Raw genomic sequence first — 57,200 nt, forward strand, 5'->3', positions numbered from 1 at the left:
ATCCCGAACGGTTCCGGGCCAGACCGGTAGCACCAGCCCTTCCCGGACCGACGGGAATCAACACCAACGTGTCTCAGACAGGTTGACAACTTCCGGAAAACGGGTGCGGCTACCCGGAAGGAGTGCGTCCGCTTCGGGGTCGGGGGATCAGGGGTGTCAGGTCGTGGTGGCCGACACGAGCGCGGCGGCGATTTCGGGCGCGGCGGCGATGGCCAGCGCGGGCAGGGCCTGGACGTTGAGTTCGATCAGTTCTTCGCGGGTCAGGTGGGGGTCGCGCAGCCAGGTGATCGTGACTTCCTCGACGTAGGCGATCCAGCCCCGCACGGCGAGGTCGACCGCGCGAGTGGGCTCGATGCCGATCGCGGGCAGTTGTTCGAGGGTGCGCTCGGACATCACCGCGCGGGTCTGCTCGAAGACGGCCCGCATGTCCGGGTCCCCACTCGCCGTTCCCCGCAGGAGCGAGACGTACGTGCCCCGGTTCTCGGTGACGTAGTCGACGTACGACGCGAGCACCGAGCGCAGGATCTGCATCGGGTCGCGCGCTTCCTCGATGTACGGGTCGGGTGCGGTGCGGGCGAGCATCTCGCTGCTGGTGTGCCGCACGATCTCGAGATGGAAGTCGTGTTTCGAGGCGAAGTAGTGGAACAGCAGGCCGCGGGAGACGCCGGCCTGATCTGCGATGTCCTCGACGGAGATCTGCTCGAGCGGGCGCTGCGCCAGCATCTTGGCGCCGAGGTCGATCAGTTGCGCGCGCCGTTGTTCGGGGCTGAGACGGGTCCGCTTCACAACGTCCATGAGACAAGACTACTGAATGGAGGTCAATAGGCTATTGACTGCCCCTCAATAGCGCCCTATGGTTGCTTACATGAGTCTTCCCGTCACAGATACTTCCGCCCCCACCGCAGGTGTCCGCCACGTCGACACACTGATCATCGGCAGCGGGTTCGCCGGCCTCGGCGCGGCGATCAAGCTGACCCAGGCAGGCAAGACCGACTTCCTCGTGCTCGAACGCGGCACCGAGGTCGGTGGTACCTGGCGGGACAACACGTATCCGGGTGCGGCGTGCGACGTTCCCTCGCATCTGTACTCCTACTCGTTCGCGCTCAACCCGGAGTGGACCCGGTCGTTCTCCACGCAGCCCGAGATCCAGAAGTACATCCAATCGGTGGCGGACAAATACCAGGTGCGCGACAAGCACCTCTTCGGCTGTGACGTGCAGTCCGCCCACTGGAACGAGGCGACCACTCGCTGGGAGGTCAGCACCACGAAGGGAAACTTCGTCGCGAAGGTGGTCGTCTCCGCGGTCGGCGCACTGTGCGAGCCGTCCCTCCCGGACATCAAGGGCATCGAAGGCTTCGAGGGCGAGATCTTCCACTCCGCCCGCTGGAACCACGACGCCGATCTGACGGGCAAGCGCGTCGCCGTCATCGGCACCGGCGCCTCGGCCATTCAGATCGTGCCCGCCATCGGCAAGAAGGTGTCGCACCTCGACGTGTACCAGCGCACGGCGCCGTGGATCCTCCCCCGGGCGGACCGCGAGTACACGACGCTCGAACACACCGCGTTCAAATACCTTCCCGGCTTCCAGAAGCTGTGCCGCACCGGCATCTACTGGATGCGCGAGAGCCAGGTCGTCGGACTCGCGAAGGCACCGGTCTTCATGAAGCCGCTGCAGCTCGCGGCCGAACGCCACCTGCGCCGCCAGATCAAGGACACGGTGCTGCGCAAGAAGGTGACGCCGAACTTCCAGATCGGCTGCAAGCGCATGCTGATCTCGAACAACTACTACCCCACCCTCGCGCAGGACAACGTCGACCTGGTGACCGACGGCATCGCCGAGGTCACGGCCAACGCGGTGGTCTCGAAGGACGGCACCGTCCGCGAAGTCGACGCCATCGTCGTCGCCACCGGCTTCCACGTCACCGACTCCCCCACGTTCGAGGGCATCTTCGGCAAGGACGGCCGCTCGCTCGCCGAGGTCTTCGACGAGGGCGGGCAGCAGGGTTACAAGGGCGCCGCGATCGCGAACTTCCCCAACATGTTCTTCCTGGTCGGCCCGAACACGGGTCTGGGCCACACCTCGATGGTCTTCATGATCGAGTCGCAGCTCAACTACCTCGTCGACGCCCTGCAGACGATCGACAAGTACGGTATCGGCAAGATCGAGGTCCGTCAGGACGCCCAGGACCGGTACAACGCCGACCTCCAGGAGAAGCTGTCGCACAGCGTCTGGAACAACGGCGGGTGCGCGAGCTGGTACCTCGACAAGCACGGCAACAACACCACCCTGTGGCCGGGCTTCACGTTCCAGTTCCGGAACGAGACCAGGCGCTTCGATCTCGCCGCGTACGACAGCGTGGCCACCGCCGACCTGCCCGAGCCCGTGCACGTGAACGGCAAGACCCCCGGATCCGCAGCCGTCCCGGCGCAGATCGACCTCGACGACGACAAGGTGACAGCACAGTGAGCGAGTTCGCAGGCAAGGTAGTCGTGATCACCGGAGCCGGCTCCGGCATCGGCAGGGCGCTCGCCCTCGACCTCGCCCGCCGGGGTGCCCGGCTGGCGATCTCGGACATGGACACGGTCGGACTCGCCGAGACCGCACGCCAGGCGGAGGCGCTGGGCGCCGAGGTCAAGTCCGATCACCTGGACGTCACCCAGCGCGAGGCGGTGCTCGCGTACGCCGACGAGGTACGGGCGCACTTCGGCAAGATCAACCAGGTGTACAACAACGCCGGCATCGCCTACCACGGTGAGTTCGAGAAGTCCGAGTTCAAGGACATCGAGAAGATCATGGACGTGGACTTCTGGGGAGTCGTCAACGGCACCAAGGCGTTCCTGCCGCATCTCATCGCGTCGGGCGACGGCCACGTCGTGAACGTCTCCAGCCTGTTCGGACTGCTGTCCATGCCCGGCCAGAGCGCCTACAACTCGGCGAAGTTCGCGGTGCGCGGGTTCACCGAGTCGCTGCGCCAGGAGATGCTGATCGCCAAGCATCCCGTGAAGGTGACGTGTGTGCATCCCGGCGGCATCAAGACGGCCATCGCCCGCAACGCCACCGCGGGACCGGGCGAGGACCTCGACACGTTCGCGAAGTTCTTCGACCAGAAGCTGGCACGCACCACGCCGGAGGCGGCGGCCGAGACCATCGTGACCGGTGTCCGCAAGGGCAAGGCGCGGGTGCTGATCGGAGCGGACGCCAAGTTCCTCGACGCCTGGGTGCGGCTCGTCGGACCGAGCTACCAGCGAGTGGTCGCCCTCGTCGCCGGACGCGTCCTCCCCAAGTCGAACTGAGGTCCCGATGAGCTTCCACCTGCCGCTGCCGGTCGTCGCGGCGGCGCTCCGGCCGTTCTACCGCCTCAGCCTGAATGCCCGGCTTCCGTACTCGGTGCAGCGGATCCTTCTCGACGTGGGTGCTCCGCTGCAGCAGGTGCCCGCCGGTGCCGTCGTCCGCCCGATCGTCCTGGCCGGGCGCCCCGCGGAGCGGATCACGGTGGGAGCCACCGAACGCCGGACCGCCGTCCTCTACCTGCACGGTGGGGCGTACACGATCGGTTCGCTCGCCACCCACCGCTCGCTGGCCGCCCACATCGCCCGGGAATCGGGCAGCGTCGTCTACACCCTCGACTACCGGCTGGCCCCGGAACATCCGTTCCCGGCCGGGCTCGAGGACGCCGTCGCCGCGTACATGGAACTGAACACCGAACACGGTTACGAGGCAGAGCAACTCGCCATCGCGGGCGATTCGGCGGGTGGCGGCCTGACCGTCGCCACCGCACGACGCCTGATCGACCGGCACGGCGTGACTCCGGCCGCGTTGGGGCTGATCTCCCCGTGGGTCGATCCCGGCAGGCGCGACACGTCCCGGGACCGGGATCTCGTCGTCAACACCGCGTGGTCGTTCGACGCCGCCGAGAAGTACCTGGGCAACGGGGACGCGCGGGATCCGGGTTACGCTCCGTTGCAGGGAAATCTGGCGGGACTGCCGCCGACGTTGATCCACGTCGGGGTGGACGAGGTGCTCTACCCGCAGATCATGGAGTTCGTCGACAAGCTGAACGAGTCGAACGTCGACGTCACCCTCACCGAGTACGCCCGGCTGTGGCACGTCGCCCATCTGCAGGCGTCCCTCGTCCGCGAAGCCGCGGACGCGGTCGCGGAACTCGGAGGGTTCCTGGGTTCACAGATGGGCGTCCAGCCACACCCGCGCCACGTCGGCTGAATCGGCACCACCGCGGACTTGGCCGATCATGTCGGCCAGGTCCGCGGTCGTCAGTTCACCCGCCACCACGTTCAGCGCCTTCAGCTGGGCTTCGCTCAGGGTCCCGATCCGGAACAGCGGCACCACGTTCTGCGCGGTGAACACGTGTTCGTCGTCGGACAGCAGCACCAGATCCGCGTCCGCGACGTCGGGTGACGCCGTGGTCACCCCGGCAACCACCGCACCGTCCGCCGGCGCAGGGACGGCGAGTTCACCGACCGCGGCGGCGTCGTCGGCCACCCTCCGCGTCTGCGCGAACGTGCACCCGGTGAGGCCCGCGAGAGCGTCGGCCTCGAAGGCCGGGGCGAGGACGGCGGCGCTCCTTCCGCACGCGGGAACGAGGTCGTCCAGCGTGGTGAGACCGAGCTGTTCGGATGTCGGCGGAGTCACCGCGAGCGCCGACCTGTCCTCGGCCGCGGCGAAGTCGGAGATCGAAAGACCCTGCGGCAGAGCCCTGCTCAACGCCTCGAACACGTCGTCCGGCTCGGTTTCCGTCGACCCGGGGTCGTAGTAGCGCAGCAGCCGGCCCGTGAACTCCGGTACCAGCGTGACGCTCCCGGCATCGAGTTGCCCGAGATAGGCAGTCCGATCCCCGAGACCACCGTCGGTGGTGACCGGCGCGCCCGTCGAACGCAGGGCACCCGCGTAGATCTCGGCGAGGACGCGGCTCTCCGCGCCGTCACCCGCACCCACCACGATCTCACCCTGCCCCTGCCCCGCGGAACCGTCGAGAGTCGTGTCGCCACCAGCGCATCCCGACGCCACCCCAGCGGCCAGAAGCACCGCGGACGCGGCGGTCAGTGCGCGGGACCACGCCGCCGGGCGAGGCCTGCGGCGGGCCGATCGGTCTGTGCGTGTGTGTGCCACGTCGCGCCTTTCGTCTACCTCGAGCCGGCCGAAAACCGCGCTCTGTCCGCCCCTATCGTTACACTGGCCAACCGATGGCGCGGACACGCGTCCACCGGCTTTCGGTCGGCAGGCCCGGCGCCGGTGACAACGGGAAGGACGCTCATGCGCACCTCACGAATTCTGTCGGGCTTCACTCGCCGCTCCGTGGGCAGTATCGCTCTCGCGACGGTCGCCGTCGTGTCGCTCGCCGCGTGCGGTGGCGGCGGATCCGACCCCCTGTCCGGCGGCGGCGAAGGCTCCGGTGACGACCCGAACGCCATCATCGTGGGATCGGCGAACTTCCCCGAATCGGAGACGGTCGCGAACATCTACACCGAGGTGCTCCGCGCCAACGGGTTCGACGTGACGACGAAGTTCAACATCGGCTCCCGCGAGGCCTACATTCCCGCACTGAAGGACGGGTCGATCGACGTCATCCCCGATTACACAGGCAACCTCCTGCAGTATCTCGACCCGGATTCCACCGCCACCAGTGCCGCCGACGTCGACGCGGCGTTGCCCGCCGCGCTGGGCCCGGAACTGACGATCACCACCCCGGCCCCCGCGGAGGACAAGGACGCCGTCGTCGTCACGAAGGAAACGGCGCAGCGCTGGAACCTCACCTCCATCGCGGATCTGGCGGTGCACTCGAACGAGGTGAAGTTCGGCGCACCGGCCGAATTCCAGGAACGTCCCGGTGGCCTGCCCGGACTGAAGGCCAAGTACGGCCTCGACATCACCCCCGGCAACTTCGTCCCGATCGCCGACGGCGGCGGTCCGGCCACGGTGGACGCTCTCGCGTCGGGACAGATCACGGCCGCCGACATCTTCACCACGTCTCCGGCGATCGCCGAGAACGGTTTCGTGGTGCTCGCGGACCCGCTGAACAACTTCGCGGCGCAGAACGTCGTCCCGGTGTTGCGCACCACCAAGTCCTCCGACAAACTGACCCGCGCCCTCGACGCACTGTCGGCGAAGCTGACCACCGAAGAGCTTGTCGCACTCAACACTTCCGTCTCGGGTGACGCGAAGACCGAGCCGGCGGCGGCCGCCAAGCAGTGGGTGACGGACCAGGGGCTCGACAAGCCGGTCTCGTGAGGAATCTGCCGTGATCACATTCTCGGGAGTCACCAAGCGGTACCCGGACGGCACGACCGCGGTGGACGGCCTCGACCTGCGGATCGAGGCCCAATCGTTCACGGTCTTCGTCGGGCCGTCCGGCTGCGGCAAGACCACGTCGATGCGGATGATCAACCGGATGATCACCCCGACCGCCGGGACCATCACGGTCGACGGCCGCGACATAGCCCGGACCGACGCGGTGAAGCTGCGCCTCGGCATCGGCTACGTCATCCAGAGCGCGGGACTGTTGCCGCACCGCACGGTGGTCGACAACGTCGCGACCGTGCCGGTGCTGCGCGGCGACTCGAGGCGCAACGCCCGCAAGGCCGCGTTGGCGGTGCTCGAACGTGTCGGACTCGACCCGGCACTGGCCTCCCGCTATCCCGGTCAGCTCTCCGGCGGACAGCAACAGCGCGTCGGGGTCGCCCGGGCGCTGGCCGCCGATCCGCCGATTCTGCTGATGGACGAACCGTTCAGCGCCGTCGATCCCGTTGTCCGCGAAGATCTGCAGGCCGAGATGCAGCGGCTGCAGGCCGACATGCGCAAGACGATCGTGTTCGTCACCCACGACATCGACGAAGCCGTCAAACTCGGTGATCGGGTGGCGGTGTTCGGGCCGGGCGGCCGGTTGCAGCAGTACGACGCACCCGACACGGTGCTGTCGGCGCCGGCCACCGATTTCGTGGCGTCGTTCGTGGGTCGTGACCGCGGGTACCGGGGGCTGTCGTTCCGGACGGCAGAGGAGGTTCCGCTGCACACCCTCCGGACGGCGACCGAGAACGAATTGCCCGGGCTGCGCCTCGAACAGGGTGAATGGGTCCTCGTCGTCACCGACGCGGGCGTGCCGCGAGGGTGGATCGACGTCACCGGCGTCGAGGGGGCGCGGGCCGGTCGGCCCGTCTCCGAATGCACTGCGGCGGGCGGATCACTCTTCACCCCCGGCGCCGACCTGCGGCAGGCGCTGGACGCGGCGATCTCCTCGCCGTCGGGCATCGGGGTGGCCGTCGATTCGGACGGTGCGGTCTCGGGCGGCATCCTCGGCTCCGAAGTGATCGCGAAGCTGGCCGAGCAGCGGGCGGCGGAGGATCGCGCAAGGGGTGAGCACTACTTCACTGCCCAGCCGGCGACCCCGGACGGACCGTGATCGCGTGCGCTGGCTCATCGACAACTTCTCGGTGGTCGTCGACCTGACGAAGACCCACCTCTACCTTGCGCTGGTTCCGCTGCTGATCGGTTTGCTCATCGCCATTCCGGTGGGGACGGCGATCCGGGGTGCTTCGTGGTTGCGGAAGATCACGCTGATCGTGGCGGGCATCGCGTTCACGATCCCCTCGCTGGCACTGTTCGTGACGATCCCCTCCGTCTTCGGACTGCAGATCCTGGACCCGCTCAATGTTGTGATCGCGCTGACGATCTACTCCACCGCCCTGCTCATCCGCGCCGTTCCCGAGGCTCTCGACTCCGTTCCCGGCGACGTCGTCGACTCCGCGACCGCGATGGGTTTTACGCGCCTCCGCCGGGCCCTGACCGTCGAATTGCCCCTCGCACTACCCGTTCTCGTGGCGAACGTCCGCGTGGTGGCGGTGACCAACATCTCGCTCGTGTCGGTGGGTTCGCTGATCGGGATCGGCGGCCTCGGCACCCTGTTCACGCAGGGCTATCAGCGGGACTACCCCGACCAGATCCTGGCGGGGATCATCTCGATCGTCGTGCTGGCCCTCGCATTCGACCTGCTGCTGTTCCTCGTCGGCCGGGCACTGACACCGTGGACCCGGCAGCAGAAGGTCCGGCACGCACCGCTGGTCGCGGGACAGTCGACGGCCCCGGCGCCGGAGGAGGCTTCGTGAACATCTTCGGCGGCGCGTGGGAGTACATCGTCGACGCGGGTAACTGGTCGGGCAGCACCGGAATCGGCGCCCGCATCCTCGAGCACCTCTGGTACAGCTTGCTGGCGGTCGCACTGTCCGCGCTGGTGGCGGTGCCGATCGGCCTGATCATCGGACATCTGCGCAAGGGTGAGGTGGTCGTGGTCGGTCTCGTCAACGCGCTGCGGTCGCTGCCGACGCTGGGCCTGCTGACATTCCTGGTGCTCCTGCTCGGGCTGGGCCTGATCCCGCCGATCCTGGCCCTGGTGATCCTCGGGATCCCGCCGGTTCTCGCCGGCACGTACGCGGGCGTCGCGAACGTCGACCGGACGGTCGTGGATGCCGCCCGCGCGATGGGAATGACCGAATGGCAGGTCCTCACGCGGGTCGAGGCCCCGAATGCGCTGCCACTCATGCTCGGCGGGCTGCGCAACGCCACCCTGCAGATCATCGCGACCGCAACGGTCGCCGCGTACGTCAACCTCGGCGGCCTGGGCCGCTACATCTTCGACGGACTGGCCCTGCGCCAATACGACCGGGTGCTCGTCGGAGCGCTGCTGGTGACGATTCTCGCTCTCGTCGTGGACGGGTTGCTGGCGCTCGCGGTGTGGGCGTCCGTTCCGGGAACCGGCCGCCTGCGGCGGAATCCGACTGCCGGACAGATCGCCGAGCGCGCGTCGTAACGAGTTCTCCCGCAACGGCAAACACCCCGACACCGGAACCGTGGGTGCGGGTTCCGGATCGGGGTGCTCGACGGATTCTCGCTAGTCGGTGACGCCTTCTGCGCGAGCAGCGGCGGCGACTGCCTCCGCGACAGCGGGGGCGACGCGAGGATCGAGCGGGCTGGGAACGATCTTGTCTACAGCCAGCTCGTCACCGACGACCGAGAGGATTGCCTCGGCGGCGGCGAGCTTCATGCCTTCGGTGATGCGGCGGGCGCCGGCGTCGAGCGCGCCCTTGAACACACCGGGGAAGGCGAGCACATTGTTGATCTGGTTCGGGAAATCCGACCGTCCGGTGGCGACGATCGCCGCGTGCTTGCGGGCGACGTCGGGGTGGATCTCCGGGTCCGGGTTCGACAGCGCGAACACGATGGAGTTCTCCGCCATCGTCGCGATGAGCTCCTCCGGGACGGTGCCCGCGGAGACGCCGAGGAACACGTCCGCCCCGTCGAGGGCTTCGACGATGCCGCCGCGGCGGGCGGCCGGGTTGGTGCGCGCGGCCAGATCCGTCTTGACCTCGTTGAGATCGGTGCGGTCGGCGGAGACGATGCCCTTCGAGTCGAGCACCGTCACGTCCGCGATGCCGGCGGCGAGCAGGATGTTCGCGCAGGCGACGCCGGCGGCGCCGGCACCGGAGATGACGACCCGCAGGTCGTGGAGGTCGCGGTCCTGGACCTTGACCGCTCCCTTGAGGGCGGCGAGGACGACGATGGCGGTGCCGTGCTGGTCGTCGTGCATGACCGGGCAGTCCAGGGCCTCGATGACGCGCTGTTCGATTTCGAAGCAGCGGGGTGCGGAGATGTCCTCGAGGTTGACGGCGCCGAAGCTGGGGCGCAGCCGGATCAGGGTCTCGACGATCTCGTCGGGGTCCTTGGTGTCCAGGACCAGCGGGATCGAGTTCAGCCCGGCGAAGTTCTTGAACAGGGCGGACTTGCCCTCCATCACCGGGAGGGAGGCACGGGGCCCGATATCGCCGAGGCCGAGGACCGCGGAGCCGTCGGAGACGACGACCACGAGCCGGTTGGTCCAGGTGTAGCGGTCGGCGAGGGTCTCGTCGGCGTGGATGGCGCGGGAGACCTGCGCGACGCCGGGCGTGTAAGCGATGGACAGGGCGCGCTGCGAATCGAGGGCGGCCGTGGTCTCGACCGAGAGCTTCCCCCCGATGTGGCCGGCGAAGATTTCCTCGTCGGTCAGTTCGACCTTCTGCGGTGTGGTGGGTTCGGACACGATGGACACGATGACACTCCTGATAAGTCCAGGCTCACTCGGGGCCGGGTTACTGAGAAGTAACCGTGGGGATCGGCGCTGATCCTCACAGTTGCTCCACGAACGACAACTGGGGTGAAGCTTCCGGGGTGCGCGATCACGATGGCCGCAGAACGTCCGAAGCGTCATGGCACTGGGCGGGTGAGCCCCTGGCAACGCTGCCATAAAACCCCCGCCGAAGGGCGGTGGCGCCGACGTCGGAGTGGTGCTAAGTCTGGCACGAATATCGATGCACAATCAAATTGCCACGACAGTCAGATGTCTCACGTTTTCGGGCCTCTACCTGTGAGAACAAGTTACCCGCGGGTCACTGTGAGAGCCGGTTTCAGGTATCGGGCCGAGCGTCGCTCATCCCCACCACTGGGTGGCAAGCAGAAGCGCCGCCGCGGCGAGGACGGCCACGGACGCGACCACGGCGGCGAACCCGTCGCGGCGGTCCGCGATCCGCTGCGCCACGATCACGAACACGGACGCCACCACATGCGCGGTGATCGAGATCGCCCCGGGGCCCGGGAAGCCCCGGCCCCCGCCGACATAGGCGGAGCCGATCACGACGAGGCAGAGGATCACCACGCCGGCGGCGACGGCCCCGCTGAGGGCGCGTAGCGCACGGACCGGAAGGGGGCTGCGTGGCGGTTCGACGGCCACCACTGTCCTCGGGCCGGCGGGGGCGTACGGTTCGTATCGCTCGGACTCGTGCGTGTTCATGCCGAAACCACCTGGACCCCCGATGCTTTCGATACGAGGGTGTCGAACTCGTCGGCGTCCGTCGTGAACTCGCCGAGCCGGATGGCCTTGTTCGTCCCGTGGTAGTCGGAGGAGCCGGTGACGACCAGACCGAGCTCGTCGGCCAGGCCCTGCAGCGCCCGCGCGTCTTCCGGCGAATGGTCGGGGTGATGCACCTCGACCCCGTGCAGACCGGCTCCCGCCAGGTCACGGACGTGATCGAGCGACAGCAGCCGTCCCCTCGTGCGGGCCCGGCCGTGAGCGAGGACGCTCACGCCCCCGGCCTCCGCCACCAGCTGCACGGCCTCGTCGAGCGGGGTGTCCGATTTGTCGACGAAGTACCGGCCGCGCGGGGCCAGCAGGTCCACGAACGCTTCACCGATGCTGCCGACCACTCCTGCGCGCACGAGGGCCTGCGCCAGGTGCGGGCGCCCCGCCGCCGGTCCCGCTTCCGCGAGCACCTCGTCGGCGTCGATGGGGAGGCCGTCCTCCATCATCAGCTCCGCCATGGCGCGGATCCGGACGATCCGCTCGTTCCGCAGGCGTTCCCGTTCCCGTGCGAACGCCGCGTGCGCGGGGTCGAACAGGTAGGCGAGGAGGTGCACGGCGACGGGGCGCCCGTCCTCACCCCGCCCCTCGCAGGACATCTCCATGCCCCGCACCAGTGCGAGCCCCGCGGGCAGCGCCGCGACCGCTTCGGCCCACCCCGCGGTCGTGTCGTGATCGGTGATCGCCACGATGTCGAGTCCTGCCGCCCCTGCGGCGCGCACCAGGTCGGCCGGGCTGTCGGTTCCGTCGGAGGCCGTCGAATGGGTGTGGAGATCGATGAGCACCAGACCAGTCTGTCAGGTGTCGCCGCACGGGGTTCGAGCGTGCGGCCCGGAAGCCTGGCGTGTCGTGCGACGCCGCCGGGCGGGACCCGGCGCTGACGTACGATTCACCGGCAGCGTTTCCGACTCGACGGTGAAGGAGGGTCCCGTGCCGTCTGTGCCCTCGCTCCCCCGGCGCGGCAGCGACAAGGAACAGCGCGACGGCGACAAGGACCCGGGTTCCAGGATCCGCATCCCGACCGCGCGGGCCATCGTGGACTGCGGGGTGTACGTCGACGGCACGAGGCTTCCCGGCAAGTACACGCACCAGGCGGCGATGGCCGAGGTCCGGAAGCGGGGTCAGGGATTCGTGTGGGTCGGGCTGCTCGCGCCCGACGAGGGTCAGATGGAGAGCGTGTCCGAGACGTTCGGGCTGCACGAGCTGATGGTCGAGGACGCCGTCCACGCCCACCAGCGGCCGAAGCTCGAGCGGTACGACGACGTGCTGTTCCTGGTGCTGCGAACGGTCAACTACGTGCCGCACGAGTCGGTGGCCACTGCCAGCGAGATCGTCGAGACCGGCGAGATCATGGTGTTCGTGGGAGCCGACTTCGTCATCACGGTGCGGCACGGTGACCATTCCCCGCTGTCGACCGTCCGGCACGCGCTGGAGGCGAACCGGGAGCGGCTCGCTCTCGGCCCGTATGCGGTGCTGCACGCGGTCGCGGACCACGTGGTGGACACCTACCTCGAGGTCACTCAGGCCATCGAGGAAGACGTCGACAGCATGGAGGAGGCGGTGTTCAGTCCGCGCAGCAGTGTCGCGGTCGAACACATCTACCTGCTCAAGCGTGAGATCGTCGAACTCCGCAAGTCGGTGAACCCGCTGTCCAATCCGTTGCTCCGGCTGACGCGGTCGCCGGGCAATCCGGTGCCGAAGGAGATCCGCCGCTACTTCCGCGACGTCCTCGACCACCACACCACCGTCGCCGAGCGGATCGCCGAATACGACGAGGTGCTCAGCTCACTCGTCGATGCCGCCCTCGCGAAGGTCGCCGTGCAGCAGAACACCGACATGCGCAAGATCTCGGCGTGGGTGGCGATCGCGGCCGTGCCGACGATGATCGCGGGCATCTACGGCATGAACTTCGACAACATGCCCGAACTCCACTGGCAGTACGGATATCACGGCGTGGTGTTCGTGATCGCGTCGGTGGCGGTGGGCCTGTTCGTCACGTTCCGCCGGAACAACTGGCTCTAGAGCGACGCGGCGCCGCGGTGCGGATCGCGCACGTCGATGCCCGCCTCCGCCCACGCCTCGCGCAGGGCGCCTGCGCCGCGCAACCGGACCCACGCCGCCTCGGTGCCGGTGAGCGGAACGACCGCGAGGAATCGCACGGCCTCCGCGGGTTCGGGCAACGGGAGGTCGGGGATCGTCGACGCACCGAGCAGCACGGCGGTGAACGGTGCGTCCTTCCACAGCGGCTCCCCCAGGTCGAGCAGCGCGTCCTCGACGAGAACGACACCCTCCACCGACGGCGCCGCCGCCAGCACCGCCAGGGTGCGTGCGACTCCCGACGCCACCCCCGCGCCGCCGCGCAGGGTGAGGATCAGTTCGGCGCGGGGGCCGCGGAGGGGGTCGGCCACCAGTTCGCCGGGGTCGCCCATCGGGTGCCGGGAGCACCCCAGGGTCACGTATCGGACCAGATCCTCGTCGTCGGGTGCGAACCGCAGCACGTCCAGCGGTTCGACGCCCAGGAACGTCACCGACGCCGCCGTCGGCTCCGGTCCCCCGATCTGCCCCAGCAGGTGCGCGCGAACGGAGGCCACAACGCTGTCAGTCACCTCGCCATCAAACCATCGAACCCGCTCACCCGTCCTCCGGCCTCTCGAGCCGGTAGCGTCGGAGCATGGTCTCGGTACTCGCAGTGTCCGACGAGACGATCGAGTCGCTGTGGAGTTCGCAGGTGCGCGCCATGGACGTCGACCTGATCCTCGGTGCGGGCGACCTCCCGTTCGACTATCTGGAATATCTGATCGACGCCCTCGACGCGCCGTGCGTCTTCGTGCCGGGCAACCACGACGCCGACCTGTCCGGCTACTCCGCGGGACGGGTCGGGTGGATGCGGGCCGGACTGCCCTCGGCGTGGCCGGGACCGTGCGGTGCGGTCAACGCGGACGGCCGGATCGTGCGGATCGCGGGCCTGCGCATCGCCGGCCTCGGCGGATCCATCCGCTACAACGACGGGCCCAATCAGTGGACCGAGCGGCAGCAGCGGCGGCGGGCCCGCAACCTGGCGCTGACCAGCGCGTGGCACGCGCGCCGCTCCGGGGTGTCCGGCGTCGACGTGCTGCTCACGCACAGCCCGCCGCGGGGAGTCGGCGATCAGGAGGATCCGCCGCACCGGGGTTTCGAATGCTTCGAGAACCTTGCGGGCAGGCTGCAGGCCCGCGTCATGATCCACGGGCACGTGCACCCGTACGGCCGTGCGGCCGAGGACCGCACGCTCGGCGCGACGACGGTCATCAACACGGTGGGATTCACCCTGATGGAGTTGTCGCCGGGCGCCGAACCGAGCATCGTCAGGCGCCGGCATGGCACGTGACACCGGGTTTCCCGCCGCCGACGCGGAGAACGACTTCACCCGCCAGCGTCGTCGCGCCGAGTTGTCGCGCCTGGTCAGCTGGCTGCGGCGCGAACCGGACGACGTCAACGAGATCCTGCCGTTCGACGAGGTGGTCGCGGCCGTGGGCCGGGTCGGGGAACGGCCGCTCGGGCTGCAGGTGATCCCCGTCAATTCCATCGTCGGCAGCGTCGACCGGACGCGCGACTTCGACCGGTTCTTCCGGCCCACGTCCACCCGGGTGCGCGAGCGTTGGCAGCGACTGGCGGCCGCGCAGCGCCGGGGCGAGTCGGTGCCTCCGATCCAGGTGTACCGGATCGGGTCGATGCACTTCGTCAGCGACGGCCACCACCGCGTCTCCATCGCGTACGCGATGCACTGGAGCACGATCGACGCCTATGTCACCGAGATCCAGACGAAGATCTCCCCGGACGGGATCGCGCAGCGCGGCGACCTGGTCATCAAGGACCACCGCCGCCTGTTCCTCACGCGGGTGCCGTTGAGCGGGCCGCAGCGGGCGGCCGTGGTCGTCACCGATCCGTGGGAGTACGCCGAGATCAGCCAGAGCGTCGAGGCCTGGGGGTTCCGGCTCATGCAGGAGGTGGGCGAATTCCTCAGCCGTGAGACCGTGGCCCGGCGCTGGTTCGGTGAGGAGTTCCTGCCGGTGGTCCGGATGCTGCGGGCGGCCGGGATGCTGCCCGACCACACCGACGCCGAGGCCTACCTGTGGGTGGCACGCGAGCGGTACCGCCTTGTGCGCCAGCACGTCTGGAACGACGAGATCATCGCCGAGCTCAGCCACCTCGCACCGCGGAGGCACAAACCCGCTAGCTCATGAACCGCACGGCGCGGTCGGTCGCCTCGGGGTGCGCGAACTTCAGTAGTCGCCTGCCCTCCGCCTCGATCGCGGCGCGGTGCGTCTTCGCGATCGGCGCCAGTGGCTCCACGTCGAGTACCGCACGGGACTTCTCGACCACCGTCGTGGTGAACGCCGCGACCCTGCCGTTCACGAGGACGGCCGGTTTGACGATGCCGTTCTGCGTGAAGATCTTCTTCCGCACGTCGTCGTCGACGAGGCGCCCCCGGTCCGCATGCGAGAGCAGCACGTTGTCGAACGGTGCGAGGATGCGGACAGGGGCCGGAGTGCTCGGATCCGGCCGGGGCGCGTCGGGGAGGTCGAACAGTTCCGGCCCCGACTCCCCCGCGAACACCCGGAGCCCGGGCCGCAGCCGGTCCAGGACCTCACCGAGCCGGGTCAGCCCCGACCAGGCCTGGGCGTCGCGCGCACTTGCGGGGCCGAACGCGGCGAGGTAGCGGAGCAGCATCCTGTCGATGGACGGCGCCTCGGACAGCGGGCGGCCCACCCACGACTCCAGGGTCGCCAGCGCCGGTTGCCCCGCCCTGCCCCACAGCCCGCGCGGCGGCACCTGGACCATCGGGACCAGTCCCCGCACCCCGTGGGCGAGCGCGGCACCGTCGCGCCCGGGGAACCGCTGCTCGAGCAAGGGCCGCATCTGCGACTGGGTGCGGGGCTTCTCGCGCACCAGGTCGCGTCCCGCGGCCGCGAGCGCGTCCAGGTCGATTCCGTCGAGACTCGACCGGTACTGCGTGTTGGTGTGGAGGTCCCGGTCGAGCAGCGGTTGCGCGAGCGGACGGAACGAGAGGGCGTCCGGCGCGGACAACGCGAAGACCGTCCCGCGCATCGCGACGATCCGCACCACCGCGCGGTTCTCGACGAGGTCCGACAGCGTTTCGGCGCGGAACCTCCTGAGCCGCGCCCACAGCGCGAAGTACGGCGGGGCCGGCGCCTGCGCCTGCAGTCCGCAGAGGTGCTCGATCATGTCGAGCGGGGACAGTTCCGAACGGCTCAGCAGCGATTGCCTGGCCAGCGTCGCCCGGCCCAGCGCTCGATTCGACATGCGTTCAGACCCCACCGTGCACCCCTTCGTTAGTTAGCCCCAGTACCGTGTTGGTTCACGCCCGTTCACCGACCCTGCAGGAGGACCCCCATGGCCGCCGGATCGACCACCGCCGCCAGGGCTCTCCTGCCCGTCATGTGCTTCGTCGTGATGATTGTCGCCGTTCTGCAGACGCTGGTGGTACCGATCGTCGGGACCATCGGTACGCAACTCGACGTCGGCCCCACCGCCGTCGGCTGGCTTCTCACGGCGAACCTCCTCGCGGCGGCGACCGCGACACCCGTCCTCGGCCGCCTCGCCGACCTCCGCGGCAAACGGCCGGTTCTGCTCGGGGTGCTCGCGGTGGTGCTGGCGGGGTCCCTGATCGGTGCGGTGTCGACGTCCGTGGAGGTGCTGATCTTCGCCCGGGTGCTCCAGGGTGTGTCGTTCGCGCTGTTCCCCATCGGCATCGCGGTGCTGCGCGACGAACTTCCGGCCGAGAAGCTGACCGGGGCGATGGGGATCTTCTCCGGCACTCTCGGTTTCGGCGGATGTTTCGGAATCGTCCTCACCGGTGTGCTGGTCTCCGACGGCGCCGACTTCCATCGCGTCTTCTGGCTGTCCTCGGCCATCACCGCGGCAGGACTCGTCCTCGCCTGGATCGCCATCCCCCGCCGCCCGCGCGCAGGCACGGGTTCCATCGACTGGATCGGCGCGGTCGGTCTCGCCGCCGGACTGGTGCTCGTCCTGCTCCCGCTCGCCGAGGGCGGCACCTGGGGCTGGACGTCTCCCGTCACGATCGCCAGCGCAGTCGCCGGAATCCTGGTTCTGGCCGGCTGGTTCCTCTACGAACGCCGGATCACCGATCCGCTCGTCGCACCCCGGCTGCTGACCAACCCACCCGTCCTGGTGACCCACCTGTCCGCCCTGGTGGTGGGCATGTCGATGTTCGTGATGTTCCTGGGCAGCTCGTACTTCGTCCAAACGCCACACGCCGTCGCCGGGTACGGCTTCGGGGCCACCGTCCTCGAGGCCAGCACCGTGTATCTGCTGCCGGGCGCGATCAGCGGCGTCCTCGCGTCGATCGCGAGCGGAAAACTGATCCACCGCTTCGGTTCCCGCGCCGTCCTGATCGCCGCGAGCGTCGTCGGGGTCGGCGGTTTCGTCGTGTTCGTCTTCGCCCACGACCGCACGTGGGAAGTCATCGCGGCGATCGTGCTGATCAACACGTACATCAGCCTCGCCTACGCGTCGCTGCCGTCGCTGCTCGTGGCCGAGGTACGGCAGAACGAGACCGGCGTCGCGAACAGCATCAACTCGATCGCCCGATCCGTGGGCAGCTCGGTCGCCAGCGCACTGCTCGCGACCCTGCTCGCCGGGATCACCCTGCCCGGGACCGATGTCCCGACCGAATCGGCGTACGTCATCGCGTTCGTCGTCGGCGCGACCGCCGCCGCGCTCGCCGGACTGCTGCCGTTCTTCGGGATCACCCGCACCACCCGCACGCCGTCCGACGAGGAGGAGGACGAGGTCCACGCGACCGCCCTCGCCGCCGAGTGGGGCACGGTCGGCGGTCTCGGCGGAGCGAACACCAGCCGTCCGGGTGAGCGCACCACCCCGGTCAGCGGGTGAGGTTCGCCCCCGAGTTCTGATCGAACAGGGCGATCTTCGCCCGGTCGAACCACAGTTCCACCGGCCTGCCGTGCACCGCGGACGACTCGGCCGACAACCTGGCAACCAGCTGACCACCCCCTGCGACGGCGGTACCCGAGTCGGCGGCCAGTTCCTCGAGTTCCCGGGAGTTCACCTGCGGCCCCTCGGCCGTGAAATAGGCATACTTGTCCGAGCCCATCGACTCGAGCACCTCGACGTTGGCCGTGAACGTGGCACCGGACTCCCGCTGCCCCGCATCGACGAGCGCCACGTCCTCGAAGTGCTCGGGACGGATCCCCACCACCACGTCCTTCGCCGAATTCGACGACGCGACCTTGTCGCGGGTCTCCGGCGGAAGCGTGAACTCGCCGATCGGCGTCGACACCCCGTCGGCGGTGAGCTGTCCCGGGAAGAAGTTCATCGACGGCGAGCCGATGAATCCCGCGACGAACAGGTTGTTCGGGTGGTCGTACAACTCCTGCGGCGCCCCGATCTGCTGGACCACCCCGCCGCGCAGCACCACCACCCGGTCGCCGAGCGTCATCGCCTCGGTCTGATCGTGCGTGACGTAGACCGTGGTGGTGCCGAGTCGCTGTTGCAGCCGGGCGATCTCGGTGCGCATCTGCACGCGGAGCTTGGCGTCGAGATTCGACAGCGGCTCGTCCATCAGGAACGCCTTGGGGCTGCGGACGATCGCCCGGCCCATCGCGACCCGCTGCCGCTGACCGCCCGACAGATTGGCGGGTTTGCGGTCGAGGTGCTGGGTGAGGTCGAGGATCTTGGCGGCGTCGTCCACCTTCGCCGCGATGTCCGACTTCGACATCTTCGCCAGGGTGAGCGGGAACGCGATGTTCTGCCGCACCGTCATGTGCGGGTACAGCGCGTACGACTGGAACACCATGGCGATGTCGCGGTCCTTCGGCGCCTTCTCGTTGACCCGCTCCCCCGCGATCCGCAGTTCACCGGACGAGATGTCCTCCAGCCCGGCGATCATGTTGAGAGTGGTCGACTTTCCGCAACCGGACGGCCCGACCAGGATGATGAATTCGCCGTCGGCGATCGTGATGTCGACGTCGCTCACCGCCTTGGCGCCGTCCGGGTACAACTTCGTCACCTTGTCGAGCACGATTTCGGCCACAGCATTATCCCTTCACGGCGCCGGAGGTCAGGCCGGCCACGATGCGTCGTTGGAAGAACAGCACGAAGACGATGATCGGGATCGTGATCACCATCGCGGCGGCGGCGATCGAGCCGGTCGGCTCCTCGAACTGGGAGGCGCCGGTGAAGTTCGCGATCGCGGCAGGCGCGGTGATGGAACGTTCCGTCGAGGTCAGCGAGATCGCGAACAGCAGATCGTTCCAGCAGAAGATGAAGACCAGGATCGCGGCGGTGACGATGCCCGGCGCCGCCAGCGGTGCCACGACCTTCCGGAACGCCTGCGCCGGGGTGGCGCCGTCCATCTTCGCCGCCTTCTCCAGCTCCCACGGGATCTCCTTGAAGAAGGCCGAGAGCGTGTAGATGGCCAGCGGGAGAGCGAACGTGATGTACGGCAGGATCAGGCCCGCCCAGGTGTCGAACAACCCGAGCCTGCGCTCGATGTCGAACAGTGGGCTCACGAGGGAGATCTGGGGGAACATCGCGATCAGCAGCGCCACCCCGACCAGCAGCTTCTTTCCCGGGAAGTCGAGGCGGGCAATGGCGTAGGCGGCCATGGTGCCGATGACGACGGCGATCACCGTGGAGATCAGACCGATGCCGATGGAGTTGATCAGCGCGCTGGTGAACGCGTTGGTCTCGAAGATGCCGCGGTAGTTGTCGAGGGTCCACTTCTGCGGAATGAACTTGCCGTCCTTGATCGTTCCCGCGGGTTTGAACGACAGGCTGGCGATCCACAGCACCGGGACCAGCGCGTACAGCAGGACCAGCAGGTTGACCACGGACCAGCTGATCTTGCGGCGAGGGGTGTCGACGACGGCCATGGTTATCGGTTTCCTTCCGTGTCGGCCCCGGGAGCCGACGCGCCGAAGAGCTTGATGAACACGAAGGCGAGCAACGCGACACACAGGAAGATGAGGACGCTGATCGCCGAGCCGATACCGAGGTTGAACGCCTTGAACAGGTTGTCGTAACCGAGGATCGACAGTGACCCGGTGTCGTTGGCGCCCTTGGTGAGAACGTAGATGTTGTCGAAGATCCGGAACGCGTCGAGAGTACGGAACAGCAGCGCCACGAGGATCGCCGGTTTCATCAGCGGCAGGATGATCCGCACCAGCCGCGTCCACGCCCCGGCACCGTCGACCTGCGCGGCCTTGAGGAGGTCGTCGGGGACGAGGGCGAGCCCGGCGAGCAGCAGCAGCGCCATGAACGGCGTCGTCTTCCACACCTCGGCGAGCACGATGATCGCGAGCGACGGGATCTGCTCCGTCAACGGGGCGCTCCCGTCGGGCAGCAGGTTCGCGAGGTACCCGGTTCCCGGCGTCCACGCGTAGTACCAGCTGTACGCGGCGGCGACGGTGACGATGCCGTACGGAATCAGCACCACCGTCCGGACGAGGCCCTTCCCCACCAGCGTCCGGTGCATCACGAGCGCCAGGATCAGGCCCAGGACGAACTCGATCACCACCGACACGACCGTGATGCCCACCGTCACCCAGAACGCCTGCCACCAGTACCCGTCCGTCAGCACCGACACGTAGTTGGCGAGGCCGACGAACTTCCGGTCGTCGGGGAACCGGAGGTCGTAGCGCTGCAGGCTCAGCCACACCGCGTACACGACGGGATAGGCCGTCACCGCGATCATGAGGATCGCGGCGGGGGCCACCAACCACAGCCCCAGCCGGCGTTCGGCCCGCTTCCCCTCCGAGATCTGGCCCTTCGACGCGGCTTTCGGCTCCTCGGCGCGGTCCGCCTGCACGGTTTCGGTCGTCACGGAATCAGCCCTTCCGAGTTGACCGCCTTGCGGACCTGCTCGGCGAGTTCGTCGACGGTCCGCGGCGGGTCGATGTCACCGACCGGATTCAACGTGGCGGTGATCAGGGTCGAAATGCTCTGGTACGCCGGTGACACCGGGCGGACGGACGCGGTGTCGAGGCTCTCCCGCACCTCACGCCACGCGGGGTATGCCTCCTGGAACGCCGGGTCGTCGTACAGGCTCGCCAGCGTCGGCGGCACACCACCGTTGACGGCGTTGTTGCGCTGGTTCTCCTCGTTCCGCAGGCAGGACACCGCCTCGAACGCCAGGTCCGGGTGCTGACTCGTCTTCGCGACCGCGACGTTGAATCCGCCGATCGTCACCTCGGCGGGCCTGCCGGGGATCACCGACGGGTACGGCGCAGGCAGGAAGTTCTGCTGACCGTCGACCGTGAGCACCGTGTTGCCCGTGTCCACGGACGTCGGATTGCCCTTGTCGTCGATGAACGGGAGGTCACCCTTCTCGGCGTTCTCGATCATGCCGGGCAACACGAACGGCCAATTGACCTCGAACGCAGCCTTTCCGCTCTCCATCCCGAGCCGGGACGACGCCTCGTCGCCCTGGGAAACCGACGGGTCGGCACCCTTCGCGGTGGCGACCCGCTTCATGACCTCGAGCGCCTGGACGGCGGCGTCGCCGTCCGCGACCGTCACCGTCGTCCCGTCGTCGGCGACGACGGACCCGCCCGCACTCGCGAGCAGGGTGTTGAACCACACCATCAGACCCTCGTACTGCTTGCCCTGCACCCCGATCCAGCTGGGCCGGCCCTCCGCGGCGAGGCCCTCCGCGATGTCGATCATCTGATCCCACGTCTGCGGCGGCTGCCCGTCCGGCATGAGGTCCTTGCGGTACCAGAGCAACTGGGTGTTGGTGTTCAGCGGTGCGGCGTACAGCTGGTCCTGCCACTTGGCCGATTCGAGGGGGCCCTCGAGTGTGCCCTCGGTGACCTCGGCGGCGATGCCGGGTGGGAGCGGCAGCGCCCATCCCGCCTCGGCGAACTCTGCGGTCCACACCACGTCGAGCGTCATGATGTCGAGTGACGTGTCGTTGCCGGTGAGCCGGCGGGCCAGCTGGAGACGTTGATCGTCCGCGCCCTTCGGCAGCGTGCGTTGCTCGATCGTGTACCGGCCGCCCGCTGCGGCCGTGCAGTTGGCGGCGGCCTCCGCGTACTGTTCGGCGCCGTCGGCGGCCGTGTAGAAGCTGAGGACGATGCCGTCTTCCGACGACCCGCACGCGGCCAGCAGGGGAACGGTGAGGACGGTGGCCGCACCGATCAGTCCCCACTTCAGCGAGCGTCCGGGCTTGGTGCGACGCAGCACAGCCGCCTCCTCGAGCGGCCCTCACGGATCCAGTCGCGGTACGGCTGGGCACGCGGGCCCGCACATTGGTTCCTGCCGGAACGCGCGCTCCACCGACAGGTCACGGTTTCGGCGAGGGCCGGGGCCCACGCATTGCGCCGTAAACCTATCCGACATCACCGGCGAACCGGGTGAAATCGCGGCGAACGTCGCGAATAGGACGCAATCCGTGACCCGACCGCAACCCGCCGCTCGACGTGGTCGCGCCGATCAGAGCGCCAGCTTGGCCAGCATGTCCCTGGCCCTCTCCGCCGACTTCGGCTCGCACAGCACGTCGTACCGCCCGGCGACCAGCTGCATGGTCGACGCGAAGTCCCGGGTGCCCCGCGTCGCCGCGTACGGGATCGTCGTGGAGATCAGCCCGAAGATGATGCCGCCGACGATGCCGACGACGAGCGGCGCCAGGAAGCCGCCCGTGACGATGCCCAGCAGCAGACCGAAGAACACACCGAGCCACGCGCCCGAAACGATGCCCCCGCCAATCACTTTCGCCCAGGTGAGGCGGCCCAGCACCCGCTCCACCTGCATGAGGTTGACCCCCACGATGGTGACGTCCTCCACCGAGAACTCCTGATCGGAGAGGTAGTCGACGGCGCGTTGCGCCTCCGCGTAGGTGGGATACGAACCGATGGGCCAGCCCGTGGGGGGTTCCGGCAGAGCCCCACGCCGCGCCCCGTTGGACTGTCCGAGTGGATTCGTCATCGTCAGCTGGTCTCCTCGTGTGGTTACCGCAGGATCTGTCCTGTGAGAACCATTCTGCCTGCCGAGACTAGTTCGCGTCGGGTCGCACGAACTCGGTGGTCCGTTTCATGCCCGCGGCGCGCCCCTTGGCGGAGATCACGAGCGCCATCTTGCGACTCGCCTCGTCGATCATCTCGTCGCCGAGCATCACCGCACCGCGACCGCCGCCCGCCGCGGACGTGTGGAATTCGTAGGCGTCCAGGATCAGTTCGGCCCGGTCGTAATCGTCCTGGCGGGGGCTGAACACGTCGTTCGCCGCCTCGATCTGGGTGGGATGCAGCACCCACTTGCCGTCGAAGCCGAGCGCGGCCGTGCGCTGCGCCGACCGCCGGAACGCCTCCACGTCGCGGATCTGGAGGTACGGACCGTCGATGGCCTGGACCCCGTGCGCGCGGGCCGCCATCAGGATGGTCATCAGGATGTGGTGGTAGGCGTCGCCGCGGTCGTAGCCGTCCGGCTGCTCCCCGACGACCAGCGTGCGCATGTTGATGCTCGCCATGAAGTCGGCGGGACCGAACACCAGGGTCTGCACGCGCGGGCTCGCCGTCGCGATCGCGTTGATGTTGGTGAGCCCGATCGCGTTCTCGATCTGCGGCTCGATGCCGATCCGGCCGACCTCGAGCCCGTTGGCCTTCTCCACCTGGGTCAGCAGCAGGTCCAGGGCCTGAACATGGCTGGCATCCGGCACTTTCGGCAGCAGGATCGCGTCGAGGTGGGCACCTGCCCGCCCCACGACCTCGACGACGTCGGCGTACGTCCACGCGGTGGTCCAGTCGTTGACCCGGACCACCTTGATCTGCTCGCCCCACCCGCCCTCGGCGAGCGCGTCGCCGACGGTGCCGCGCGCCTCCTGCTTGGCGAGCGGTGCCACCGCGTCCTCGAGATCGAGGAAGATCTCGTCGGCGGGCAGCCCCTTCGCCTTGTCGATCATCTTGCGGCTGCTGCCCGGAACGGCGAGAACGGATCGCCGTGGCCTGTAGACGGAACTCATGACGGACGATCCTCCACTTTCGCAGGTGTTCGATTCCCTGTATCTCTGAACAACGATCTAGCCTGGCAATCATGGCAGCTGCGAACAAGGTTTTTGCAGCCAGGCTGGCCGGCCTGGTGGTGCTCGGCCCCGACGGGGAGTCGATCGGCCGCGTCCGGGACGTGGTGATCACGGCCCGCGTCGGCAGGCAGCAGCCGCGCGTGCTCGGGCTGGTCATCGAATTGTTCACGCGCAAACGCATCTTCGTCCCGATGCTCCGCGTCACCGCCATCGAGCCCAGCTCCGTGACCCTCACCACGGGCAACGTCAGTCTCCGCCGCTTCCAGCAACGACCCGGCGAGGTCCTGGCCCTCGCCCAGGTCGCGGATTCCCACGTGCGCGTGGACGACCCGGAACTGGAGGAACTGCGCGACGCCGACATCATCGTCGTCGACCTGGGCATCGAGCAGACCCGCACGCGGGACTGGGTGGTGTCGAAGGTGGCGGTGCGCGGGCACCGCGGCAGGCTCGGCCGTCGGGCCGCCATGCACGTCGTCGGGTGGCAGCACGTGCAGGGCCTCACGCAGACCGACCTGGCGATGCCCGGTCAGGGCGTCTCGGCCCTGCTCACGCAGTTCGAGGGGATGCGCGCCGCCGACGTCGCGAACGCGATGCGCCTCCTGCCGGAGAAACGCCGCCACGAACTCGCCCTCGCACTCGACGACGAGCGCCTCGCCGACGTCGTCCAGGAACTACCCGCCGACGACCAGACGGATCTGCTCATGCACCTCGAAGTGGAGCGCGCCGCGGACGTCCTCGAGGCCATGGATCCCGACGACGCCGCCGACCTCCTCGGTGAGCTTCCCGAGACCGAGGCCGAATCGCTGCTGCAGTTGATGGATCCGCAGGACTCCGAGCCAGTCCGCCGCCTGCTCGAGCACTCACCCGACACGGCGGGCGGTCTGATGACTCCCGAGCCGGTGGTCCTCACCGCGTCGACGACGGTCGCCGAGGCCCTGGCCCGGGCGCGCATCTCGGACGTCACGCCCGCGCTCGCGAGCATGGTGTTCGTCGTCCGTCCTCCGACCGCGACGCCGACCGGCCGCTACCTGGGATGCGTGCACCTGCAGAAACTGCTGCGCGAGCCGCCCGCGAGCCTCGTCGGCGGACTGCTCGACACCGACATGCCGCGGCTGGCGCCCGAGGACTCCCTGACGGCGGTGACGCGGTACTTCGCGACCTACAACCTGGTGTGCGGACCCGTGGTCGACGACGAGGAACACCTGATCGGCGCGGTCACCGTCGACGACGTCCTGGACCATCTCCTCCCCGAGGACTGGCGTGAAGAGGAGATCGACGTATGAGCGAGAAGTCCCCCAGCGCGGCCGCCCGGAACCTGTCGGACCGGCAGCGCCTCGACACCCCACGCGGCACCCGCCGATTCCGGGTCTCGTACGACGTGGAGGCCGTCGGCCGGGCCAGCGAGAACTTCGCCCGGTTCCTCGGTACGGGGCGCTACCTGATGATCCAGACGGTGATCGTGATCGTCTGGATCCTCGTCAACGTCTTCGCCGTCCGCCTGCAGTGGGATCCGTATCCGTTCATCCTCCTCAACCTGGCGTTCTCCACCCAGGCCGCCTACGCCGCGCCGCTGATCCTGCTGGCGCAGAACCGCCAGGAGAACCGCGACCGCGTGGCCCTCGAGGAGGACCGCTCCCGCGCCGAGCAGACGAAGGCGGACACCGAATTCCTCGCCCGGGAACTGGCCGCGTTGCGCATCGCGATCGGCGAGGTGGCGACCCGCGATTACCTGCGGCGCGAACTCGACGAGATCAGGACGCTGCTGGCCGACGAGGAAGACACGCGCATCCGCCGGAAATGAGTCCGGCGAATCCCCCCAAACCTCGGCAGGGCCCATCACGGATATGTAACGTCAGTCACATCTTCTCGGATGTATGCGGTGTGCACAGGCGAAGAGCACCGCAGGGGGTGATCGAGTGCGGATACGTGGACTGTTGACGGTGACTGCCCTGACCGTGGGCGCAGTTGCCACCCTCGGGTCCTCGACCGGCGGTTCCGCGATCAGCGGCGCAACCGTGAGCACCACCGCCTACTCGTCCACGGGTGCGGCGACGGCCCTCGCGGCGTCGTCGATCACGCCGGGAAGCACTCCCCCGGCCGCGTACCTTCCGCCCGCGGGAATCGTGGCACCCACACCACGGGTCGCGCGGTCGCAGCGGGCCGCACCCCCGCCGCCCGCACCGGCGCCCGCGGTGACAAATCCCACATCCCATCGTTCGTCGGCGTCGCCGTCCGACACCGGGCTCATCGCCGCACCGGTGATATTGAGCGCTCTGGGTATCCCGGAGATCGTGCTCAACGCCTACCGGTCCGCGGAACTCGAGATGATGGCGGAGTCCCCCAAGTGCGGTCTGCCGTGGCATCTGCTGGCCGGGATCGGCCGCATCGAATCGGGGCACGCCGGCGGCGGCCGGACCGACTCGGTGGGCACCACGATCACCCCGATCCTGGGTCCAGTTCTCGACGGCAGGCTGGCGGGCAACGAGATCATCCGCGACACCGACCGCGGCGCCACCGACGGCGACCCCGGGCACGATCGCGCCGTCGGACCGATGCAGTTCATTCCGTCCACATGGGCCAAGTACGCGTCGGACGGCAACGCCGACGGCGTGGCCGATCCCAACAACGTGTTCGACGCGACGCTGGCGGCCGCCCGGTACCTCTGCTCGGGCGGTCTCGACCTCCGCGATCCGCTCCAGGAGACCCGTGCCGTGTTGCGCTACAACAACTCGGCCGCATACGCCGCCAACGTCATCACCTGGTCGAATGCGTACAGGAACGGAGGAACTCCGACGCCGAGCCAGCTGGCGGAGTCGGCCTCGCCGACGCCTGGACGGGTCGCCGACGCCGCGGCCGCCGCGGCCGAGTCGGACCTCCCCCGCGATCTCGCGACCACCCCGCAGCCGTCGACGGACGGTGCCGCCGCACCCACGACGCCCGATCCGGCCCCGCCGATTCCAGGGCTCCCGCCGCTGCCGCAACTGCCCTGTCTGCTCTTCTGCCCGCCCGCCGATCCGTCGGCTCCCGCGGCCGCCGTGCCCGACCCGGGAGCCCCCGCTCCGGTCGCGCCCCCGGCCACCGCTCCGGCTGTCGCCGTTCCCCGGTAGTCACCCCCGCGCCCGCCGCGCGCTCTGCCCATTCGCAGGGCGCGCGGTGACGTGCATGCGCGGGTCACCGGGCGCGTGTGCCGTCGACCCACACGCTCTCACCAGCCCCCGTTGCGTCCTGGCGTGACCTTGCCGTGTTCGTTACCCTCGCTCACGTGCGTTCCGAGTAACGGAACCCTCCGATACAAGTCCGTTTGATCACGGTTGAATAACGGAAAGATATCGAATCAGGTAGCCTCGATCCGGTCAGTTGAACGGAACACCCCAAGACGGGGGTCGCAGGAGGCAATCGAGTGGGTCGGCACAACAAGAAGACGGATTCCCATATCCGCCGCAATTCGGTCATCGCGCTTACCGGACTCGTCCCCATCGGACTGATCACCGCAGCCAACACGGCCGGCGCCGCACCCAAGGTCCCGTTCCTGTCCACGAGTTCCTCGTCGGAGGTCGCCGACGTCGCCCAGGAGGCGACCGACACCGCACCCGAGGCCGCAGAAGCCGTCACCCCGGTCGCGGAGACCGCCGCCGAGTCCGCACCCGCGGTCGAGGCATCGCCCGCGCCGCCGGCACTCGCACCCGTCCAGGCGACGCCGCCGCTCCCGGCGAGCATCGCGCAGGGCGCACTCGGCATCCCCGCCGTCAACGTCGCGGCCTACCAGAACGCCGAACGCATCCTCGCGGTCGAGCAGCCGGGTTGCGGCATGTACTGGACGCTCATCGCCGGAATCGGCCGAGTCGAGTCCACCCACGCCTACGACGGCAAGACCGACGACAAGGGCAACATGCTCAAGCCCGTCCTCGGCCCGGTCCTCGACGGCAGCCTCGGCGGCAACGCCGTCATCCGCGACACCGACGGCGGCAAGCTGGACGGCGACGCCAACTACGACCGCGCGGTCGGCCCCACCCAGTTCCTGCCCGAGACCTGGAACCGCTACGCGGGCGACGGCAACGGCGACGGCGTCGCCGACCCGCAGAACGTCTTCGACTCCGCGCTCACCACCGGAAAGTATCTGTGCGACGGCGGATTGAACGTCAAGGATCCGATCCAGGCGGCCAAGGCCGTGCACCGGTACAACAACTCCGCCGCCTACGTGGCGAACGTGCTCGCATGGTCCGCCGGCTACTCCAGCGGAATCATCCCGGCGGCCGCGGACCTGCCGCGCATCCACTGAGCGCGCATCCTTACCATTGAGTCATGCCAGTCCTGAGCGAGTCCGCTGTACGTAGCGCCTTGGCGCGCGTCCAGGATCCCGAGATCCGGAAACCGATCACCGAACTCGGGATGGTCAAGAGCATCGACATCGCGGCCGACGACAGCGTCGACATCGCGATCTACCTGACCACCGCGGGCTGTCCGATGCGGACCGAGATCAGCGACCGTGTCACCAAGGCCGTGGCGGACGTCCCCGGCGTCGGTGCGATCCGCGTCGAACTCGACGTGATGAGCGACGAGCAGCGCACCGAACTCCGCAAGTCGCTGCGCGGAGACTCCGCCGAGCCGGTCATCCCGTTCGCCCAGCCCGGTTCGCTCACCCGCGTCTACGCGGTGGCGTCGGGCAAGGGTGGCGTCGGCAAGTCCAGCGTCACGGTCAACCTGGCCGCCGCGCTGGCCGCCCGCGGACTGTCGGTGGGTGTGCTCGACGCCGACATCTACGGCCATTCCGTGCCCCGCATGCTCGGCACCGACGCCAAGCCCACGCAGGTCGAACGCATGATCATGCCGCCCGTCGCGCACGACGTGAAGATGATCTCCATCGCCCAGTTCACCCAGGGCAACACCCCGGTCGTGTGGCGCGGGCCGATGCTGCACCGCGCCCTGCAGCAATTCCTCGCCGACGTCTTCTGGGGCGATCTCGACGTCCTGCTGCTCGATCTGCCGCCGGGAACCGGCGACGTCGCCATCTCCGTCGCGCAACTGATCCCCGGCGCGGAGATCCTGGTCGTCACCACCCCGCAGCAGGCCGCCGCCGAGGTGGCCGAGCGCGCCGGCGCCATTGCCCTGCAGACCCGTCAGCGCATCGTCGGCGTCGTCGAGAACATGTCGTGGATGGACATGCCCGACGGCAGCCGAATGGACATCTTCGGTTCCGGTGGCGGTCAGGCCGTCGCCGACCGCCTCACGAAGGCCGTGGGTGCGAAGGTGCCGCTGCTGGGCCAGATACCGCTCGAGCAGGCTGTCCGGGAGGGCGGCGACGGCGGCGTTCCCATCGTCCTCGGCCAGCCGGATTCGCCGGCCGCGACGGCGCTCCGCGACATCGCCGACAAGCTGGCCGTCCGCAAGCGCGGGCTCGCCGGAATGTCGCTGGGAATCGACACCACCCGGCACCTCTAGGCGCTCCGCGCTCGTGCGCCTTTCTGGTTGTTCCCGCAACCACAACGGCGCACGAGCCCGAAGGGCCTACGTGGCGTCGAGGTCGATCGGGGGGCGCTCGCCCGCCGCGAGCGGCTTGTTCTGCGGAGCAGTGGGCGTCGACGGATCGGCGCTGACGGCCTTCGTTCCCGGGTTCGACTTGTCGAACGACACCGAACTCGGCTTGTCGAAGTTGCCGGTGAGAATCGAATCGTCACCGTCGAGAAGGTGTTTGGTGATGACGGCACGCGGGGTCATTCCGCGGAGCTGATTGAGATCCGCCAGCGGTTTGCGGAGATCCTCGAACTCCGGACCGAGTTCGTCCTTGAGTTGCTGGCTGGCGCCGCTCGCATACTCGCGGACCTGCCTCAGTGACTTCGTAACCCAGCTGATCGCACCCGGAAGCCGCTCGGGTCCCAGGATGACCAGAGCTGCGACGAGGAGGACCATGAACTCGCCCCAACCAATGTTGCCGAACACGTGGTCAGCCTACTGTGCGGTGCGGGTGCATGCCCAGGTGGCGGAGCGATTTCACAGCAACCTCTCGAGTCAATCGGAGGCCGGGGTCACGTCGACATCGACGAGCCGGCCCTCGCGGATCAGCTGAACCCGGACGGGCTCACCGATCTTCTGCAGGTTGACAGCGACGACCAACTCGTCGGCACTGGTGACCGTGCGGTCGCCGACCTTGACGATGACATCGTTCTCGACGATCCCCGCCCGCGCGGCCGGGCTGTCCGAGCGGACGTTGGCCACCTGGGCGCCGCTGGTGTTGTCGTTGACGACGGTGCGGGCGTTGACGCCGATGTCCGGGTGATGCATCTGCCCGTCCCGGATGAGGGTCTGGGCGACCGTGGTGACGTCGTCGATGGGAATCGCGAAGCCGAGACCCACCGAGCCACCGGATTCGCTGAGCATGGCGGTGTTGATGCCGATCACCCGGCCCGTGTCGTCGACGAGCGCACCGCCCGAGTTGCCGTGGTTGATGGCGGCGTCCGTCTGGACGGCGTCGATGACGGCGTTCGTGTCGGAGCCCTCGCCGGACAGTCGCATCGGGCGGTGCAGGGCACTGACGATGCCGCGGGTGACGGTCTTGCTGAGTCCGAGGGGCGAACCGACGGCGACGACGTCCTCCCCGACCTGCACGTCCCCGGACCTGCCGAGTTCGGCGACCGTCAAATTGTCGGCGGAGACCTTGAGCACGGCCAGGTCGGTCTTGATGTCGCGACCGACGATCTGGGCGTCCGCCTTCGTTCCGTCGGAGAAGATCACCTGGATCTTGCCGCCGTCTGGGGCGGTGGCGGCGGCGGAGATGACGTGATTGTTGGTGACGATGTACCCGGCGCCGTCGATGACGACACCCGAACCGGTACTGCCCTGGTCGCCGACCGCCACCTGGATGGACACGACGGAGGGCAGGACGGCGTCCGCGACCTGCGCGACGGGCGACTGCCCGAGGTCCTCGTCGCCGCCCTGCACGAGAGTGACGCTGTCGCTGGTCAGCGAACTGCGATCGGCGGTGATCACCGCCGCGAGCAGGCCACCGACCAGACCGATCGCGAGTGCGATTCCGCCCAGCGCGGCCAGCGCCTTCGGCGCCACCTTCCCGCCGAACAGAACCTCCCGGGCGCTGAGCGCGGGAGCCGGCGGCTGCGAGTGTTCCGTGGCGTGCAGCGCCGGAGAGCCGAGTTCGACACCCGCCGCGGGGTCGCGCCACGGGTCCGCCGGCGGCGCCTCGCCTGCCGGGACGGAGGGCGTGCGGTGGGGATCGCGCTGGATGGTGTCGACCTCGCCGTCCGGTCGGCCGAACGCCTCCGCCAGCACAGGGTCGGGTGCACCGACCTTCATGGAAGGTTCGCTCGCACGCCGGGCGTCCGACGGAGCGAAGGAACCGGTGACACCACCCGGTCGGCCGAACGCGCGGCTGGACGCCGCATCGATCTGCGGCCGGTAGACGGGTCTCGGATCGAGCCGGGGGGCGTCCGCCGGACGCAGCGTGCCCGACTCGTCCGCCACGGGACCGTCGGGAGCCGTCGCATCGGAACCCGGAGTCTTGTAATCCGCCGTCACGCTGTCGTGTCCCCCTCGTGTGCGTCAGTCACGCGCCCCAGTATCACCGATGCCCCGCCGGACACGGACACCGCCGTCGTCGGTGCGGCTGCGCTCAACGGCGCCAGCGCCGGGACCAGATCCGGCTGGTGATCGAGTACTCGCTCCCGACCGGCGAGTCCGGGGTGCGGGAGTCGAACGGGGACTTGTCGGCGGGATCGCCCTGGTTGCAGCTGGGGATCTGGCTCAGCAGTCCCAACAGGCCCGAGGGCATCGCGACGTCGCCGCTGCGGCGCAGGGCACGACGTGCCTGCTGCTGGGAGTCCACCTCGAACGCGCACTCGGCGCAGATCGACAGGTGGTGGGCGGCGCGCAGATAAGCGGACATGCGGAGTTCACCGTCGACGAAGGCGGCGATCGCCTCACTCGCCAGATGTTCGGTGGAGCCAAACTGGCGAGGTACACGCCCCTGCGTCATTCGTCCCTCCTGGTAACTACCCGACGCCGATCTGATCGGAGTCAACCTTTCCGTTCACAGCCAGATGCTCGCGCAGAGCCTGCCTGCCGCGGTGGATGCGGCTGCGCACGGTCCCGAGCTTCACACCCAGTGTGGCACCGATCTCCTCGTAGGACAGTCCTTCGATGTCACACAGCACGACCGCGGCGCGGAACTCCGGGGCCAGCGAATCGAGCGCTGCCTGCAGATCTGCGTCCAGGCGGGCGTCGTGGTAGATCTCCTCGGGGTTCGGCCCGTCGGCCGGGACCCGATCGTAGTCCTCGGGGAGCGCTTCCATGCGGATGCGGTTCCGGCGGCGGACCATGTCGAGGAAGAGGTTGGTGGTGATGCGGTGCAACCAGCCCTCGAACGTGCCGGGCTGGTAGTCGGACAGGGATCGGAACACCCGGATGAACGTGTCCTGGGTGAGGTCCTCGGCGTCCTGCGCGTCACCCGACAGCCGGTAGGCCAGCCGGTAGACTCGGTCGCCGTGCTCGCGGACGAGTTCGTCCCACGACGGCATGGCGGACTTCTCGCCTGTGGCGTCGAACACAGCCGTGCCCGTCAGCTCGGCCTCCGACAGCTGCTCGTCGGTGTTTCTCTCGTCTGGAGCCATCGTGTGGTTGCTCATCGAGTTAAGTGGATCCTCCTACTCAGGACCGCAGATCACTGAACGTGTTATAGGCGTCAACTCCCGGGAGCCGGGATTTGTTCCCGGCTCTCGGACTTTTCCTCCGTCGTCGTGATCTCCCCGCCGGGCGGTCTTCGGATCTGGCGTTGGGCTTACTCTTTCCCACCCCGATATGTGTGTGGTGTGAGCAAGCTGAGGTATTCCTGAGAATCGCGACCGGCCGGGTCACGGCATTGTTGTCGAGCGCGCCTCGCAGCGGCGATGACGAGACCCCGATAGCCTCATGTGCGTGCAGACAAACGCCGAACGGATACTCACCCACGCAGAAGGGGCTGTCCGTGAAGACGAGGCCCTCGGTGCGGCCAGGGAGCGGGCGGACGACCTCGGTGCCGAACCGGTACCTCCCGCGGTCGGTGCTGCTCTCGCCCTGTTTGCCCGCATGCTGGACGCCAAGACGGTCGTCGAGGTCGGCACCGGCGCGGGTGTGAGCAGCCTGTGGCTGCTCCGGGGCATGCGCGAGGACGGCGTCCTCACCACCATCGACAGTGAACCCGAGCACCAGCGAGCCGCCAAGCTGTCGTTCCGGACCAACGACATCGCACCCGCCCGGACGAGGCTGATCAACGGCCGGGCGCTCGACGTCCTGCCGCGACTCGCCGACGGCGCGTACGACCTGGTGTTCGTCGACAGTGCACCGGTCGACCACCCGCACTACGTCCGCGAAGGGGTTCGGCTGCTGCGCCCGGGCGGGGCGATCGTCCTGCACAACGCCCTGCACGGGGGCCGGGTCGTCGACCCGAGCCAGCGGGACGCCGCGACCGTCGCCGTCCGCGAGGCCGCGAAGGCGCTCGCCGAGGACGACAAGCTGATCCGGGTGTTGCTGCCGATCGGCGACGGCCTGCTCTGCGCGTCCAAGCTCTGAGGGGCCGCGTCCGTCAGATCCAGACGCCCTTGCCGATGGCGACGACTCCGCCGTTGCTGACGGCGAAGCGCTGCTTGTCGCGCTCGAGGTCGACGCCGATGATCTCCCCATCGCCGACGACGACGTTCTTGTCGAGGATCGCGCGGCGCACGACGGCACCCTTGCCGATGCGCACACCCGGCATGAGGACGCTGCCCTCCACGGTCGCGCCGCTGTCGACCATCACGTTGGAGCTGAGCACCGAGTTTCGCACCGTGGCCGCCGACAGGATGCAGCCGGCCCCGACCACGGACTCCTGCGCGAGGCCGCCCTGCACGAACTTGGCGGGCGCCAGGTTCTCCGTCTCGCCGCGGATCGGCCAGCGCCGGTTGTAGAGGTTGAAGATGGGGTGGACCGACACGAGGTCCATGTGGGCGTCGTAGAACGCGTCGAGCGTTCCCACGTCCCGCCAGTAGCCCCGGTCACGGTCGGTGGCACCGGGGACGACGTTGTCCTTGAAGTCGTACACGGACGCCTCGCCCGCCTCGACGAGCGCGGGGATGATGTCGCCGCCCATGTCGTGGTCGGAATCGGAGTTCTCGGAGTCGGCCCGGATGGCGTCGACGAGCACCTTGGTGGTGAACACGTAGTTACCCATCGACGCGAACGTCATGTTGGGGTCGTCCGGGGTTCCCGGCGGATGCGCCGGCTTTTCGAGGAACTGCACGATGCGGCCCGACTCGTCGCTGTCGATGCAGCCGAACGCGAACGCCTCGCTGCGCGGCACCCGGATCCCGGCCACCGTCACTCCGGCGCCCGACTCGATGTGGTGCTGCACCATCTGCTCGGGGTCCATGCGGTACACGTGGTCGGCACCGAACACGACGATGTACTCGGGGTCCTCATCGTAGACGAGGTTCAGCGACTGCAGGATCGCGTCCGCACTGCCGGTGTACCAGCGCGGGCCCAGACGTTGCTGCGCGGGAACGGGAGTGATGTATTCACCCGCGAACCCGGACAGTCGCCACGTCTGAGAGATGTGGCGGTCCAACGAGTGCGACTTGTACTGCGTCAGAACACACAGGCGGAGGTATCCCGCATTGACCAAATTGCTGAGCACGAAATCGATCAACCGATAGGCGCCTCCGAAAGGCACAGCGGGCTTCGCCCGATCCGCGGTGAGCGGATAGAGACGTTTGCCCTCGCCGCCGGCGAGCACGATTCCAAGCACATGTGGCTGGCTCCTCACCCTGTCAACCTATCGGGCGGCCACTCCCCCCGCCAGCGAAGCGCCGACTCACAATTTCTCCGATACCCGAATGTGTCCGAGACCGGTGGCCCGAAGCGGCCCGGGCGGTTACGTTAGGCCGGTGCGGGTGGCGATGATGACGAAGGAATACCCACCGGAGATCTATGGCGGTGCGGGTGTACACGTCACCGAACTGGTTGCTCAGTTGAAGCAGCTGTGCGAGGTGGACGTGCATTGTATGGGTGCTCCGCGCGTCGGGGCGGTCGTGCACACCCCCGATCCCGCGCTGGCCGGGGCCAATCCGGCGCTCGCGACGCTGTCCGCCGAACTGCGCATGGCGGACGCCGCGACGGGCGCCGACGTCGTGCACTCGCACACCTGGTACACCGGCCTCGCCGGCCATCTGGCATCCGCGCTGTACGACGTGCCGCACATCCTCACCGCCCACTCCCTCGAGCCGCGCAGGCCCTGGAAGGCGGAGCAGCTGGGCGGCGGCTACCGCATCTCGTCGTGGTCCGAGCGCAACGCGGTGGAGCACGCGGACGCGGTGATCGCCGTGAGCGCCGGCATGCGACTCGACGTCCTCGACGCGTACCCGTTCGTCGACCCGCACCGGGTCCACGTGGTGCGCAACGGGATCGACACGTCCGTCTGGCACGCGGGACCGGCAGGCCCGGGGCAGTCCGCGCTGGCGAAGATCGGCGTCGACCCGGACCAGCCGATGGTGGCGTTCGTCGGCCGCATCACGCGGCAGAAGGGCGTCGGTCATCTGATCGCCGCGGCACACCACTTCGCGCCCGAGATCCAGTTGGTGCTGTGCGCGGGCGCCCCCGACACCCCGGAGATCGCCGCCGAGACCGAGCAGGCCGTCGCCGCCCTCGCGGCGCACCGCGGCAACGTGTTCTGGGTGCGCGAGATGCTCCCCACCGAACAGGTGCGGGAAATCCTCTCGGCCGCAACCGTCTTCGTGTGCCCGTCCGTGTACGAGCCGCTGGGGATCGTGAACCTCGAGGCCATGGCCTGCGAGACCGCGGTCGTGGCGTCCGACGTCGGCGGCATCCCGGAGGTGGTGGAGGACGGGGTCACCGGCCGTCTGGTGCACTACAACTCGTACGAGCCGGAAGCGTTCGAGCAGGCGCTGGCCGAGTCGGTCAACGCGATCGCCTCCGATGTCGGCACCGCCGAGGCCATGGGCAAGGCCGGGCGGGCGCGGGCGATCGCCGAGTTCTCCTGGGCGGCCATCGCGCAGCAGACCCTCGACGTCTACCAGGACGCGCTGGCGCGCCGCTGACGGAGCTCAGAGCCGGGTGTAGGTGGACACCGTCACCGACGCCGTCACCGGATAGTCCTGCGGCAGCGCCGCGATCGAGGATGCGAGCCGCTCGGGTGTCAGGTGCCGCGCCGACGGCCCCATCCCCACCAGGCGGGTCACGTCGAGATGCGACAACGACATCGGGTATTCCACCGCCACATGGCCGGTGCGCTCGAACCGCCCGGACACGGCGGCCCCGAGCCGCTCGACCTTACGGTCGTCGACCCGGACCATGCCGAGCAGGTCCACGAGTTCCCCCAGGTGCCGCTCCGTGGGCGTGAGGACCACGAGGGAGCCGTGCTCGGCCAGCACCCGGTGCGCCTCGTCGGCGTTGCGGGGCGCGAACACGCACAGGACGTGGCTGAGGACGTGGTCGCGCACCGGAAGGTGTTGCCACACGTCGGCAACCACCGCCCCGGCACGCGGGTGGGCCCTGGCGATGCGACGGGCCGCGTACTTGGACACGTCCAGCCCGATTCCCCGGCCGGTCGGGGCGGCGTCGAGGACGCGCGCCAGGTAGTGGCCTGTGCCCGCGCCGATCTCGAGGATCCGGGGATCGTCGCCGGCCCCGGTGCCCGCCACCACCGCGTCCGCCACGGCATCCATCAGCCGGTCGAAGCTGCCGCCACCGAGGAAGTCCGCACGTGCGGCGATCATTTCGGGGCTGTCGCCGTCGAACTTGCCGCCTGCCCCGGTCATCAGGGTGACGTAGCCCTGACGCGCCACGTCGAAGGTGTGCCCTGCGTCGCACAGGATCGCGCCTTCGTCGAGTTCCACGGGCGACCGGCACTGCGGGCAGGCCAGCAGGTCGGTCACATCGGACAGCACGAACGTTCGCCTCCCTGTTCCGGACACGGAACAGGCCCCGCACCGAGAACGGCGACGGGGCCTGCCCTGTGAGGTTCTCTCCGCACTCGACTAACTGGTGACGCCCTTGAGCTCTTCACCGAGTGCGGCAGCTTCCTCCGGGGTGAGCTCGACAACCAGACGTCCACCACCCTCGAGCGGAACCCGCATGACGATTCCTCGTCCCTCTTTGGTTGCTTCGAGGGGACCGTCCCCGGTCCGGGGCTTCATGGCCGCCATCCTCTGCTCCCTCCAGATCTGCGCTGCCTGCTTGCGCCTCGACAAATTTTGGCACCCCGCCAACACTCGGCGAGGCTTGTGACATCCATTCTTCCCTATGGACACGAGTACCGGGAACCTGAGTCACGAATACGCAGGTTCCCGGTACTTCAGGCAGTGATCGGGACCCAGCAGCCGACGACGTGGTCGTCCACCATCCCGGTGGCCTGCATGAGTGCATAAGCGGTGGTAGGGCCCACAAACTTGAACCCTCGCCGCTTCAATTCCTTCGCCATCGCGGTGGACTCGGGTGTGACGGCCGGGACGTCGCCGAGGGTGGCGAGGCGGCTCGGGCGCGGCGGCGGGGCGAACGACCACAGCAGCGTGTCCAGGTCGGTGTCCGACAACTCCAGCAGGGCCCGCGCGTTGCTCACCGACGCCTCGATCTTGGCGCGGTTCCGGACGATCGACGCGTCCCCGAGCAGGCGCTCCACGTCATGTTCCGTGTACCGCGCGACCGCCTCCGGATCGAAGCCGGCGAACGCCGCCCGGAAGGCGTCACGCTTGCGGAGAATCGTGATCCACGACAGCCCGGACTGGAACGCTTCGAGGCACAGCCGTTCGTACAATTCGTCGCGGCCGTGCAGCGGGCGGCCCCACTCGAGGTCGTGGTAGTCGCGGTACAGGCTGGACCCGTCCGAGTCGACCGCCCACGCGCACCGCACCCTGTCCTCGGCGCTCACCGGGCGTCACCCGGATCTTCGGACGCGGCGTCGACCGCCGCCAACTGCTCACGCAGCGAATCGATTTCGCGACCCAGCCGGGCCAGCGCCCAGTCGACCTCGCTCGCCTTGTACCCCCGCAGGGTCTGCTGGAATCGCAGCGCCTCCACGTCGGCGCCCGTCACGCCCTCGGTGGGCAGGGCCGTGAGTGTGGTGCCGGGCGGCAGCGGCGCGAGTTCCTCCGAACGGCCGAACACCGCACTGGCGGCGAGGAACAGCATCGCGCCGACGAACGCCATGACGAGCAGATAGAGCAGGGCTGTCACCATGCCCCGATCCTGTCACGGACGTCCGACAGCCTCCCGCGTCAGGGGCGCCCGGTCAGGGGCGCACCGTGTTCATCGGCGGACGATCGGCCAACGCGACGTCCGTCGTCGTCGGCACGAAGGAGTCGCCGTCCACCAGGAACTGGGTCAGGCCCGCCCCCGAATCGGGCACCCCGCAGCGCCGCATCATGGTGCCGATGATCTGCCTGCTCATCACCCCGAGTTCGGACAGCGGACGGTTCCGGTGCTTGCGCACCCCCAGATTGACCTGGCCGATCGCACCGAGACCGAGACGGTCGTACGTGTCGAGCAGCAGCCCGATCTCGACGCCGTAGCCGGGGGCGAACGGAACCGCCGACAGCAACTCCCGGGTGCCCGCGTACTCTCCGCCCAGCGGCTGCAGCACGCACGTCAGCTCCGGCCGGAGCGACGCCAGCATCGGGCGGGCCACGAGTTCGGTCACCCGGCCGCCGCCGTTGGCGTCTTCCGTCCCGCTGAGCCGGAGCGGACGCCGGTAGTAGCCCTTCACGAGATGGATGCCGTCGGCCGTCAGCAACGGTCCGAGCAGTTTCGGGACGAATGCCGGATCCGGGTTGATGAGATCCGAGTCGACGAAGGCGATGAGATCGCCGGTGCTCGCGGCGACGGAGCGCCACAACACCTCCCCCTTGCCGGCGACGGGCGGGAAGGCGGGCACCGCCTCCTCCCGGCTGATCACGGTGGCGCCTGCGGCGCGTGCGCGTTCCGCCGTCAGGTCCGTCGATCCGGAATCGAGCACGATCAACTCGTCCACCAGACCGCCCAGCAGCGGATGGATCGTGTCCACCACCGCGGCGACGGTCTCCTCCTCGTTGAGCGCGGGCAGGACCACCGACACGGTGCGCCCCGCCTTGGCCCGTTCGAGTTCGGCGATGCTCCACGACGGCTGATCCCAGCTGTTCGCCTCGGCCCAGCTGCGAGGGGTTCGCTCCTCCGCCACCATCGTGCGGGCCGCCCGAGCCCCCACGGTACTCATGCCAGCCCCCGCACGGTGCGGGCCGGGGCGCGTCGGCCCTGAATCGCGGCCACCATGTCCACCACTCGACGCGTGGGGGCAACTTCGTGGACACGGAAGACTCGGGCGCCTCCTGCGGCGGCCATCGCTGTCGCTGCCAATGTTCCCTCCAACCGCTCGACGAGATCTACCCCTAGAGTCTCCCCGACGAAGTCCTTGTTGCTCAGCGCCATGAGCACGGGCCACCCCGTATTTACAAGATCTTCCACTCGCCGCAACAACTCGAGCCCGTGATAGGTGTTTTTCCCGAAATCGTGGGTGGGATCGATGAGGATCGAGTCGGCGGGCACGCCCAGCCGGGCCGCATTCTCGGCGGCCGACACCACTTCCCCGAGGACGTCCGCGACGACGTCGGAGTAGCGGACGCGGAACGGCCGCGTCCGTGGCACCGCTCCCCCGGTGTGCGAACAGACGATGCCGGCACCCGTCTCCGCGGCCACCTCGACCAGCGCCGGATCGGCGCCGGCCCACGTGTCGTTGATCAGGTCGGCACCCTCGGCGACCGCCAGCCGCGCCACGTCGCTGCGCCAGGTGTCGACGCTGATGAGCAATTCCGGATAGCGTCCGCGGATCGCGGCGACGAACGGCACCACCCGCCGGGTCTCCTCCGCCGAGTCGACCACGTCGCCGGGACCGGCCTTCACGCCGCCGATGTCGACGAGGTCGGCGCCCTCGTCCACGGCACGTTCGACCGCCGACATCGCCGCGGAGTCGGTGAACGTGGCCCCGCGGTCGTAGAACGAATCGGGTGTCCGGTTGACGATGGCCATCACCAGCGCACGGTCGACCGCCACGGGCCGCCCGCACAGCGTGGGTGACGGACGGTCGGGCGCGGGCGGTGCGTCTGTCTCGGCCATGCCACCAATATTGGCACGCAGCGAAATCGAAACCACCCGTGAGTACTTGTTAACGGCGGGCGGTTAACAAGTACTCACGGGCGCGGCAGCGCACCCTTCGCCACTTCCTCGACGTACCCGTCGTATGCACGCTGGTAGCCGTCGCTGCGGCCGGACAGCACGTGCAGCGTGTCGGTGTCCTCGACGTCGTAGCCCTCCTTGCGGAGTTCCACCTTGCGACTCTTGAACGTCGACGTCTGCTCCAGCGAGTCGACGACGCGGACGAACAGCGGCACCGCGTACGACGGCAGCCGCTGGAACAGCAACTCCGCCACGTCGGAGCCGTCGAAGTCCTGGTTCTCGTGCAGCGTCACCGCGGCCATTCCGGCGCGACCGTCGGTGCCGGGGATCTCGACGCCGTACACGACGGCGTGCTCGACCGCGGGATGCGCGAGAAGCGCGCCCTCGACCTCGGTGGTCGCGACGTTCTCGCCCTTCCAGCGGAACGTGTCGCCGAGCCGGTCGACGAACGCGACGTGCGACCAGCCCTGGCGGCGCACCAAGTCTCCGGTGTCGAACCAGCAGTCGCCGTCGTCGAAGGCGTCGCGGACGAGTTTCTTGTTCGTGGCGTCCTCGTCGGTGTAGCCGTCGAACGGCGCCCGGTCCGTCACCTTCGACAGCAGCAGACCGACCTCGCCGGTGCGGACCTTGCGCAGTGTGCCGTCGGAGTGCCGTCGGGGGGATCCGCTGTCCTCGTCGTACTCGACCACGGCGTGCGGGAGCGGGCAGACGCCTGCGGTCCGGTCGACGTTGAGGGCGTTGACGAACGCGATGTTGCATTCGCTGGCGCCATAGAACTCGGCGACCCGGGAAATGCCGAACCGGGTGGTGAACTCGGACCAGATCTCCGGACGGAGCCCGTTGCCGACCATCAGCCGGATGGCGTTGTCGCGGTCGCCCGGCTTCTCGGGCTGGTTCAGCAGATACCGGCACAGTTCACCGATGTAGGTGAACGCGGTGGCCCGGTTCAGCGCGACGTCGTCCCAGAACTTGGACGCCGAGAACTGCTTGCCCAGCGCGAGCGTCGCCCCCGACCCCAGCACCGACGACAGCGACACTGTCAGCGCGTTGTTGTGGTAGAGCGGCAGGCAGCAGTAGAGGACGTCGCTGCCGCGCAGCCGGACTCCCATGTTGCCGAGTCCGGACATGCTCTTGAGCCAGCGGAAGTGACTCATCAGGCTGGCCTTCGGCAGTCCGGTGGTGCCGGAAGTGAAGATGTAGAAGGCCTTCTCCCGGGCCTGGATCTGTTCGCACACCTCGGGGTTGCCGTCGCCGGCCTTCTCGGCGAGCCGGTCGAGGTCGTCGAAATACACCACGGAGGCAACGGCGGGCGGTTCGCCGAGCGAGTCCACGGCCTCGCCGCACGCCTCGGACACCACGAGGACGCGACTGTCGAGCAGCGAGATGCTGTGCGCGAGCACGTCTCCGCGCTGATTGTGGTTCAGCATCCCGGCGGTGGCGCCGAGCTTGACGGCGGCGAGTGCGATTAGCAGTGTCTCGGGGGCGTTCTTGCCGAGGATCCCGACGACGTCCCCGCGCGACACGCCGAGGTCGGTGAGCACGTGGGCGTAGCGGTTCACGCGGATGTTGGCGTTCCGGTAACTCAGGGAGTCGCCCTCGAACCGCAGGAACGTGCGGCGCGGGTGCGCGGCGGCGGCGCGCTGGAAGACCAGGCCGATCGACTCCTTCGCGTCGGGGGTCCGGATGAGGCCGAGGACTCCCTTCGCCATGGTCGGCAGCTCCGGGATCAGGGCAGGCAACCGCCTGGCCAGATCGACCACACCGATTGTCGAACGTGCTTCAGAACGCATGACATCCCCTCGAGCCAGCAGTATGAACCAGGTCACCTTACTGCACGGTAACAACGTGCGCCACGACGGCGATCGGGCGCCCCCTCAGGAGAGGCAGGCGTCCAGCGCCTCCCCGACGTCGGTCCGGACGAGCAGCCTGTCGAGGGCGCGCTGCGCCACGAAGCCGCCGCCGCGCAGACCGTCGATCCAGTCCAGCAGGCCCGTGTAGTGGCCGTGCGGATCGAGCAGGACGACCGGCTTCTCGTGCATGCCGAGATAACCCGCAGTCCAGGTTTCGAACAGCTCCTCGAGCGTGCCGATACCGCCGGGCAGCGTGACGAAGGCGTCGGCCCGGTCCTCCATGACCTGCTTGCGCTGGCGCATGGTGTCGGTGACGACGAGCTCGTCCGCGTCGACGTCGGCGACTTCCCTGTGCACCAGGGCTTTCGGGATGACCCCGACGGTGATCGCCCCGGCGGCGCGGGCAGCCTCGGCCACCGCCCCCATCATCGAGACGTTGCCACCGCCGGACACGAGTTGCCAACCGCGCTTTCCGATTTCGGTGCCCACCTGGGCAGCGAGTTCCAGGAAGTGGTCGCCCACGGGACCCGAGGCGCAGTACACGCATACCGAGAACGGCTGCGACGGAACGGTTTCCGACCTCACCACTGGTCCTCCGTTCCGAGCAGGGCAGCCTCGTCGACACCCTGCTGCGATCGTACGACGATCTGCACCGCTTCCTCGACACTGTCCGTGACGTGCAGGAGGTTGACGTCACCTTCCGAGATCTTGCCGCCGTGCTGGAGAGTTCCCCGTAACCACTCCACGAGCCCGGACCAGTACTCGGAGCCGAAGAGGACGATCGGGAACCTCGTGACCTTGCGCGTCTGCACCAGAGTCAGCGCCTCGAACAGTTCGTCGAGCGTCCCGAACCCGCCGGGCAGGCAGATGAACGCCTGCGAGTACTTCACGAACATCGTCTTGCGCGCGAAGAAGTAGCGGAAGTTGATACCCAGGTCGACCCATTCGTTGAGGCCCTCCTCGAACGGCAGCTCGATACCGAGGCCGATGGAGTATCCACCCGATTCGCTGGCGCCGCGGTTGGCCGCCTCCATGACACCCGGGCCGCCGCCGGTCATGACGGCGTAGCCGGCCTCGGCCAGGCTCGCACCCAGCGCCCGCCCCGCCTCGTATTCCGGGTGGCCGTCCGGTGTGCGAGCGGAACCGAAGACGGTGACCGCCCGCGGCACCTCGGCCAGGGCACCGAAACCCTCGATGAACTCGCTCTGGATCCGCAGGACCCGCCAGGGGTCGGTGTGCACCCAGTCGGTCGAGCCCCTCTCGTCGAGCAACCGCTCGTCGAGTGTGGTCGTATCGTCCTTACGGGCGCGCCTCAACTGCACCGGACCCCGGTGCTTCACGGACGAGGACTTCCGTCCGTGAGTGTTCTTCTCGGGTGCCATGCGCCCCAGGCTAGCGGGTGGCCCGCTCGGGGCAGCGGGCAGTCACGGAGTGCTCAGATAGGCGCGGAGCACGGTCGTCACGTCGGTGATCTGCTGGACGGGGACGTGCTCGTCCCGCTTGTGGGCGAGGTTCGGATCGCCGGGACCGTAGTTGACGGCGGGGATGCCGAGCGCGGAGAACCGGGACACGTCGGTCCACCCGTACTTGGCGCGGAACTCGCCACCTGCTGCCGCGATCAGGGCCGCAGCCGCCGGATCGCTCAACCCCGGCAGGGCACCCGGCGACAGGTCCGTGACCTCGAAACCCAGCTCGAGGCCGTCGAAGACCTCCCGAACGTGGTCGATGGCCTGCTCGGCGCTGCGGTCGGGCGCGAAGCGGAAGTTCACGTCCATCTCCGCGGCGTCCGGGACCACGTTGCCCGCGACACCGCCGGCGATCCGCACGGCGGACAGGCCCTCCCGGTACACGCAGCCGTCGATGTCCACCGACCGCGCGGTGTAGTCGGACAGCCGCTGGAGGACCGGGGCGAACCGGTGGATCGCGTTGTCGCCGAGCCACGATCTCGCGGAGTGCGCGCGGGTGCCGCGGGTGGTCAGCGTCACCCGCAGCGTGCCCTGGCAGCCCGCCTCGATGAGCCCACCCGTCGGCTCGCCCAGGATGGCGACGTCCGCGCGCAACCACTCGGGGATCTCACGTTCGATCCGTCCGAGCCCGTTGTGGACGGCCGCGATCTCCTCGCAGTCGTAGAACACCAGCGTCAGGTCGTGCGCGAGGTTCTCCACGGTGGCGGCGAGATGCAGGAACACCGCGTCGCCCGACTTCATGTCGACCGTTCCGCACCCGTGCAGCAGGTCGCCCTCACGCCGGGACGGCACGTTGTCCGCGATCGGCACGGTGTCGAGATGCCCGGCGAGCATCACCCGGCTCGGGAGTCCCCGATCGGTGCGGGCGAGCACCGCGTTGCCGTTGCGGATGATCTCGAAACCGGTGGTCTGCTCCCGCAGCGCCGACTCGACGGCGGCGGCGATCGCCGACTCGTCGTGCGAGACGCTCGGGATGTCCACCAGCGCGGCGGTGAGGTCGATGGGATCGGCGTGGAGGTCGAGTGTGCTCACCCGTCCACCCTAAGCCGACCCGTCTTCCCGCTGCGGCGTTGCTACCCGTCGACGCCACCCGGGATCTCGTAGATCGCACCGTCGAAACCGATGCGGAACAACCGTCCCGCGGAGAAGCCGCCGGACCCCTGCCCGTACACGACCATGCTCGACGTCGGCAGTCCCGACGCCAGCACGCAGTACTGCCCCGGCGCGTCGACGCGCCAGATCTCGCCGCGCACGTTGGCCGGGACCACCGGGCGGCCCCGCGAATCGAGGGTCAGGCCGTCCGGTGCCGCGAACGTGTCGAGGCCGGACAGGTCGAGGATGCTTTCGGGGGCGCCCGGGTTCGCGATCGGGATCCGGCTCACGCCCGGATTCACGAATGTCCGCGACACGTAGAGGTACCGGTCGTCCACACCGAGCACCGCACCGTTCGCGCTGGGCAGCGTCGCCCAGTTCGGTTCGACGCGGCCGTCGGGGAACACCCGCCCGACCTGCGTTCCGAAGTCGTTGGTGGCGTACGCGGTCCCGGCGGCGTCGACGTCGAGTCCGTTCGCCGCGCTCAGGCCCGACACGAACGGGGTCAGCCTGCCGGTGGCGGTGTTCAGCTTCGCGATCGCGCCCGGACGCAGGATGTCGCCGAGGAGGACGCGGGCGTCCGCGCCGTACCCCACCAGCAGTGATCCGTCCGACGCCCAGGCGAGGGCGCCCGCGCCGCTGCCACCGGGGACCGTCGCGACGGGGACCGCGGGCGCTCCCGGCGCGTCGAGGCGGAACACGCGCCCGCTGAGGAGGTCGGTCGTGTAGAGCCGGCCGCCGCCGTCCACGGCGACGCCCTCCAGCGCGGCACCCGGCACCCGCCCCACGAGAACCGGTGGCTGGCCTGCACCCGGGCACACCGGCGCGGCGGACGCGGTCTGCGGCGCCGCCACCGACACCACCCCGGCGAGCAGCGCGCCCGCGGCCACGGCCCGCAGGCCGCGTCCCGTGACTCGGCTCCACTCCGAAATACGCATTGCCACGCCCTTTCCCGGTGTCTCGCACGTGCCCCCGTGCATGGTCCCCCATGAGCCCGGAAACCGCTTGGTTTCGAATCGATCACGCCCGGATAACGACCGCTCGAGGATGCCCGAGTAATGAGGCAGTAACCTCTACTGCCGTGAGCACACAGGGAGCATCAGCAGTAGGCATCGCCAACGTGACCGTCGGCGGCACGATCCTCGACACCTGGTTCCCGGCGCCTGAGCTGGGAACCTTCGACAGCGCGGGCACCGTGCGGATCGAGGGTGGCGACATCCCCTCCGATCTGGCACTTCTCGCCGGACCCGACGAGGCACGTGAGGTCGACCAGGTCGTGGTGCGCACCACCATCGCCGACCTGTCCGCGCCGCCGGCCGACGCCCACGACGCCTACCTGCGCCTTCACCTCCTCTCGCATCGCCTGGTGGCCCCGCACGGCGTCAACCTCGACGGACTGTTCGGGTTGCTGTCCAACGTGGTGTGGACCAACTTCGGACCGTGCGCGGTCGAGGGCTTCGAGAAGGTGCGGTCCCGCCTGCGTATCCGCGGCGTCGTCACCGTGTTCGGTGTCGACAAGTTCCCGCGCATGGTCGACTACGTCGTTCCGTCGGGCGTCCGTATTGCCGACGCCGACCGTGTCCGTCTCGGCGCGCACCTGGCCAGCGGCACCACCGTGATGCACGAGGGCTTCGTCAACTTCAACGCGGGCACGCTCGGCAGTTCGATGGTCGAAGGCCGTATCTCCGCGGGTGTCGTCGTCGACGACGGATCCGACGTGGGCGGCGGCGCCTCGATCATGGGCACCCTGTCCGGTGGCGGCAAGGAGACCATCTCCGTCGGCAAGCGCTGCCTGCTCGGCGCCAATGCCGGTCTCGGAATTTCGCTCGGCGACGACTGTGTCCTCGAGGCCGGCCTGTACGTGACCGCGGGCACCAAGGTCACCGGCCCGGACGGCACCGTCGTGAAGGCGAAGGACCTCAACGGCCAGTCCAACCTGCTCTTCCGTCGCAACTCGGTGTCCGGGGCGGTCGAGGTCGTGCCGTGGAAGGGCACCGGCGTGGAATTGAACGCCGCGCTGCACGCCAACGACTGACACTGTGAGCGGTTCGCGAACACCCGGCACCATGACCGATTCGACCGGCACTCTCGGCCGGGGCCTGAAGGTCCGTCACCTGACGATGATGGGCCTCGGTTCCGCGATCGGTGCCGGACTGTTCCTCGGTACCGGTGTCGGCATCGCGACCGCCGGTCCGGCCGTCCTCGTCTCCTACCTGCTCGCCGGCATCATCGTCGTCTTCGTGATGCGGATGCTCGGCGAGATGGGAGCGGCGATCCCCGCCAGCGGATCCTTCTCGCACTATGCGCGGATCGGCATCGGCGACTGGGCCGGATTCGTGATGGGGTGGCTTTACTGGTTCATGCTGATCATGGTGCTCGGCGCCGAGATCACGGGCGCCGCCGGCATCGTGAGCGGCTGGCTGCCCGAGGTGCCGCAGTGGGTCGTGGCGCTCGTGTTCGTGATCTTCTTCGCGGCCGTCAACCTCGCGAAGGTCAGTAATTTCGGCGAGTTCGAGTTCTGGTTCGCGGCCATCAAGGTCACCGTCATCATCGGGTTCCTGGTGATCGGTGTGCTGCTGGTGTTCGGCCTGCTCCCGGACACCGAACCGGTGGGCACCACCAACCTCTTCGGGCATGGCGGGTTCATGCCGGAGGGCTTCGCCGGTGTCGCTGCGGGACTGCTGGTGGTGGCGTTCGCGTTCGGCGGCATCGAGATCGTGACCATTGCCGCCGCCGAATCCGAGGACCCGGAGCGTTCGATCGCCGTGGCGGTGCGCAGCGTCGTCTGGCGCATCAGCGTCTTCTACCTCGGTTCGATCTCGATCATGGTCCTCGTTCTTCCCTGGGACTCGTCGGATCTCAAGAGCGGGCCGTTCGTGGCCGTTCTCAACCAGGCGCACATTCCGTATGTCGCCGGGTTCATGGAACTCGTCGTCGTGGTGGCGTTGCTGTCGGCTTTCAACGCCAACATCTACGGCACGTCGCGGATGGCGTATTCGCTGTCGCGGCGCGGCGACGGTCCCGCGTTCATGGCCCGGATCTCGAATTCCGGGGTGCCGCTCAATGCGGTGCTGCTGTCGGTGTTCTTCGGTTTCGTCAGCGTGCTGCTCAACTGGTGGCTGCCGGACGACCTGCTGGGACTGCTCCTGAACGCCGTCGGTTCGGCGCTGCTCGTCATCTGGATCTTCATCGTCGTCTCACACCTGAAGTTGCGCCCACGGCTCGAACGCGAGGGCAAGCTGACGGTGCGGATGTGGTTGTTCCCCTGGCTCAGCTATCTCACGCTCGCGATGCTCGCCGGTTTCGTCGTGCTCATGCTCTTCGACACCGACGCCCGCACCCAGCTGATCTCCACGTGCGTGCTGTTCCTCGTCATCGCCGCACTCGGCGTGCTCAACACCCGGTTGCGGAGGCGTTCCCGGGCGGTGTGACCCGGGTCCCGGACACTCACCGGTTCCAGGCGTCACGGTGGGTGCTAGCTGCGGCCGCGGGCGGCCAACGCGTTGACGAACACGTTGGCGATGTCGGCGGGATCCTTCGCAACGTAGCTCGACCCTCCGGTCACCCGCGAGATCTCGGCGAGCGTGGCCGCGTCGGCATCGTCGGTGATGCCGATGGTCACGATGATGACGGGCCGGGCCGGATCCATCTCACGCTCGAGGATGCTCAGGAGCTGTTCCTTCGTGATCGAGTCCGGGTCCTCGTTGGCGCCGTCGGTCAGGATGATCACACTGTTCACCGCGCGCGGGTCGTACGTGTCCTGCACCGTCCGGAACGCGGCGAGCGTCGTGTCGTACAGGCCGGTGCCGCCGCCGATCAGCCCCTCGACCTTTCCCGCCTGCTGGGCCATCAGCGCACGCTGCGTGAGTCCGTCCACCACGGTGTCGTAGCGGCGGATCGGGACCAGTTCCTGGTAGTCCTGCGGTCCCCCGCCGAGCCCCTGCGAGAACGCCCACAACCCGGCGGACACGCTGTCCGGGAACATCGCGTTGCCTGCGAGGGCGGCGTCGACCGTGAGATCCATGCGCGATCGGTTGCCGGCCGGGGTTTCCATCGACCCCGACACGTCGATCGCGACGAGTGTGCGGATCGGCAGTGCCATCAACGCCCACCCGCCCAGGGCGTCCTGCAACGGCGACTCGTCGTCGAGCGCGAGCGTGGTGACTCGGCCGACGCCGCGGCCGTCGGCCGGTGGACTTCCGTCCGGGCCGCGGAATCCGTGCTCGGCGAGCACCGCGCGCGCCACCTCGCCGCCGAGCACCGCGGCGACGGCACGTGCCACCTGGGTGGCCTTGTAGTGCCGGTCCGGGGCCGGCGACGTGACGACGAGCGGGAAGTTCATGAAGTTGCTGCCCGTCGGGGGCACCGTCGCTGCGAGCGTGCGGGCGCCGTCACCGTCGGTGAATTCGAGCACGGACTGTTCGGTGGCGACGGCGACGCCACCGTTGTCGACGACACCCTGGAGCATCTCCTCCCCGACGGGTTCGTCCGCGGTGCGCGCGCTTTCCTCCTGCGCGAGCGGTACCAGCGCCGCCCGCACCGTCCCGGCGGACACGGGGTCGGCCCGGCCCTCGGCGAGTGCCGCGTTGATCGGCGCCTGCGCGACCCCGGTCACGAGGGGGTTGCCCAGCTGGATGTCCTTGATCTGCAGGGCCGCCAGCCACGTCGGCGACGTGGGGGCGTCCTCCTCGCGGGAGGCCAGCACGACGGGCGAGGACGCGACCGACCCCGTCATGACCTCGACCGGTCCGGCCGCGGTGAGTGCCGCCTTGCCCACCCAGGCGCCGCTGTCGGGGATCCACAGATCCGGGGCTCCTGTTCCCTTGCCGAGCCGTCCCGCGATGTCGCCGGACGTCGCGCCGCTGACGGCGATGTTCGCGCAGCCCAGGTCGGTGCTCCTCGCTTCGCCGAGGATGCCGGCGAGGGCGGGAGCGATGCTCGGGTCGGCGGCGAGGGTGTAGTCGGCGACCTGGCCGCACTCGTCCGCCCACGAGCGCACCGACTGAACGACGACCACGACGGAGGCCACGATCCCGATCACGGCGGCAGCGCACACCGCGTAGAACGCGGGTGAGCGCCCCTCCCGCTCCGGCCCCGCGCTCGAATGACGCCCTCCGGCCATCGCCTGCCCCCTCTAACAGTTCGGTCACGAGACGACCACCGTCGCACCGGACCGAATATGATCCGGCCCACATCGTAGCGAACGGGGCGTGGTACGACTTTGTGCTGGTGACGAGGATGATCCGTCCAGTCGCGCGAGCGGACGGTCAGCGATCAGGTTGCTCGGCCTCGAGCCGGCGGGCCACGAGCGCGGCCTGGATCCGCCGGAGCCCGGAGGGGCGGGTCGGATCGCAGCCCGTCAGCTGAGCCACCCGCTTGAGCCGGTAGTCCACCGTGTTGGTGTGCAGGTGCATCTGCTTCGCGGTGCGCTGCCGGTTCAGATCGTGGCCGATGTGCACCTCGAGCGTCTCGATCAGTTCGGGTGAGCCCTGCAGCGGTTCGAGGAGCCCGGCGAGGTGGGTCCTGCCCGGCCCGGGCCGGGTGAGCTGATACTCGAGCGCCAGATCGTCCATCTCGTAGAGGCCCGGCTCCAGGCCCAGTTGATGGGCGAGGCCGAGGAGTTCGTGGACCTGGTCCGCCGCCGCGGGGATTCCGGCAGTCCGGACCCGCGTCGCCGTGGCGGTGAGGGGAACCCCGGCGGCCGCTCCGATCCGGTCGAGCAGGGAGACCATCCACGCCCGCTCCGGCGAGCCCGGCAGCAGCAGCGTTCCGCCGTCCGGGCTCAGCGAACAGAGGGCCGCCCCACCCGCGGCGTCCGCCAGTTCGATCTGCAATCGGCGCAGCTTCTGCCGGGCGACGACGGCCTTGCGCCGGTGGGTCACGGCCTCGGTGGGGTGCGACGGAATCGACAGCCCCAGCACCACGTACTCGTCGGCCAGCTCCACACCTGCGTGCCGGGCCGCCGTCGCCGCCTTTCGGCCGCTGAGCAGCGCCGTGACGAGATTGACTGCGGCGCCGTCGCGTTCGCTGTTGACCGCTTCGAGTTCCTCCACATAGCTGGTCGTGGCGGCGACCGTCACGCATTCGAGGAGGGTGAACATCACCTTCTGGATGACCAGGAGTTCGGGCAGGTCTTCGTCGCGGGCGTTCGAGGCGACGAGATCGCCGGCCTCACGGATGCCTTCGTGGAGGATGCGGAGCACGAGTTTCAGCGGGAATCCCTCGCGGGCCCAGCGCGCGGAACTGTTGCGCACCTCCGCGAGGTCCTCGTCGGTCGGGCTGATGCCCTCGTCGAGCATCTGGATGCCGAGGCCGAGACAGACGATCGTGAAATCCATGACGTCGCTCTGCAGTTGTTCGCCGGGCAGCGAACCACACGGGGTGACGTTGTCGGCGAAGTGCCGGACCAGTTTCTGCGCGACCGTCAGCGTGTCGCGCAGCGGGGCGGAGGCGGGCCTGCCGTCGACGAGGATCTGCGGACCCGTCCCCGGACTGTGATTCGTCATAGGTCTGACCGCTCCCATACGTGGATGACACCGAACTCCCGCATCATCGACATCACGCAAACATAACGAGGGTCCGCTTCTGTCACCGTTGTATCACGACAGCGCCCTGTCCAGGGCGAATACCGGCACCACAGCCGATGGTCGGTCAGTTCTCCTCGGCGACCCGGACGACCAGCTTGCCGAAGTTGCTGCCCCGGAGGAGCCCGATGAACGCCGCGGGCGCATTTTCGAGCCCGTCGACAACGTCCTCGCGATAGGCGAATCGGCCCTCCCGGATCCACCCGGACACGTCGCGCTGGAAGTCCGCGTACATCTCGGAGACGAACTCGCTCTGGATGAACCCGCGGATCGTGAGGCTCTTGACGAGCACCCGGGAAAAGAACCCGGGCAGCCGATCCGGCCCCTCGGGGGCCTCGGTGTCGTTGTACTGCGCGATCAGGCCGCACACGGGAACGCGCGCGTACAGGTTGAGCAGCGGCAGCACCGCCGCGGCCACCGCACCGCCGACGTTCTCGAAGTAGACGTCGATGCCGTCCGGGCACGCGGCGCGCAGGTCCTCGGCGAAGGTCGGGGACCGGTGGTCGACGGCGGCGTCGAATCCGAGTTCGTCCAGCAGATAGGCGCACTTCTCCGGCCCGCCCGCGATGCCGACGGCCCGGGCGCCCCTCAGTTTCGCGATCTGCCCCACGGCAGAGCCGACCGGACCGCTGGCCGCCGCGACGACCACCGTCTCCCCCGCCGTCGGTTGCCCGATCTTCAGCAGGCCGGAGTACGCGGTGAAACCGGGCATGCCGAGTACTCCGACAGCGGTCGACAACGCCGCGGCGTCGCGGTCGAGTGCGCGGAGGTGGTTGCCGTCGACCACTGCGTGCGACTGCCAGCCCGCGTACCCGAGAACGTAGTCACCGGCCGCGAAATCCGGGTGCCGCGAGTCCACGACCTGCCCGACGGTGCCACCGACCATGACCTCGTCGATCTCCACCGGGTCGGCGTACGACTCGGCGTCGCTCATCCGCCCGCGCATGTACGGGTCGAGTGACAGGTAGATGACGCGGATCAGCACCTGGCCGTCGGTGGGGTCGGGGAGATTCACCGCCTCGAGCCGGAAGTTGTCGGCGGTGGGCGCGCCGTCCGGCCGGGAGGCGAGGACGATCCGGGTGCTCTGGACGATGCTCTCGACACTCACTGTGCGCCTGCCAATCCGTGTTGGGCCGGTATCGCCCGCCACCTTACCGATTTCAGAACAGCTGCTTCTTCTGCACCTTGCCCATCGCGTTGCGGGGAAGCGACTCGACGACGCGAATCTCGCGGGGCCGCTTGTGCACCGACAGTTCGGTGGCCACGTGCTCGATCAGTGCGGTCTCCGACACGTCGTCCCCCACCACGAACGCCACGAGCCGCTGACCGAGGTCCGCGTCGGGGAGGCCGACGACCGCGGCTTCCCGCACGCTCGGGTGACCGAGGAGCGACGTCTCCACCTCGCCGGCCCCGACGCGGAATCCGCCCGATTTGATGAGGTCCGTGGACTCGCGGCCGACGATGCGGTGGAACCCGCCCTGGTCGATGACTGCGACGTCGCCGGTCTTGAAGAAGCCGTCGTCCGTGAACGATTCGGCGGTCGCGTCGGGCCTGCCGAGGTAGCCGTCGAACAGCATCGGCCCCCGCACCTGCAGACCGCCGATGGATTCGCCGTCGTGGGGGACGTCGCCGCCGCGCTCGTCGCGCAGCCGGGTCTCGACGCCGCGGACCGGCACACCGACCCACCCCGGGCGACGTTCGCCGTCGGCCCGGGTGCTGAGCGTGAGCATCGTCTCGCTCATGCCGTACCGCTCGACGAGCGCGAGCCCGGTCAGCTCCTGCACCTTCTCGAACACCGGGACGGGCAGCGGGGCGCTCCCCGACACCAGCAGTCGCGCACCCGACAGCGCCCGCGCGGATTCGGGGTCGCCGGCGATGCGACTCCACACCGTGGGGACACCGAAGTACATCGTTCCCCGTGCCGCGGCGTAGGCCGCCGGGGTGGGTTTGACCGTGTGGACGAGTCTGCTGCCGATACGCAACGGACCCAGCACACCGAGGATGAGCCCGTGGATGTGGAACAGCGGAAGTCCTTGCACCAGCGTGTCGTTGCGGGTCCACTGCCAGGCGTCCGCGAGGGCGTCGAGGCCGGCGGCGATGGCCTTCCTGCTGATCAAGACCCCCTTGGGCGGTCCCGTGGTGCCGGACGTGTAGAGCACGAACGCGATGCTCGACTCGGGCGGTTCGGGGTAACTGTGCCACGACCGGGCGTGGACGCGCACCGGCACGACGGGCAGGCCCGCCGCGTCCGCCGGCGCCTCACCGAGCCACGCCTGCGCACCGGAATCGCGCAGGATGTGTTCGAGTTCGGCGGGTCCGGAGTCGGGCGGCACCGGCACGGCGGTCACACCCGCGATGAGGCAGCCGACGACGGCGAGGACGGTGGTCACGGTGGGGGTGGCGAGAATCGCGACCCGATCCGCGCGTGCCACCCGTTCGGCCACCGACGTCGCCGCACCGAGCACGTCGCCGCGGGACAGGGTGGTGTCGCCGATCCGGATGGCGTCGGGAATGTCGTCGCCCTGGGCGACGGCCAGAGGATTCAGAGATCGCAGCAGCACATCGACAGCTTCTCACAGGGCCCGGGCACGGTCCGGTGGGTCTCCCGGCGGCGGACTGACGGTGGCGAGTGCCGCACCGAGCAGGGCCCCGGTCAGGACGGCCAGTCCGTGGGCGTCGTCGACCACCACCAGCAGGACACCGGCGAGCACGATGCCCCCGCTCGCGGCGAGGACCCGACGCTCCTTGGACTGCATCACCACCAGTCCCGCGAACGACGCGGCCAGCGCGAGCGTGGCACCCGAGTTGCCGGCGCCGGGCGACGGGAACAGGAACGCGGTGAACAGGCCGAAGATGATCTGGCTCGCCACGAACAGCAGTACCGCCCGGACTCCGCCCCACACCCGCACCGCGAGCGGCGCCACCCAGGCGAGGACGAGCAGGTTCACCACGGTTCCGGCCACTCCCCCGTCCTGCACCGCGACCGACGTGACGATCCGCCACCACTGGTGGTCCCGGATCTGGGTGGGGTCGCGCTCGAGGGCGTCGAGGACGGCCGGCACGGCGATTTGTAGCAGTGACGGCACGGCGATCAGCAGCCACAGCACCACCGCGGTGCGCGGCGGACGGGTGAATCCCCCCTCGCCGATGCGCCCCTCACCGATGCGCACCGATCCGATCAGGGAGGCGAGGACGAGAACGACGGCGAAGAGGACCGCGCTGATCCATCCCCCGCCAGAAGTCGTCACCGCGAAACTCTACAACGACGCGCCCGCACGGGAACGGGTCAGCGGGCCGCGGCGGTCAGTCCTTGGTGACCACCGAGCGCAGGAAGAACCGCAGGTTCGAGGGACGCTCGGCCAGTCGCCGCATGAAGTATGCGTACCACTGGCTTCCGTACGGTACGTACACCCGAACTTGCTTGTCCTGGTTCGCGAGCCGGAGTTGCTCGACGTCCCGGATCCCGAACAGCATCTGGTGCTCGTAGGCGTCCGCGGCGCGGCCGGTGCGCCCGACCAGCGGTGCGACCGCGTCGATGACGGCCGGGTCGTGCGAGGCCACCATCGGGTACCCGGCGCCGTCCATGAGGATGGTCAGGCAACGCAGATACGAGGCGTCCACGGCGGCGCGGTCCTTGAATGCCACGGATTCGGGTTCCCGGTACGCCCCCTTGCAGAGCCGGACCCGCGAACCGGGGCCTGCGAGGGCACGGCAGTCGTCCTCGGTGCGGCGCAGATACGACTGCACGACGGCACCGAGCCACGGGAAGTCGGTGCGGAGTTCGCGGACGATCGCGAGCGTCGAATCGGTGGTCGTGTGGTCCTCTGCGTCCACGGTCACCCACACCCCGACCGCCTCGGCGGCGGCGCAGATCGTGCGGGCGTTGTCGGTGGCGATCCGCGTGCCGTCGCCGGCGAGCGCCTGCCCGAGCGCCGACAGCTTCATCGACACCTCGAGCCTGCGGACCCCCGACGTCCTGTCCGTCCCCTCCGGCAGGGCACCGAGATCGGCGACGAGCGCCAGGTACTCGTCGACCGTGGCCTGCGCGCCCGCCGCGTCACGGGTGTCCTCACCGAGGAAGTCGATCGACACCGACCGGCCCGAATCGAGGATCTCCCGAACGGACGCCAGCGCCGACTCCCGGCTCTCGCCCGCCACGAAGCGGTCGACCAGTTTCCGGGTGACCGGGGCACCGGTGACGGCGCGTTTGACGCGCGACGACCGGGCCGCCGCGAGGATCGCCGGGCGGAGCGGATTCGCCAGAACCGTCGGCGCTTTCATTCCGACCCCATGTGTGGATATCGGTAATCGGTGGCGGGGACGAACGTCTCCTTGATGGTGCGGGCCGACACCCAGCGCAGCAGGTTGAGTTTGGACCCGGCCTTGTCGTTGGTGCCGGACGCGCGGGCCCCGCCGAACGGTTGCTGCCCGACGACGGCGCCGGTCGGCTTGTCGTTGACGTAGAAGTTTCCGGCGGTGAACCGGAGAGCCGACGTGGCCTGCTCGACGGCCTGCCGGTCGTCGGCGATCACCGCACCGGTCAGCGCGTACGGCGCCGCCGAGTCGACCGTGGCGAGTACGTCGGCGAACGCGTTCGGGGTCGAGTCGTCGTACACGTGCACCGTCAGGATCGGGCCGAAGTACTCGGTGGTCATCGCCTCGTCGGCGGGGTCGTCCGCGAGGAGCACGGTGGGGCGGACGAAGTAGCCGACGCTGTCGTCGTACTTGCCGCCGACGGCGATCTCGAGGCCTGCCGCGCCGCGGGCGCGTTCGATGGCCGCGACGTTCTTGTCGTAGGCCCGCCGGTCGATGAGGGCCCCGCCGAAGTTCTCCAGATCGGTCACGTCCCCGTAGGTGAGGGCGTCGACTTCCGCGGTGAACGTGTCCCGCATCCTCCGCCACAGCGACTTCGGGACGTAGGCCCGGGAGGCGGCGGAACACTTCTGGCCCTGGTATTCGAATGCGCCGCGGATCAGTGCCGTCCGCAGCACGTCCTCGTCGGCCGAGGCGTGCGCGACCACGAAGTCCTTGCCGCCGGTCTCCCCCACCAGCCGGGGGTAGCCCGCGTACTTCCCGATGTTCGCGCCCACCTCGCTCCAGAGGTGCTGGAACGTGCGGGTCGAACCCGTGAAGTGGATTCCGGCGAGCCGGGGGTCGCTGAGCAGCACCTCCGACACCGCCTGCCCGCTGCCGGTGAGCAGATTGATCACGCCCGGGGGCATGCCCGCCGCTTCGAGCAGTTTGATCGTCCAGTACGCGGCGACCGTCTGCGTCGACGACGGCTTCCAGATCACCGTGTTGCCCATCAGCGCGGGCGCGGTCGGCAGATTGCCGGCGATCGCACTGAAGTTGAACGGCGTGATGGCGTAGACGAAACCCTCGAGCGGACGGTATTCGAGCCGGTTCCACACCCCGGGCGACGAGATGGGCTGGTCGGCGAGGATCTGGCGGGCGAAGTGAACGTTGAAGCGCCAGAAGTCGATCAGCTCGCACGGCGCGTCGATCTCCGCCTGTTGGACCGACTTCGACTGCCCCAGCATCGTCGCCGCGGCGAGCGTCTCGCGCCACGGCCCGGACAACAGGTCGGCGGCACGCAGGATCACGGCGGCCCGGTCGTCGAACGACAGCGCCCGCCAGTGCGGCGCCGCGGCCGTCGCCGCCTCGATCGCCGCCGACGCGTCGTCGTGGGTGGCGCTGCGCAGCGTGCCGAGCACGGCGGCGTGCCGGTGTGGCTGCACGACGTCGACGCGGTCGCCGTTGCCGTGACGGTGTTTGCCACCGATCACGTGCGGGATGTCGACGGGATTGGTGGCGATGTCGGTGAGCGCGGATTGCACTCGGGAACGTTCGGGACTGCCCGGCGCGTACGTGTGGACCGGCTCGTTGGTGGGCACCGGAACCTGGGTGATGGCGTCCATGCTGCCTGCCTCCTGCCCTCAGATCGTGTGAGGAACTGTGACCGGGAACCGCGGCCGGACGGGACACCCGTCCGAACGGAACCCTCGAGCCCAGGTTAGCTCTGTACGGGGGCAGCCATCCGGTTTTGACGCGCCGACGGGCTGGCTAGCATCGGC

Annotated in this window: 56 protein-coding genes; 20 read left to right on the plus strand and 36 right to left on the minus strand. The window is 68.9% G+C overall.

The genetic code is table 11. The features are described from left to right. Positions 1-156: 156 nt before the first annotated feature. Positions 157-795: a TetR/AcrR family transcriptional regulator gene (locus tag ACFU5V_RS39555; RefSeq protein ID WP_378706452.1), complete on the minus strand. Its 639-nt coding sequence runs from the start codon at positions 793-795 to the stop codon at positions 157-159. Positions 796-865: 70 nt separating this feature from the next. Here ACFU5V_RS39555 and ACFU5V_RS39560 point away from each other — a divergent pair, with 70 nt between their 5' ends. From ACFU5V_RS39560 to ACFU5V_RS39570, 3 genes are read left to right on the plus strand one after another with little or no spacing between them, the layout of a single operon-like run. After that, positions 866-2,467 carry a flavin-containing monooxygenase gene (locus tag ACFU5V_RS39560; RefSeq protein WP_378430014.1) on the plus strand — a complete coding sequence of 534 codons (1,602 nt, stop codon included), beginning with the start codon at positions 866-868 and terminating at the stop codon, positions 2,465-2,467. After that, the gene (locus ACFU5V_RS39565) at positions 2,464-3,294 is read left to right on the plus strand and encodes an SDR family oxidoreductase (protein WP_072948315.1); all 831 of its coding nucleotides are present in this window, start codon (positions 2,464-2,466) and stop codon (positions 3,292-3,294) included. The genes ACFU5V_RS39560 and ACFU5V_RS39565 overlap by 4 nt, the downstream gene beginning before the upstream one ends. A 7-nt stretch (positions 3,295-3,301) precedes the next feature. Then, the gene (locus ACFU5V_RS39570) at positions 3,302-4,222 is read left to right on the plus strand and encodes an alpha/beta hydrolase (RefSeq protein ID WP_378706454.1); all 921 of its coding nucleotides are present in this window, start codon (positions 3,302-3,304) and stop codon (positions 4,220-4,222) included. On the opposite strand, the gene ACFU5V_RS39575 is transcribed toward ACFU5V_RS39570, so the two are convergent. Then, the gene (locus tag ACFU5V_RS39575; RefSeq protein ID WP_378706456.1) at positions 4,181-5,128 is read right to left on the minus strand and encodes an ABC transporter substrate-binding protein; all 948 of its coding nucleotides are present in this window, start codon (positions 5,126-5,128) and stop codon (positions 4,181-4,183) included. The two genes, ACFU5V_RS39570 and ACFU5V_RS39575, sit on opposite strands and share 42 nt — an antisense overlap. A gap of 144 nt (positions 5,129-5,272) precedes the next feature. On the opposite strand from ACFU5V_RS39575, the gene ACFU5V_RS39580 reads away from it, so the two are divergent. From ACFU5V_RS39580 to ACFU5V_RS39595, 4 genes are read left to right on the plus strand one after another with little or no spacing between them, the layout of a single operon-like run. Next, the gene (locus ACFU5V_RS39580) at positions 5,273-6,247 is read left to right on the plus strand and encodes an ABC transporter substrate-binding protein (protein ID WP_378706458.1); all 975 of its coding nucleotides are present in this window, start codon (positions 5,273-5,275) and stop codon (positions 6,245-6,247) included. Between the two features lie 10 nt (positions 6,248-6,257). Further along, positions 6,258-7,415 carry an ABC transporter ATP-binding protein gene (locus ACFU5V_RS39585; RefSeq protein ID WP_378706460.1) on the plus strand — a complete coding sequence of 386 codons (1,158 nt, stop codon included), beginning with the start codon at positions 6,258-6,260 and terminating at the stop codon, positions 7,413-7,415. Positions 7,416-7,419: 4 nt separating this feature from the next. Continuing rightward, positions 7,420-8,118: an ABC transporter permease gene (locus ACFU5V_RS39590; RefSeq protein ID WP_378706462.1), complete on the plus strand. Its 699-nt coding sequence runs from the start codon at positions 7,420-7,422 to the stop codon at positions 8,116-8,118. Then, positions 8,115-8,819, plus strand: coding sequence for an ABC transporter permease (locus tag ACFU5V_RS39595; protein WP_378430007.1), 705 nt, complete (start codon positions 8,115-8,117; stop codon positions 8,817-8,819). The genes ACFU5V_RS39590 and ACFU5V_RS39595 overlap by 4 nt, the downstream gene beginning before the upstream one ends. A gap of 81 nt (positions 8,820-8,900) precedes the next feature. On the opposite strand, the gene ACFU5V_RS39600 is transcribed toward ACFU5V_RS39595, so the two are convergent. The 3 genes from ACFU5V_RS39600 to ACFU5V_RS39610 form a co-directional block, all read right to left on the minus strand. After that, positions 8,901-10,094, minus strand: a complete 1,194-nt coding sequence (locus tag ACFU5V_RS39600; RefSeq protein ID WP_378430006.1) for an NADP-dependent malic enzyme — start codon at positions 10,092-10,094, stop codon at positions 8,901-8,903. A gap of 378 nt (positions 10,095-10,472) precedes the next feature. Continuing rightward, the gene (locus tag ACFU5V_RS39605) at positions 10,473-10,832 is read right to left on the minus strand and encodes a hypothetical protein (protein ID WP_378430005.1); all 360 of its coding nucleotides are present in this window, start codon (positions 10,830-10,832) and stop codon (positions 10,473-10,475) included. Beyond that, positions 10,829-11,683 carry a PHP domain-containing protein gene (locus ACFU5V_RS39610; RefSeq protein ID WP_378706464.1) on the minus strand — a complete coding sequence of 285 codons (855 nt, stop codon included), beginning with the start codon at positions 11,681-11,683 and terminating at the stop codon, positions 10,829-10,831. The genes ACFU5V_RS39605 and ACFU5V_RS39610 overlap by 4 nt, the downstream gene beginning before the upstream one ends. Before the next feature lie 145 nt (positions 11,684-11,828). Between ACFU5V_RS39610 and corA the strand changes: the two genes are divergently transcribed. Then, a complete protein-coding gene (gene corA / locus ACFU5V_RS39615; protein WP_378430003.1) occupies positions 11,829-12,920 on the plus strand; it encodes a magnesium/cobalt transporter CorA in 1,092 nt (363 codons plus the stop codon). On the opposite strand, the gene ACFU5V_RS39620 is transcribed toward corA, so the two are convergent. After that, positions 12,917-13,504 carry a suppressor of fused domain protein gene (locus ACFU5V_RS39620; protein WP_378430002.1) on the minus strand — a complete coding sequence of 196 codons (588 nt, stop codon included), beginning with the start codon at positions 13,502-13,504 and terminating at the stop codon, positions 12,917-12,919. The two genes, corA and ACFU5V_RS39620, sit on opposite strands and share 4 nt — an antisense overlap. 65 nt (positions 13,505-13,569) lie before the next feature. Between ACFU5V_RS39620 and ACFU5V_RS39625 the strand changes: the two genes are divergently transcribed. Both ACFU5V_RS39625 and ACFU5V_RS39630 read left to right on the plus strand, forming a co-directional pair. Then, positions 13,570-14,265 (plus strand): metallophosphoesterase, encoded by a 696-nt coding sequence (locus ACFU5V_RS39625; protein ID WP_015889788.1) that lies wholly within the window; start codon positions 13,570-13,572, stop codon positions 14,263-14,265. Further along, on the plus strand, positions 14,255-15,121 hold the full coding sequence (locus ACFU5V_RS39630; protein ID WP_378430001.1) for a chromosome partitioning protein ParB: 867 nt from the start codon (positions 14,255-14,257) through the stop codon (positions 15,119-15,121). The genes ACFU5V_RS39625 and ACFU5V_RS39630 overlap by 11 nt, the downstream gene beginning before the upstream one ends. Here the strand turns inward: ACFU5V_RS39630 and ACFU5V_RS39635 are convergent. Next, positions 15,111-16,217, minus strand: a complete 1,107-nt coding sequence (locus tag ACFU5V_RS39635; protein WP_378706466.1) for a winged helix DNA-binding domain-containing protein — start codon at positions 16,215-16,217, stop codon at positions 15,111-15,113. The two genes, ACFU5V_RS39630 and ACFU5V_RS39635, sit on opposite strands and share 11 nt — an antisense overlap. Positions 16,218-16,292: 75 nt before the next feature. Here ACFU5V_RS39635 and ACFU5V_RS39640 point away from each other — a divergent pair, with 75 nt between their 5' ends. Continuing rightward, positions 16,293-17,813 (plus strand): MFS transporter, encoded by a 1,521-nt coding sequence (locus ACFU5V_RS39640; protein WP_378706468.1) that lies wholly within the window; start codon positions 16,293-16,295, stop codon positions 17,811-17,813. On the opposite strand, the gene ACFU5V_RS39645 is transcribed toward ACFU5V_RS39640, so the two are convergent. The 6 genes from ACFU5V_RS39645 to ACFU5V_RS39670 all read right to left on the minus strand — a co-directional run bounded on the left by ACFU5V_RS39645 (position 17,803) and on the right by ACFU5V_RS39670 (position 23,895). Next, on the minus strand, positions 17,803-18,972 hold the full coding sequence (locus ACFU5V_RS39645; RefSeq protein WP_378429998.1) for an ABC transporter ATP-binding protein: 1,170 nt from the start codon (positions 18,970-18,972) through the stop codon (positions 17,803-17,805). The two genes, ACFU5V_RS39640 and ACFU5V_RS39645, sit on opposite strands and share 11 nt — an antisense overlap. Before the next feature lie 4 nt (positions 18,973-18,976). Beyond that, a complete protein-coding gene (locus ACFU5V_RS39650; RefSeq protein ID WP_276135936.1) occupies positions 18,977-19,813 on the minus strand; it encodes a carbohydrate ABC transporter permease in 837 nt (278 codons plus the stop codon). 2 nt (positions 19,814-19,815) lie between these two features. Further along, entirely contained in the window at positions 19,816-20,763 is a 948-nt protein-coding gene (locus tag ACFU5V_RS39655) for a carbohydrate ABC transporter permease (RefSeq protein ID WP_378706471.1), read from the minus strand. Beyond that, positions 20,760-22,124, minus strand: a complete 1,365-nt coding sequence (locus tag ACFU5V_RS39660; RefSeq protein WP_378706472.1) for an ABC transporter substrate-binding protein — start codon at positions 22,122-22,124, stop codon at positions 20,760-20,762. Before ACFU5V_RS39660 ends, ACFU5V_RS39655 begins: the two co-directional genes overlap by 4 nt. A 249-nt stretch (positions 22,125-22,373) precedes the next feature. Beyond that, complete coding sequence (locus tag ACFU5V_RS39665) at positions 22,374-22,865, minus strand: general stress protein (protein ID WP_141471962.1); 492 nt, start codon at positions 22,863-22,865, stop codon at positions 22,374-22,376. Positions 22,866-22,932: 67 nt separating this feature from the next. Beyond that, positions 22,933-23,895 carry an HpcH/HpaI aldolase/citrate lyase family protein gene (locus ACFU5V_RS39670; RefSeq protein WP_378706473.1) on the minus strand — a complete coding sequence of 321 codons (963 nt, stop codon included), beginning with the start codon at positions 23,893-23,895 and terminating at the stop codon, positions 22,933-22,935. Between the two features lie 71 nt (positions 23,896-23,966). Between ACFU5V_RS39670 and ACFU5V_RS39675 the strand changes: the two genes are divergently transcribed. The 5 genes from ACFU5V_RS39675 (at position 23,967) to ACFU5V_RS39695 (ending at position 29,394) form a co-directional block, all read left to right on the plus strand. Beyond that, positions 23,967-25,238, plus strand: a complete 1,272-nt coding sequence (locus ACFU5V_RS39675; RefSeq protein ID WP_015889779.1) for a magnesium transporter MgtE N-terminal domain-containing protein — start codon at positions 23,967-23,969, stop codon at positions 25,236-25,238. Beyond that, positions 25,235-25,756 (plus strand): DUF1003 domain-containing protein, encoded by a 522-nt coding sequence (locus ACFU5V_RS39680; protein WP_378429994.1) that lies wholly within the window; start codon positions 25,235-25,237, stop codon positions 25,754-25,756. Before ACFU5V_RS39675 ends, ACFU5V_RS39680 begins: the two co-directional genes overlap by 4 nt. A 115-nt stretch (positions 25,757-25,871) precedes the next feature. After that, positions 25,872-27,062 (plus strand): lytic transglycosylase domain-containing protein, encoded by a 1,191-nt coding sequence (locus ACFU5V_RS39685; RefSeq protein ID WP_378706475.1) that lies wholly within the window; start codon positions 25,872-25,874, stop codon positions 27,060-27,062. 293 nt (positions 27,063-27,355) lie between these two features. Next, the gene (locus ACFU5V_RS39690) at positions 27,356-28,234 is read left to right on the plus strand and encodes a lytic transglycosylase domain-containing protein (RefSeq protein ID WP_378706477.1); all 879 of its coding nucleotides are present in this window, start codon (positions 27,356-27,358) and stop codon (positions 28,232-28,234) included. 23 nt (positions 28,235-28,257) lie between these two features. Next, a complete protein-coding gene (locus tag ACFU5V_RS39695; RefSeq protein ID WP_072949613.1) occupies positions 28,258-29,394 on the plus strand; it encodes an Mrp/NBP35 family ATP-binding protein in 1,137 nt (378 codons plus the stop codon). Positions 29,395-29,460: 66 nt separating this feature from the next. On the opposite strand, the gene tatB is transcribed toward ACFU5V_RS39695, so the two are convergent. From tatB to sigE, 4 genes are all read right to left on the minus strand, one after another. Then, on the minus strand, positions 29,461-29,892 hold the full coding sequence (tatB, locus tag ACFU5V_RS39700) for a Sec-independent protein translocase protein TatB (protein WP_378429991.1): 432 nt from the start codon (positions 29,890-29,892) through the stop codon (positions 29,461-29,463). A gap of 69 nt (positions 29,893-29,961) precedes the next feature. Beyond that, positions 29,962-31,482: a trypsin-like peptidase domain-containing protein gene (locus ACFU5V_RS39705; RefSeq protein ID WP_378706479.1), complete on the minus strand. Its 1,521-nt coding sequence runs from the start codon at positions 31,480-31,482 to the stop codon at positions 29,962-29,964. A 94-nt stretch (positions 31,483-31,576) separates the two neighbouring features. Further along, positions 31,577-31,939, minus strand: coding sequence for an RNA polymerase subunit sigma-70 (locus tag ACFU5V_RS39710; protein WP_378429989.1), 363 nt, complete (start codon positions 31,937-31,939; stop codon positions 31,577-31,579). A gap of 16 nt (positions 31,940-31,955) precedes the next feature. Beyond that, positions 31,956-32,588 carry an RNA polymerase sigma factor SigE gene (gene sigE, locus ACFU5V_RS39715; protein ID WP_378429988.1) on the minus strand — a complete coding sequence of 211 codons (633 nt, stop codon included), beginning with the start codon at positions 32,586-32,588 and terminating at the stop codon, positions 31,956-31,958. A 283-nt stretch (positions 32,589-32,871) separates the two neighbouring features. Here sigE and ACFU5V_RS39720 point away from each other — a divergent pair, with 283 nt between their 5' ends. Continuing rightward, on the plus strand, positions 32,872-33,510 hold the full coding sequence (locus tag ACFU5V_RS39720; RefSeq protein WP_072949622.1) for an O-methyltransferase: 639 nt from the start codon (positions 32,872-32,874) through the stop codon (positions 33,508-33,510). Between the two features lie 13 nt (positions 33,511-33,523). Here ACFU5V_RS39720 and glgC read toward each other — a convergent pair whose 3' ends face one another. Beyond that, the gene (glgC, locus tag ACFU5V_RS39725; RefSeq protein WP_015889769.1) at positions 33,524-34,738 is read right to left on the minus strand and encodes a glucose-1-phosphate adenylyltransferase; all 1,215 of its coding nucleotides are present in this window, start codon (positions 34,736-34,738) and stop codon (positions 33,524-33,526) included. A 121-nt stretch (positions 34,739-34,859) separates the two neighbouring features. On the opposite strand from glgC, the gene glgA reads away from it, so the two are divergent. After that, positions 34,860-36,029: a glycogen synthase gene (gene glgA / locus ACFU5V_RS39730; RefSeq protein ID WP_378429987.1), complete on the plus strand. Its 1,170-nt coding sequence runs from the start codon at positions 34,860-34,862 to the stop codon at positions 36,027-36,029. Positions 36,030-36,035: 6 nt separating this feature from the next. On the opposite strand, the gene ACFU5V_RS39735 is transcribed toward glgA, so the two are convergent. The 11 genes from ACFU5V_RS39735 to ACFU5V_RS39785 form a co-directional block, all read right to left on the minus strand. Beyond that, entirely contained in the window at positions 36,036-36,878 is an 843-nt protein-coding gene (locus tag ACFU5V_RS39735) for a putative RNA methyltransferase (RefSeq protein ID WP_378429986.1), read from the minus strand. Between the two features lie 90 nt (positions 36,879-36,968). After that, positions 36,969-37,136: a DUF3117 domain-containing protein gene (locus tag ACFU5V_RS39740; RefSeq protein WP_003936084.1), complete on the minus strand. Its 168-nt coding sequence runs from the start codon at positions 37,134-37,136 to the stop codon at positions 36,969-36,971. Between the two features lie 149 nt (positions 37,137-37,285). Then, positions 37,286-37,858: a DNA-3-methyladenine glycosylase I gene (locus ACFU5V_RS39745; RefSeq protein ID WP_378429985.1), complete on the minus strand. Its 573-nt coding sequence runs from the start codon at positions 37,856-37,858 to the stop codon at positions 37,286-37,288. Then, positions 37,855-38,166 (minus strand): DivIVA domain-containing protein, encoded by a 312-nt coding sequence (locus tag ACFU5V_RS39750; protein ID WP_378706481.1) that lies wholly within the window; start codon positions 38,164-38,166, stop codon positions 37,855-37,857. The genes ACFU5V_RS39745 and ACFU5V_RS39750 overlap by 4 nt, the downstream gene beginning before the upstream one ends. 52 nt (positions 38,167-38,218) lie before the next feature. Beyond that, positions 38,219-39,178, minus strand: a complete 960-nt coding sequence (locus ACFU5V_RS39755; protein WP_378706483.1) for a glucosyl-3-phosphoglycerate synthase — start codon at positions 39,176-39,178, stop codon at positions 38,219-38,221. Next, the gene (folP, locus tag ACFU5V_RS39760) at positions 39,175-40,074 is read right to left on the minus strand and encodes a dihydropteroate synthase (protein WP_378429983.1); all 900 of its coding nucleotides are present in this window, start codon (positions 40,072-40,074) and stop codon (positions 39,175-39,177) included. The genes ACFU5V_RS39755 and folP overlap by 4 nt, the downstream gene beginning before the upstream one ends. Positions 40,075-40,148: 74 nt before the next feature. Beyond that, positions 40,149-41,924 (minus strand): long-chain-acyl-CoA synthetase, encoded by a 1,776-nt coding sequence (locus tag ACFU5V_RS39765; RefSeq protein ID WP_378706485.1) that lies wholly within the window; start codon positions 41,922-41,924, stop codon positions 40,149-40,151. A gap of 84 nt (positions 41,925-42,008) precedes the next feature. Continuing rightward, complete coding sequence (locus tag ACFU5V_RS39770) at positions 42,009-42,572, minus strand: TIGR00730 family Rossman fold protein (protein WP_378429981.1); 564 nt, start codon at positions 42,570-42,572, stop codon at positions 42,009-42,011. After that, entirely contained in the window at positions 42,566-43,366 is an 801-nt protein-coding gene (locus ACFU5V_RS39775) for a TIGR00730 family Rossman fold protein (RefSeq protein WP_124392210.1), read from the minus strand. The genes ACFU5V_RS39770 and ACFU5V_RS39775 overlap by 7 nt, the downstream gene beginning before the upstream one ends. A 42-nt stretch (positions 43,367-43,408) precedes the next feature. Then, a complete protein-coding gene (gene dapE / locus ACFU5V_RS39780) occupies positions 43,409-44,482 on the minus strand; it encodes a succinyl-diaminopimelate desuccinylase (RefSeq protein ID WP_378706487.1) in 1,074 nt (357 codons plus the stop codon). A 41-nt stretch (positions 44,483-44,523) separates the two neighbouring features. Continuing rightward, the gene (locus ACFU5V_RS39785; RefSeq protein WP_378706489.1) at positions 44,524-45,480 is read right to left on the minus strand and encodes an SMP-30/gluconolactonase/LRE family protein; all 957 of its coding nucleotides are present in this window, start codon (positions 45,478-45,480) and stop codon (positions 44,524-44,526) included. Between the two features lie 143 nt (positions 45,481-45,623). On the opposite strand from ACFU5V_RS39785, the gene dapD reads away from it, so the two are divergent. Together dapD and ACFU5V_RS39795 are read left to right on the plus strand one after the other, a co-directional pair. Continuing rightward, positions 45,624-46,577, plus strand: a complete 954-nt coding sequence (dapD, locus tag ACFU5V_RS39790; protein ID WP_378429978.1) for a 2,3,4,5-tetrahydropyridine-2,6-dicarboxylate N-succinyltransferase — start codon at positions 45,624-45,626, stop codon at positions 46,575-46,577. 31 nt (positions 46,578-46,608) lie between these two features. Beyond that, the gene (locus tag ACFU5V_RS39795) at positions 46,609-47,973 is read left to right on the plus strand and encodes an amino acid permease (protein WP_378706491.1); all 1,365 of its coding nucleotides are present in this window, start codon (positions 46,609-46,611) and stop codon (positions 47,971-47,973) included. A 44-nt stretch (positions 47,974-48,017) separates the two neighbouring features. On the opposite strand, the gene ACFU5V_RS39800 is transcribed toward ACFU5V_RS39795, so the two are convergent. The 7 genes from ACFU5V_RS39800 to pruA form a co-directional block, all read right to left on the minus strand. Then, positions 48,018-49,664 (minus strand): substrate-binding and VWA domain-containing protein, encoded by a 1,647-nt coding sequence (locus ACFU5V_RS39800; protein WP_378706493.1) that lies wholly within the window; start codon positions 49,662-49,664, stop codon positions 48,018-48,020. A gap of 145 nt (positions 49,665-49,809) precedes the next feature. Further along, on the minus strand, positions 49,810-51,048 hold the full coding sequence (locus ACFU5V_RS39805) for a PucR family transcriptional regulator (protein ID WP_378706495.1): 1,239 nt from the start codon (positions 51,046-51,048) through the stop codon (positions 49,810-49,812). A 145-nt stretch (positions 51,049-51,193) separates the two neighbouring features. Then, a complete protein-coding gene (locus ACFU5V_RS39810) occupies positions 51,194-52,234 on the minus strand; it encodes an NADP-dependent oxidoreductase (protein ID WP_378706497.1) in 1,041 nt (346 codons plus the stop codon). Positions 52,235-52,286: 52 nt separating this feature from the next. Beyond that, positions 52,287-53,687, minus strand: a complete 1,401-nt coding sequence (locus ACFU5V_RS39815; protein WP_378706499.1) for an acyl-CoA synthetase — start codon at positions 53,685-53,687, stop codon at positions 52,287-52,289. A 12-nt stretch (positions 53,688-53,699) separates the two neighbouring features. Then, positions 53,700-54,374: a rhomboid family intramembrane serine protease gene (locus ACFU5V_RS39820; RefSeq protein ID WP_378429972.1), complete on the minus strand. Its 675-nt coding sequence runs from the start codon at positions 54,372-54,374 to the stop codon at positions 53,700-53,702. Positions 54,375-54,429: 55 nt separating this feature from the next. After that, entirely contained in the window at positions 54,430-55,407 is a 978-nt protein-coding gene (locus ACFU5V_RS39825; RefSeq protein ID WP_378706501.1) for a proline dehydrogenase family protein, read from the minus strand. Then, positions 55,404-57,044 carry an L-glutamate gamma-semialdehyde dehydrogenase gene (pruA, locus tag ACFU5V_RS39830; protein WP_378429970.1) on the minus strand — a complete coding sequence of 547 codons (1,641 nt, stop codon included), beginning with the start codon at positions 57,042-57,044 and terminating at the stop codon, positions 55,404-55,406. Before pruA ends, ACFU5V_RS39825 begins: the two co-directional genes overlap by 4 nt. Positions 57,045-57,200 lie beyond the last annotated feature (156 nt).

This window comes from Rhodococcus sp. NPDC057529 (genome assembly GCF_042802055.1).
Taxonomy (GTDB): Bacteria; Actinomycetota; Actinomycetes; order Mycobacteriales; family Mycobacteriaceae; genus Rhodococcus_F.

Bases quoted from the DNA above. Each gene is read 5' to 3' on its own strand.
- ACFU5V_RS39555 (WP_378706452.1), bottom strand. From the start codon at position 795: ATGGACGTTGTGAAGCGGACCCGTCTCAGCCCCGAACAACGGCGCGCG.
- ACFU5V_RS39560 (WP_378430014.1), top strand. From the start codon at position 866: ATGAGTCTTCCCGTCACAGATACTTCCGCCCCCACCGCAGGTGTCCGC.
- ACFU5V_RS39570 (WP_378706454.1), top strand. From the start codon at position 3,302: ATGAGCTTCCACCTGCCGCTGCCGGTCGTCGCGGCGGCGCTCCGGCCG.
- ACFU5V_RS39580 (WP_378706458.1), top strand. From the start codon at position 5,273: ATGCGCACCTCACGAATTCTGTCGGGCTTCACTCGCCGCTCCGTGGGC.
- ACFU5V_RS39605 (WP_378430005.1), bottom strand. From the start codon at position 10,832: ATGAACACGCACGAGTCCGAGCGATACGAACCGTACGCCCCCGCCGGC.
- ACFU5V_RS39625 (WP_015889788.1), top strand. From the start codon at position 13,570: ATGGTCTCGGTACTCGCAGTGTCCGACGAGACGATCGAGTCGCTGTGG.
- ACFU5V_RS39630 (WP_378430001.1), top strand. From the start codon at position 14,255: ATGGCACGTGACACCGGGTTTCCCGCCGCCGACGCGGAGAACGACTTC.
- ACFU5V_RS39640 (WP_378706468.1), top strand. From the start codon at position 16,293: ATGGCCGCCGGATCGACCACCGCCGCCAGGGCTCTCCTGCCCGTCATG.
- ACFU5V_RS39650 (WP_276135936.1), bottom strand. From the start codon at position 19,813: ATGGCCGTCGTCGACACCCCTCGCCGCAAGATCAGCTGGTCCGTGGTC.
- ACFU5V_RS39665 (WP_141471962.1), bottom strand. From the start codon at position 22,865: ATGACGAATCCACTCGGACAGTCCAACGGGGCGCGGCGTGGGGCTCTG.
- ACFU5V_RS39670 (WP_378706473.1), bottom strand. From the start codon at position 23,895: ATGAGTTCCGTCTACAGGCCACGGCGATCCGTTCTCGCCGTTCCGGGC.
- ACFU5V_RS39675 (WP_015889779.1), top strand. From the start codon at position 23,967: ATGGCAGCTGCGAACAAGGTTTTTGCAGCCAGGCTGGCCGGCCTGGTG.
- ACFU5V_RS39680 (WP_378429994.1), top strand. From the start codon at position 25,235: ATGAGCGAGAAGTCCCCCAGCGCGGCCGCCCGGAACCTGTCGGACCGG.
- ACFU5V_RS39695 (WP_072949613.1), top strand. From the start codon at position 28,258: ATGCCAGTCCTGAGCGAGTCCGCTGTACGTAGCGCCTTGGCGCGCGTC.
- ACFU5V_RS39710 (WP_378429989.1), bottom strand. From the start codon at position 31,939: ATGACGCAGGGGCGTGTACCTCGCCAGTTTGGCTCCACCGAACATCTG.
- sigE (WP_378429988.1), bottom strand. From the start codon at position 32,588: ATGAGCAACCACACGATGGCTCCAGACGAGAGAAACACCGACGAGCAG.
- ACFU5V_RS39720 (WP_072949622.1), top strand. From the start codon at position 32,872: ATGTGCGTGCAGACAAACGCCGAACGGATACTCACCCACGCAGAAGGG.
- ACFU5V_RS39740 (WP_003936084.1), bottom strand. From the start codon at position 37,136: ATGGCGGCCATGAAGCCCCGGACCGGGGACGGTCCCCTCGAAGCAACC.
- ACFU5V_RS39750 (WP_378706481.1), bottom strand. From the start codon at position 38,166: ATGGTGACAGCCCTGCTCTATCTGCTCGTCATGGCGTTCGTCGGCGCG.
- ACFU5V_RS39755 (WP_378706483.1), bottom strand. From the start codon at position 39,178: ATGAGTACCGTGGGGGCTCGGGCGGCCCGCACGATGGTGGCGGAGGAG.
- folP (WP_378429983.1), bottom strand. From the start codon at position 40,074: ATGGCCGAGACAGACGCACCGCCCGCGCCCGACCGTCCGTCACCCACG.
- ACFU5V_RS39765 (WP_378706485.1), bottom strand. From the start codon at position 41,924: ATGCGTTCTGAAGCACGTTCGACAATCGGTGTGGTCGATCTGGCCAGG.
- ACFU5V_RS39775 (WP_124392210.1), bottom strand. From the start codon at position 43,366: ATGGCACCCGAGAAGAACACTCACGGACGGAAGTCCTCGTCCGTGAAG.
- ACFU5V_RS39785 (WP_378706489.1), bottom strand. From the start codon at position 45,480: ATGCGTATTTCGGAGTGGAGCCGAGTCACGGGACGCGGCCTGCGGGCC.
- ACFU5V_RS39795 (WP_378706491.1), top strand. From the start codon at position 46,609: ATGACCGATTCGACCGGCACTCTCGGCCGGGGCCTGAAGGTCCGTCAC.
- ACFU5V_RS39800 (WP_378706493.1), bottom strand. From the start codon at position 49,664: ATGGCCGGAGGGCGTCATTCGAGCGCGGGGCCGGAGCGGGAGGGGCGC.
- ACFU5V_RS39805 (WP_378706495.1), bottom strand. From the start codon at position 51,048: ATGACGAATCACAGTCCGGGGACGGGTCCGCAGATCCTCGTCGACGGC.
- ACFU5V_RS39825 (WP_378706501.1), bottom strand. From the start codon at position 55,407: ATGAAAGCGCCGACGGTTCTGGCGAATCCGCTCCGCCCGGCGATCCTC.
- pruA (WP_378429970.1), bottom strand. From the start codon at position 57,044: ATGGACGCCATCACCCAGGTTCCGGTGCCCACCAACGAGCCGGTCCAC.